This is a genomic window from Bradyrhizobium sp. Kon10 (assembly GCF_055807395.1).
Window position 1 is genome coordinate 113,059 of sequence record NZ_JBVVOZ010000011.1, and the last position, 55,864, is coordinate 168,922.

Annotated in this window: 54 protein-coding genes (2 of these 54 running past the window's edge); 18 read left to right on the forward strand and 36 right to left on the reverse strand. The window is 64.3% G+C overall.

The genetic code is table 11. The annotated features are described in order from the left end of the window. Positions 1 to 740 carry the 3' portion of an NAD(P)/FAD-dependent oxidoreductase gene (locus tag AC0L2O_RS17475; RefSeq protein ID WP_473370573.1) on the forward strand. Its footprint begins 364 nt before the window's first position, so 740 of the gene's 1,104 nt are visible here — the last part of the coding sequence; the start codon falls outside the window, past its left edge; its stop codon occupies positions 738 to 740. A gap of 111 nt (positions 741 to 851) precedes the next feature. Here AC0L2O_RS17475 and AC0L2O_RS17480 read toward each other — a convergent pair whose 3' ends face one another. Continuing rightward, entirely contained in the window at positions 852 to 1,031 is a 180-nt protein-coding gene (locus AC0L2O_RS17480) for a YdcH family protein (protein ID WP_369721463.1), read from the reverse strand. A 328-nt stretch (positions 1,032 to 1,359) separates the two neighbouring features. Between AC0L2O_RS17480 and AC0L2O_RS17485 the strand changes: the two genes are divergently transcribed. The 3 genes from AC0L2O_RS17485 (at position 1,360) to AC0L2O_RS17495 (ending at position 2,189) form a co-directional block, all read left to right on the forward strand. Further along, positions 1,360 to 1,566 (forward strand): YdcH family protein, encoded by a 207-nt coding sequence (locus AC0L2O_RS17485; protein WP_369721462.1) that lies wholly within the window; start codon positions 1,360 to 1,362, stop codon positions 1,564 to 1,566. A gap of 128 nt (positions 1,567 to 1,694) precedes the next feature. After that, positions 1,695 to 1,913 carry a hypothetical protein gene (locus AC0L2O_RS17490; protein WP_369721461.1) on the forward strand — a complete coding sequence of 73 codons (219 nt, stop codon included), beginning with the start codon at positions 1,695 to 1,697 and terminating at the stop codon, positions 1,911 to 1,913. 24 nt (positions 1,914 to 1,937) lie between these two features. Beyond that, positions 1,938 to 2,189 (forward strand): hypothetical protein, encoded by a 252-nt coding sequence (locus AC0L2O_RS17495; RefSeq protein ID WP_473370574.1) that lies wholly within the window; start codon positions 1,938 to 1,940, stop codon positions 2,187 to 2,189. Between the two features lie 2 nt (positions 2,190 to 2,191). Here the strand turns inward: AC0L2O_RS17495 and AC0L2O_RS17500 are convergent, their stop codons facing one another. Then, a complete protein-coding gene (locus AC0L2O_RS17500) occupies positions 2,192 to 2,902 on the reverse strand; it encodes a GGDEF domain-containing protein (RefSeq protein ID WP_473370575.1) in 711 nt (236 codons plus the stop codon). A gap of 142 nt (positions 2,903 to 3,044) precedes the next feature. On the opposite strand from AC0L2O_RS17500, the gene purE reads away from it, so the two are divergent. After that, positions 3,045 to 3,533, forward strand: coding sequence for a 5-(carboxyamino)imidazole ribonucleotide mutase (purE, locus tag AC0L2O_RS17505; protein ID WP_473370576.1), 489 nt, complete (start codon positions 3,045 to 3,047; stop codon positions 3,531 to 3,533). Continuing rightward, complete coding sequence (locus tag AC0L2O_RS17510) at positions 3,530 to 4,636, forward strand: 5-(carboxyamino)imidazole ribonucleotide synthase (RefSeq protein WP_473370577.1); 1,107 nt, start codon at positions 3,530 to 3,532, stop codon at positions 4,634 to 4,636. The genes purE and AC0L2O_RS17510 overlap by 4 nt, the downstream gene beginning before the upstream one ends. Before the next feature lie 36 nt (positions 4,637 to 4,672). On the opposite strand, the gene aqpZ is transcribed toward AC0L2O_RS17510, so the two are convergent. Beyond that, entirely contained in the window at positions 4,673 to 5,395 is a 723-nt protein-coding gene (gene aqpZ / locus AC0L2O_RS17515) for an aquaporin Z (protein WP_369721457.1), read from the reverse strand. Between the two features lie 261 nt (positions 5,396 to 5,656). On the opposite strand from aqpZ, the gene rpsU reads away from it, so the two are divergent. Continuing rightward, on the forward strand, positions 5,657 to 5,965 hold the full coding sequence (rpsU, locus tag AC0L2O_RS17520) for a 30S ribosomal protein S21 (RefSeq protein ID WP_369721456.1): 309 nt from the start codon (positions 5,657 to 5,659) through the stop codon (positions 5,963 to 5,965). 127 nt (positions 5,966 to 6,092) lie between these two features. Next, positions 6,093 to 6,746, forward strand: coding sequence for a tetratricopeptide repeat protein (locus tag AC0L2O_RS17525; protein WP_473370578.1), 654 nt, complete (start codon positions 6,093 to 6,095; stop codon positions 6,744 to 6,746). A gap of 27 nt (positions 6,747 to 6,773) precedes the next feature. Here AC0L2O_RS17525 and AC0L2O_RS17530 read toward each other — a convergent pair whose 3' ends face one another. The 12 genes from AC0L2O_RS17530 to AC0L2O_RS17585 all read right to left on the reverse strand — a co-directional run bounded on the left by AC0L2O_RS17530 (position 6,774) and on the right by AC0L2O_RS17585 (position 19,050). Continuing rightward, on the reverse strand, positions 6,774 to 7,670 hold the full coding sequence (locus AC0L2O_RS17530) for a hypothetical protein (RefSeq protein WP_473370579.1): 897 nt from the start codon (positions 7,668 to 7,670) through the stop codon (positions 6,774 to 6,776). Positions 7,671 to 7,792: 122 nt separating this feature from the next. Then, positions 7,793 to 8,077 (reverse strand): cupin domain-containing protein, encoded by a 285-nt coding sequence (locus tag AC0L2O_RS17535; protein WP_473370580.1) that lies wholly within the window; start codon positions 8,075 to 8,077, stop codon positions 7,793 to 7,795. An 11-nt stretch (positions 8,078 to 8,088) separates the two neighbouring features. Beyond that, a complete protein-coding gene (locus AC0L2O_RS17540; RefSeq protein WP_473370581.1) occupies positions 8,089 to 9,186 on the reverse strand; it encodes a calcium:cation antiporter in 1,098 nt (365 codons plus the stop codon). A 60-nt stretch (positions 9,187 to 9,246) separates the two neighbouring features. Then, positions 9,247 to 10,047 (reverse strand): alpha/beta hydrolase, encoded by an 801-nt coding sequence (locus tag AC0L2O_RS17545; RefSeq protein ID WP_473370582.1) that lies wholly within the window; start codon positions 10,045 to 10,047, stop codon positions 9,247 to 9,249. Positions 10,048 to 10,068: 21 nt separating this feature from the next. After that, positions 10,069 to 11,469 (reverse strand): NAD(P)(+) transhydrogenase (Re/Si-specific) subunit beta, encoded by a 1,401-nt coding sequence (locus AC0L2O_RS17550; RefSeq protein WP_409192097.1) that lies wholly within the window; start codon positions 11,467 to 11,469, stop codon positions 10,069 to 10,071. A 42-nt stretch (positions 11,470 to 11,511) separates the two neighbouring features. Further along, positions 11,512 to 11,829, reverse strand: coding sequence for a proton-translocating transhydrogenase family protein (locus AC0L2O_RS17555; RefSeq protein ID WP_027538813.1), 318 nt, complete (start codon positions 11,827 to 11,829; stop codon positions 11,512 to 11,514). Positions 11,830 to 11,839: 10 nt separating this feature from the next. Beyond that, positions 11,840 to 12,967, reverse strand: a complete 1,128-nt coding sequence (locus AC0L2O_RS17560; protein ID WP_369721449.1) for a Re/Si-specific NAD(P)(+) transhydrogenase subunit alpha — start codon at positions 12,965 to 12,967, stop codon at positions 11,840 to 11,842. 137 nt (positions 12,968 to 13,104) lie between these two features. Continuing rightward, positions 13,105 to 13,257, reverse strand: coding sequence for an aa3-type cytochrome c oxidase subunit IV (locus tag AC0L2O_RS17565; RefSeq protein WP_369721448.1), 153 nt, complete (start codon positions 13,255 to 13,257; stop codon positions 13,105 to 13,107). A gap of 96 nt (positions 13,258 to 13,353) precedes the next feature. Beyond that, positions 13,354 to 13,749: a type II toxin-antitoxin system death-on-curing family toxin gene (locus tag AC0L2O_RS17570; RefSeq protein WP_473370583.1), complete on the reverse strand. Its 396-nt coding sequence runs from the start codon at positions 13,747 to 13,749 to the stop codon at positions 13,354 to 13,356. 13 nt (positions 13,750 to 13,762) lie between these two features. Then, positions 13,763 to 13,987: an AbrB/MazE/SpoVT family DNA-binding domain-containing protein gene (locus AC0L2O_RS17575; RefSeq protein WP_409192095.1), complete on the reverse strand. Its 225-nt coding sequence runs from the start codon at positions 13,985 to 13,987 to the stop codon at positions 13,763 to 13,765. 93 nt (positions 13,988 to 14,080) lie between these two features. Beyond that, positions 14,081 to 17,026 carry a patatin-like phospholipase family protein gene (locus AC0L2O_RS17580; protein WP_473370584.1) on the reverse strand — a complete coding sequence of 982 codons (2,946 nt, stop codon included), beginning with the start codon at positions 17,024 to 17,026 and terminating at the stop codon, positions 14,081 to 14,083. 161 nt (positions 17,027 to 17,187) lie between these two features. Beyond that, complete coding sequence (locus AC0L2O_RS17585; RefSeq protein WP_473370585.1) at positions 17,188 to 19,050, reverse strand: M3 family oligoendopeptidase; 1,863 nt, start codon at positions 19,048 to 19,050, stop codon at positions 17,188 to 17,190. A gap of 139 nt (positions 19,051 to 19,189) precedes the next feature. Between AC0L2O_RS17585 and AC0L2O_RS17590 the strand changes: the two genes are divergently transcribed. The 3 genes from AC0L2O_RS17590 to AC0L2O_RS17600 all read left to right on the forward strand — a co-directional run bounded on the left by AC0L2O_RS17590 (position 19,190) and on the right by AC0L2O_RS17600 (position 25,141). Further along, positions 19,190 to 20,686, forward strand: a complete 1,497-nt coding sequence (locus AC0L2O_RS17590) for a sigma-54-dependent transcriptional regulator (protein ID WP_473370586.1) — start codon at positions 19,190 to 19,192, stop codon at positions 20,684 to 20,686. A 359-nt stretch (positions 20,687 to 21,045) separates the two neighbouring features. Next, positions 21,046 to 23,253, forward strand: a complete 2,208-nt coding sequence (locus AC0L2O_RS17595) for a L,D-transpeptidase family protein (RefSeq protein ID WP_473370587.1) — start codon at positions 21,046 to 21,048, stop codon at positions 23,251 to 23,253. 283 nt (positions 23,254 to 23,536) lie between these two features. Next, positions 23,537 to 25,141 (forward strand): peptidoglycan L,D-endopeptidase MepK, encoded by a 1,605-nt coding sequence (locus AC0L2O_RS17600; protein ID WP_473370588.1) that lies wholly within the window; start codon positions 23,537 to 23,539, stop codon positions 25,139 to 25,141. Between the two features lie 15 nt (positions 25,142 to 25,156). On the opposite strand, the gene AC0L2O_RS17605 is transcribed toward AC0L2O_RS17600, so the two are convergent. The 4 genes from AC0L2O_RS17605 to AC0L2O_RS17620 all read right to left on the reverse strand — a co-directional run bounded on the left by AC0L2O_RS17605 (position 25,157) and on the right by AC0L2O_RS17620 (position 28,309). Next, complete coding sequence (locus AC0L2O_RS17605) at positions 25,157 to 25,576, reverse strand: DUF1801 domain-containing protein (RefSeq protein ID WP_473370589.1); 420 nt, start codon at positions 25,574 to 25,576, stop codon at positions 25,157 to 25,159. A gap of 47 nt (positions 25,577 to 25,623) precedes the next feature. Next, positions 25,624 to 27,390: an adenylate/guanylate cyclase domain-containing protein gene (locus tag AC0L2O_RS17610; protein WP_473370590.1), complete on the reverse strand. Its 1,767-nt coding sequence runs from the start codon at positions 27,388 to 27,390 to the stop codon at positions 25,624 to 25,626. Positions 27,391 to 27,504: 114 nt separating this feature from the next. Beyond that, positions 27,505 to 27,777, reverse strand: coding sequence for a DUF2312 domain-containing protein (locus AC0L2O_RS17615; RefSeq protein WP_007596286.1), 273 nt, complete (start codon positions 27,775 to 27,777; stop codon positions 27,505 to 27,507). Between the two features lie 229 nt (positions 27,778 to 28,006). Continuing rightward, positions 28,007 to 28,309 (reverse strand): DUF1244 domain-containing protein, encoded by a 303-nt coding sequence (locus AC0L2O_RS17620; protein ID WP_473370591.1) that lies wholly within the window; start codon positions 28,307 to 28,309, stop codon positions 28,007 to 28,009. Between the two features lie 158 nt (positions 28,310 to 28,467). On the opposite strand from AC0L2O_RS17620, the gene AC0L2O_RS17625 reads away from it, so the two are divergent. Further along, positions 28,468 to 29,064: a DUF1036 domain-containing protein gene (locus AC0L2O_RS17625; protein WP_369721438.1), complete on the forward strand. Its 597-nt coding sequence runs from the start codon at positions 28,468 to 28,470 to the stop codon at positions 29,062 to 29,064. Beyond that, the gene (gene pyk, locus AC0L2O_RS17630; protein WP_409192087.1) at positions 29,061 to 30,497 is read left to right on the forward strand and encodes a pyruvate kinase; all 1,437 of its coding nucleotides are present in this window, start codon (positions 29,061 to 29,063) and stop codon (positions 30,495 to 30,497) included. The genes AC0L2O_RS17625 and pyk overlap by 4 nt, the downstream gene beginning before the upstream one ends. Before the next feature lie 152 nt (positions 30,498 to 30,649). Here pyk and AC0L2O_RS17635 read toward each other — a convergent pair whose 3' ends face one another. Further along, positions 30,650 to 31,330 carry a TetR family transcriptional regulator gene (locus AC0L2O_RS17635; RefSeq protein WP_473370592.1) on the reverse strand — a complete coding sequence of 227 codons (681 nt, stop codon included), beginning with the start codon at positions 31,328 to 31,330 and terminating at the stop codon, positions 30,650 to 30,652. A gap of 345 nt (positions 31,331 to 31,675) precedes the next feature. On the opposite strand from AC0L2O_RS17635, the gene AC0L2O_RS17640 reads away from it, so the two are divergent. Beyond that, positions 31,676 to 33,382, forward strand: coding sequence for a hypothetical protein (locus AC0L2O_RS17640; RefSeq protein WP_473370593.1), 1,707 nt, complete (start codon positions 31,676 to 31,678; stop codon positions 33,380 to 33,382). 24 nt (positions 33,383 to 33,406) lie between these two features. Here the strand turns inward: AC0L2O_RS17640 and AC0L2O_RS17645 are convergent, their stop codons facing one another. Both AC0L2O_RS17645 and AC0L2O_RS17650 read right to left on the reverse strand, forming a co-directional pair. Further along, entirely contained in the window at positions 33,407 to 34,633 is a 1,227-nt protein-coding gene (locus tag AC0L2O_RS17645; protein ID WP_473370594.1) for a glycosyltransferase family 87 protein, read from the reverse strand. Positions 34,634 to 34,817: 184 nt separating this feature from the next. After that, positions 34,818 to 34,982 (reverse strand): Flp family type IVb pilin, encoded by a 165-nt coding sequence (locus AC0L2O_RS17650; protein WP_369721433.1) that lies wholly within the window; start codon positions 34,980 to 34,982, stop codon positions 34,818 to 34,820. A 332-nt stretch (positions 34,983 to 35,314) separates the two neighbouring features. Between AC0L2O_RS17650 and AC0L2O_RS17655 the strand changes: the two genes are divergently transcribed. Together AC0L2O_RS17655 and AC0L2O_RS17660 are read left to right on the forward strand one after the other, a co-directional pair. Next, positions 35,315 to 36,805 (forward strand): hypothetical protein, encoded by a 1,491-nt coding sequence (locus AC0L2O_RS17655; protein ID WP_473370595.1) that lies wholly within the window; start codon positions 35,315 to 35,317, stop codon positions 36,803 to 36,805. Next, on the forward strand, positions 36,802 to 38,283 hold the full coding sequence (locus tag AC0L2O_RS17660; protein ID WP_473370596.1) for a hypothetical protein: 1,482 nt from the start codon (positions 36,802 to 36,804) through the stop codon (positions 38,281 to 38,283). The genes AC0L2O_RS17655 and AC0L2O_RS17660 overlap by 4 nt, the downstream gene beginning before the upstream one ends. A 43-nt stretch (positions 38,284 to 38,326) precedes the next feature. Here the strand turns inward: AC0L2O_RS17660 and AC0L2O_RS17665 are convergent, their stop codons facing one another. From AC0L2O_RS17665 to tolQ, 11 genes are all read right to left on the reverse strand, one after another. Further along, positions 38,327 to 38,467: a hypothetical protein gene (locus tag AC0L2O_RS17665; RefSeq protein WP_473370597.1), complete on the reverse strand. Its 141-nt coding sequence runs from the start codon at positions 38,465 to 38,467 to the stop codon at positions 38,327 to 38,329. A gap of 469 nt (positions 38,468 to 38,936) precedes the next feature. Continuing rightward, a complete protein-coding gene (gene ftsH / locus AC0L2O_RS17670) occupies positions 38,937 to 40,859 on the reverse strand; it encodes an ATP-dependent zinc metalloprotease FtsH (protein ID WP_369721430.1) in 1,923 nt (640 codons plus the stop codon). A gap of 255 nt (positions 40,860 to 41,114) precedes the next feature. Further along, a complete protein-coding gene (tilS, locus tag AC0L2O_RS17675; RefSeq protein WP_473370598.1) occupies positions 41,115 to 42,176 on the reverse strand; it encodes a tRNA lysidine(34) synthetase TilS in 1,062 nt (353 codons plus the stop codon). Between the two features lie 85 nt (positions 42,177 to 42,261). Beyond that, positions 42,262 to 43,281: a tol-pal system protein YbgF gene (gene ybgF / locus AC0L2O_RS17680; RefSeq protein ID WP_473370599.1), complete on the reverse strand. Its 1,020-nt coding sequence runs from the start codon at positions 43,279 to 43,281 to the stop codon at positions 42,262 to 42,264. Between the two features lie 178 nt (positions 43,282 to 43,459). After that, positions 43,460 to 43,948 (reverse strand): peptidoglycan-associated lipoprotein Pal, encoded by a 489-nt coding sequence (gene pal, locus AC0L2O_RS17685; protein ID WP_369721428.1) that lies wholly within the window; start codon positions 43,946 to 43,948, stop codon positions 43,460 to 43,462. Positions 43,949 to 44,187: 239 nt separating this feature from the next. Next, positions 44,188 to 44,949, reverse strand: a complete 762-nt coding sequence (locus AC0L2O_RS17690; protein ID WP_473370600.1) for an N-acyl amino acid synthase FeeM domain-containing protein — start codon at positions 44,947 to 44,949, stop codon at positions 44,188 to 44,190. 153 nt (positions 44,950 to 45,102) lie between these two features. Then, positions 45,103 to 47,439, reverse strand: coding sequence for a putative bifunctional diguanylate cyclase/phosphodiesterase (locus AC0L2O_RS17695; protein ID WP_369721426.1), 2,337 nt, complete (start codon positions 47,437 to 47,439; stop codon positions 45,103 to 45,105). Positions 47,440 to 47,681: 242 nt separating this feature from the next. Further along, entirely contained in the window at positions 47,682 to 49,031 is a 1,350-nt protein-coding gene (tolB, locus tag AC0L2O_RS17700) for a Tol-Pal system beta propeller repeat protein TolB (protein WP_409192791.1), read from the reverse strand. A 41-nt stretch (positions 49,032 to 49,072) separates the two neighbouring features. Continuing rightward, a complete protein-coding gene (locus AC0L2O_RS17705) occupies positions 49,073 to 50,032 on the reverse strand; it encodes a protein TolA (RefSeq protein WP_369721425.1) in 960 nt (319 codons plus the stop codon). Positions 50,033 to 50,036: 4 nt separating this feature from the next. Next, positions 50,037 to 50,489 (reverse strand): protein TolR, encoded by a 453-nt coding sequence (tolR, locus tag AC0L2O_RS17710; protein WP_369721424.1) that lies wholly within the window; start codon positions 50,487 to 50,489, stop codon positions 50,037 to 50,039. 76 nt (positions 50,490 to 50,565) lie between these two features. Next, positions 50,566 to 51,282: a protein TolQ gene (gene tolQ / locus AC0L2O_RS17715; protein WP_369721423.1), complete on the reverse strand. Its 717-nt coding sequence runs from the start codon at positions 51,280 to 51,282 to the stop codon at positions 50,566 to 50,568. A 407-nt stretch (positions 51,283 to 51,689) separates the two neighbouring features. Here tolQ and AC0L2O_RS17720 point away from each other — a divergent pair, with 407 nt between their 5' ends. Further along, positions 51,690 to 52,208 carry a DUF2231 domain-containing protein gene (locus AC0L2O_RS17720; RefSeq protein WP_473370601.1) on the forward strand — a complete coding sequence of 173 codons (519 nt, stop codon included), beginning with the start codon at positions 51,690 to 51,692 and terminating at the stop codon, positions 52,206 to 52,208. Positions 52,209 to 52,245: 37 nt separating this feature from the next. Here AC0L2O_RS17720 and AC0L2O_RS17725 read toward each other — a convergent pair whose 3' ends face one another. Then, positions 52,246 to 52,956, reverse strand: a complete 711-nt coding sequence (locus AC0L2O_RS17725; protein ID WP_409192079.1) for an SDR family NAD(P)-dependent oxidoreductase — start codon at positions 52,954 to 52,956, stop codon at positions 52,246 to 52,248. Positions 52,957 to 53,409: 453 nt separating this feature from the next. Between AC0L2O_RS17725 and AC0L2O_RS17730 the strand changes: the two genes are divergently transcribed. Then, positions 53,410 to 54,573 carry an acyl-CoA desaturase gene (locus tag AC0L2O_RS17730; protein ID WP_409192078.1) on the forward strand — a complete coding sequence of 388 codons (1,164 nt, stop codon included), beginning with the start codon at positions 53,410 to 53,412 and terminating at the stop codon, positions 54,571 to 54,573. A gap of 145 nt (positions 54,574 to 54,718) precedes the next feature. Here AC0L2O_RS17730 and AC0L2O_RS17735 read toward each other — a convergent pair whose 3' ends face one another. Together AC0L2O_RS17735 and AC0L2O_RS17740 are read right to left on the reverse strand one after the other, a co-directional pair. Next, on the reverse strand, positions 54,719 to 55,204 hold the full coding sequence (locus AC0L2O_RS17735) for a DUF2852 domain-containing protein (RefSeq protein WP_409192790.1): 486 nt from the start codon (positions 55,202 to 55,204) through the stop codon (positions 54,719 to 54,721). A gap of 120 nt (positions 55,205 to 55,324) precedes the next feature. Continuing rightward, positions 55,325 to 55,864, reverse strand: partial view of a TetR/AcrR family transcriptional regulator gene (locus AC0L2O_RS17740; RefSeq protein WP_473370602.1) — the 3' portion only. It continues 201 nt past the right edge of the window; 540 of the gene's 741 nt are visible here — the last part of the coding sequence; the start codon falls outside the window, past its right edge; it ends in the stop codon at positions 55,325 to 55,327.

A 55,864-nucleotide genomic window follows, 5' to 3' on the forward strand; every position in this document is an offset into this window, starting at 1 on the left:
GCGATGCGGCGCGCACGCTGGAGCCCGCGCTCGCCTGCGACGCAGCCCTGCTCTCACCGTCGACGGGCATCATCGACAGCCATGCCTACATGCTCTCGCTGCGCGGCGAGGCCGAAGCGGCAGGCGCGGCCTTTGCGTTTCACACGCCCTTGATCCGCGCCAAGGTGGCAGGCGGGTTCATCGAGATCGACGCCGGCGGCGAAGCGCCGATGACACTGCAATGTGGCCTGCTCGTCAACGCCGCCGGGCTTTCGGCGACGACGGTCGCGCGCCACATCGACGGCATGCCGCTGGAGCGGATTCCGCCGGCCTATCTCGCCAAGGGCAATTACTTCAGCTGCAACGCCAAGGCACCGTTCTCGCGCCTGATCTATCCGGTGCCGGAGCCCGGCGGCCTCGGCGTGCATCTGACGCTGGATATGGCGGGGCAGGCCCGTTTCGGGCCTGACGTGGAGTGGATCGAGACGATCGACTATGCGGTCGATCCCTCGCGGGCCGAGCGCTTCTATCCGGCGATCCGCAAATACTGGCCGACGCTGCCCGACGGCGCGCTGATGCCGAGCTATTCAGGCATTCGCCCGAAGATCGTGCCGCCGGCTGTCGCCACGCAGGATTTCCTGATGCAGGGTCCGACCGACCACGGCGTCGAAGGCCTGATCAACCTGTTCGGCATCGAATCGCCGGGATTGACGTCATCGCTTGCGATCGCGGATCACGTTGCCACGCTCGCAGGCCTCTAAACGCCGCGCAATCACGATGGCGCAGCGCGCACCTTCCGCGGGGATGAGCGCACAAGCTCCCATCCCCGCGTGAAAGGGTACGATCAAACTCTACGCTGTTTACGGGGGTTACTAGTGAAGCGTCTCGTTGTGCTTCAATCGCTCGATCTGGTCCTTGACCAGCAACTTCCGGCGCTTCAACTCAACAATTTGCAGGTCGTCTGTTGAAAGGTGCACGAGAGCGTCGTGCAATTCGTTTTCGAGAGTTTTGTGCTTCCGTTCCAATTCAACCAGATGTGCCTGAATTGTCATTCGAAACCTCCTCGGTAGGGGTGAACCTTGGATTCGATCCGGACGAGGAAGTGTACATCACCGATTCGTTCTGTCGATGGGTATCCGTCGTCGCAGTGTCATTTTTGAAAATTCATATGTAACGAACCGTGAGTAAGGAACCACGCGGGGAAAAATCCATGATATCAATGCGCCTGCGTGAACCCGGTTAAGCGATCACCGAAATATCTTGCGAGAGAACGGTGGCCCGCGATCCAGATCGCTTGCGATCGCGCCGCGCAAGGACGATAATTTCCACAGGGCATCCACAGCCTTAATCTCAAGCTATCGGTTTTCGGCCACCGCAGACATGACCAATGAAAACGAGCGCGAGCTCGAAGCCGAACTCGCCCGGTTGCACCAGGAACACCGAGATCTCGATGCGGCGATCGATGCACTGCATCAATCGCCCGCCCCCGACCTGTTGCGGTTGCAGCGATTGAAGAAGCGCAAGCTGTTGTTGCGGGACCGGATCGCCTTCATCGAAGACCAGATCACGCCCGACATCATCGCCTGATCCACAGCGATCGCGCCGCGGTGAAGCTGCGGGCGCTGGAATCCGCTTGACTCGATTGGAACAAAGAGAGAACATTTTGGAGCCGCCGCCCCCAGAAGACGTCCAAGACAACGCCCAGGAAAACGCAGATGTCAGCAGCCGCCCTTTTCGACAACAGCCACTATGAGCAAGCCTGCGATCAGGCCATCGCGATGTGCGACGGCAATCTGCGCAGCACCATCAAGGCGCTGATCATGGCCAACGAATATCTGGAAGCCGAGCTCGAGGAATTACAGGCGGCGATCTCGGCCGGCTGCATTCCGGAGACCTCACGCAGCAAGATGCGGAGCAAGAGCAGCGCCGCCTGAATTCACCATGCTGGAGCAACGCCAATGTCCGATGTGACCTATTACGTGGCAATGCCCTTTCTTATCGATGCCGACGGATCGCCTGTCGCGGGCGCGGCTGAAGAATGCCAGACCTCGACGGCAGCCTTGCGGCGCGCCGAGATGTTGGCACGAGGTGCTGGCCATATCGGCGCGGTCGCGTTCAGCCGCAGCGGCGATCCCATGACCGGCGAATTTGGTGACGCCAAGCTGCTGCGCAAATTCGGTAACGTCCCGGAAGATCTGGCTACGTTGTAAACTCAGCTGCTGACAAGCCTGATCCGCGGCTCGTGCCGCCGCTGCGCCTTGCGCACATACATGGCAGCATCAGCCTCCTCCAGCGCGCGGGCGGCATCGGAGTGCGCGCCGAGCAGCGCGACGCCGGCGGAGGCGCCCGCCGTCACGTGTTGCCCGCGAAAGACGAACGACAATTCGTCGACCGCCTGCTCCAAAATCACGGCTTTGGCCTTGGCATCGGTCTCGCTGAGATTCCACAACAGCAGCGCAAATTCGTCGCCGCCGAGACGGCCGACCATGTCGGAGGCGCGGATTTGCCGCGTCAGCGTGGCGGCGATCGCCTTCAGCACCTCGTCGCCCGCGCCATGGCCGAACGAATCGTTGATCGGCTTCAGCCGGTCGACGTCGAGCACGATCAGCGCGCCGCTGGCGCGATAGCGCTTCATATAGGCGATGGCTCGGTTGAGCTCGCGCTCGAAACCGCGCCGGTTCGGAATGTCGAGCAGGAAGTCGGTGTCGGCGGCGGCTTCGAGTTCCGCGATGCACCGCAGCGCCCCTCTCAGCTTGGTCCGCAGGGCGCGGATGGCCGCCTTGTTGATGTCCGTGGCGCCGTCATCTGCGAGCGCGCGGCGACGTGCCGGCACGGCACGCTTTGGGACAGCTTTGGCTCGGCTCCCGCTGGTTTTCCGGCCCTTTTTGGCCTTCGCAGCTGTCGCCCTTGTTGGTTTCTTCATGGGCATCCTGCTCAATGAAGGCTTGCGGGGATTCACCAAGACAGGATAGTGCATTCCCTTCTCCTTGCCACCGCCTTGCGATCCGCCGGCCGGAACCGTTAATCTGGCCTATGTTTCTGTTTTCCCGAGCACAATTGACGACATGACCGCGCCGATCGCCATCATCATGGGAAGCCAGTCGGACTGGGAGACCATGCGGCATGCCGCCGACACGCTTGCAGCTCTCGGCGTCGCCTGTGAGAGCCGCATCGTCTCGGCCCACCGGACCCCGGACCGGCTGTTTACCTTCGCCAAGGGCGCCAAGGCCGCCGGTTTCAAGGTCGTTATTGCCGGCGCGGGCGGCGCTGCGCATCTGCCCGGCATGGCCGCGGCTCTGACGGAACTGCCGGTGTTCGGCGTCCCGATCGAATCCAGGACGCTCAAGGGCATTGATTCGCTCTATTCGATTGTCCAGATGCCCGCCGGCATCCCGGTCGGTACCCTGGCGATCGGCAAGGCCGGTGCGATCAACGCGGCGCTGCTTGCGGCAGCCGTGCTGGCGCTGTCCGATCCGGCCCTGTCCGACCGCCTCGCCGCCTGGCGCAAGGCGCAGACCGAGGCGATCGCCGAGCGCCCGGAGGACAAGGCGTGACTGACTCAAGGCAGGTGAAGCTGAAGCCCGGCGACACCATCGGAATCCTCGGCGGCGGGCAACTGGGCCGGATGCTGGCGATGGCGGCGGCCCGACTCGGCCTGCGCTGCCAGGTGTTCTCGCCCGATCCGGATTCGCCGGCCTTCGATGTCGTGCTGAACGCGACCTGCGCGGAATACGCAGATGTCGAGGCATTGGAGCTGTTCGCCAACGACGTCGACGTCATCACCTACGAATTCGAGAACGTGCCGGCGGCAGCCGCCATGGTGCTGGACGCGCGCCGCCCGGTGCTGCCCAACCGCAAGATCCTCGAGACCACGCAGGACCGGCTCGCCGAAAAGGATTTTGTGACGCGGCTCGGGATCGGCACCGCCGCTTATGCCGACGTCACCTCAGTCGCATCGTTGCGCGAGGCGATCGCAAGGATTGGCCTTCCGGCGGTGCTGAAAACTCGCCGCTTTGGCTATGACGGCAAAGGCCAGGCCATCATCCGCGAGGGCGACGACATCGCGAAGGTCTGGACCAGCCTCGCCACCAAACTAGCGATCCTGGAAGCCTTCGTGCCGTTCGAGCGCGAGATCTCCGTGATCGCCGCACGCTCGGCCGCGGGCCAGGTCGAGTGTTTCGACGTCACCGAGAACGAGCATCGCGACCACATCCTGAAGATATCCCGTGCGCCCGCGCCGATTTCGAACGTGTTGGCCGAAGAGGCGCGCAGCATCGCCGGCAAGATCGCAACCGCGCTCGACTATGTCGGCGTGCTGGCCGTCGAGATGTTCGTGCTCGCCAACGGCACCGGACCGAAGGTGCTGGTCAACGAAATCGCCCCGCGCGTGCACAATTCCGGTCACTGGACACTCGACGGCGCGTCCGTGTCGCAGTTCGAGCAGCATATCCGCGCCATTGCCGGCTGGCCGCTCGGCAAGCCGGTGCGCCACGGCGAGATCGTCACCATGACCAATCTGATCGGCGACGAGATCAACGATTACGAGACATGGCTGAGCGTGCCGGGCGCGACCGTGCACATCTACGGCAAGGGAGCACCGCGCCCCGGCCGCAAGATGGGCCATGTCACCGAAGTCATGCCTTCGAAAGGCAAGTGACGGGACCGCGGCAAGTGCCGCGATCCCGCTGCTCGATCATGCCGTCTTCACGCCCGCGACGACGCCCGTGGGCTCCTCGCTGAGCCAGCGATAGATCACGCCGCCCAGGGCGCCACCGATCAGGGGCGCGACCCAGAACAGCCAGAGCTGCGCCAGTGCCCAGCCGCCGACGAACAGCGCCGGTCCGGTGCTGCGCGCCGGATTCACCGACGTGTTGGTGACGGGAATGCTGACAAGATGGATCATGACCAGCGCGAGCCCGATCGCGAGCGGGGCAAAGCCCGCAGGCGCGCGGCCATGGGTCGCGCCCATGATGACGAACAGGAACATCATGGTCATCACCACCTCAGTGACGAAGCAGACGACCATGCTGTACTGGCCGGGCGAATGCGCATCATAGCCGTTGGAGGCAAAGCCCTTGGTGACGTCGAAGCCGGGAGCGCCGCTGGCGATCATATAGAGCAATTCGGCGGCGACGATCGCACCGCAGACCTGTGCGATCACGTAAGGCAGGATCTGGCCTGCGGGAAAGCGCCCGCCGGCAGCAAGCCCGACCGTGACGGCCGGATTGAGATGACAGCCGGAGATGTGCCCGATCGCGTAAGCCATGGTGACCACGCTTAAGCCGAACGCCAGGGAGACGCCGACCAGGCCGATCCCGACTTGCGGAAAGCCCGCCGCGATCACCGCGCTACCGCACCCTGCGAATGTGAGCCAGAACGTGCCGATGGCCTCCGCGGCGTATTTTCTCATATCCATGTCGTCCTCCCCTGATTTCCAGAACCTCCGGATCAAGTTCCGGAGAACGGTCCGCCTTTTGGCGCCAAACCACCCAAATTGCGACCATGCAGCGGGTTTTCGCCCCATTTAATGGCGTAACTTGGCCCGAAAAAGCGGTTCGCAGGTGGACATGTCGGGTTTTGTCTGATACATCCGCGCGCTCAAGGTTAAGGGCCGGGCGTTTCGCCATCCCCTTAGACTTACCAGAATTCAAATCCGATCCACTGAAGAGGATGCCGCGTGCAGGTTCTCGTTCGCGATAACAATGTCGACCAAGCTCTCAAGGCGCTGAAGAAGAAGATGCAGCGCGAGGGTATTTTCCGCGAGATGAAGCTGCGCGGCCATTACGAAAAGCCCTCCGAGAAGAAGGCCCGCGAAAAGGCCGAAGCCGTGCGCCGCGCGCGCAAGCTGGCCCGCAAGAAGCTGCAGCGCGAAGGCCTGTTGCCGATGAAGCCGAAGCCGGTGTTCGGCGCCGGCCCTGGCGGTGATCGTGGCGGTCGTGGCGGCCCGGGTGCGGGCGCTGCTGCAGGTCCGCGCGGACCGCGTTGATTTTGCCGAAATCGCAACACTGAGTTTTCGATGACGCGGGCCTTGGGCCCGCGTTATTGTTTTGTAGCGGTGCCTTTTCTGGGACGGGGCACTACAGATGCGGCACCAGCGCGCGAGCGAACCGTAGATGGCCGACCCTTTCCCCGAGCCCGGCTTTCTGCGGCTCCGCCAGATCTGGCGTCAGCCGCTCGCGCTGACCTTGGTGGGAATCGCCCTGTGCGGCTGCTCCTTCGATTTGGGCTCGCTGACGCCCGAGAAGGACAAGCCGCAGGAGGCACCGAAAGCGGCAGCTGCCGCCCCGGATAGCGCAGTCAGCGCTGCCAACATCACTGAAGCCCAGACCCACACGGTCAAAGCCCAGGCGCTAGCGAAATCGGGGGTGACGTCGGCAGCGCTGGACGAGTTCAATCGCGCCGTCGCGCTCGACCCCTACAACGCACAGGCGCTTTACGGCCGCGCTCTGCTCTACCAAAGCAACAACGAGCACGACTTCGCGATCGCCGATTTCGGTGCCGCAAGCGGGCTCAATCCGCAGAAGGCCGAACCGCTGCTCGGCCGCGCGATCAGCTATCTCGCCATCGGCAAGGTCAAGGAGGCCGCGGCCGATCTCGACGAGGCCTCCGAAGTCGACCCACAGAACGCCCAGGTCTGGACGGCGCGGGGGCAGGCCTATGAGCGGCTGGGCGAGAAAACCAAGGCGGCGGCGTCCTACACCAAGGCAGTCTCGCTCCGCCCGCGCGACGAGGCCGCCCGCAGCGGTCTCGCCCGCGTCGGCGGCTGAAAGATTTGGCGCGGGTCAGGCGCGGTCTTAGTCGGGGGTTACGTTCTTCGGCAGGACGGCGTGGAACATCGACTTGACGCCGGACAGCATGTCGTCGGCGACATTGGTCTTGGGCCGCGGCACGGAGCCACCCGCGTCAGCGCGCAGATCGAGCGGCGGCGCGATCACCGGCACCGGGATATCGGCCGGCGGCGTCAGCCGGTTCGGGTCGTCGTTGCCGACCGAGGCCGTGTAAGGCGGGTTCGCAGGCATCTCGACCGACGGCGTTGACACCGTGATCGGCGGCGGTAGCGGTCGCACGAATGGGGGCACAGCAGTCACGAGCCGCGGAGCTTCCTGGGCGCGCGGCGCTTCGGGCGCGCGAGCAGCCTCTTGCGGCGCGACTTCAGCCGGCTTCTCGGCAGATTTGGCCTCGGGGAATTTGCGCAGTCGCTCGATCGCGGCGCGCGCGAGATCGTTGGCGTCGGGGCCCGCAGCCGCCGGGGCGGCCGACGGAGCCGAATTGGCCTCAACCACCGGCACGGTGGCGGGAGCGGTAACGGCCGGGGTGGACGTCGGGATGGACTTGGCGACCGCCTTCTCACGCGCCGAAGGCCGGCCGCGCGGACCGGCGGGAGCGGCCTCGACCGGGGCCACGTCCGCAGCTTTGACGTCGGCAGCCGGCTGATCGACCGACTTCTCGACTGCCGCCTTCTCCGTCACGTTCTTCTCGGAAATGCCCTTGGCCTTGACGCCGGGGATCGGGAGGTTGGCCGTATCGGCAGGCTTGCCGTTCTTGCCGCCGTGGGCAGGCGCCACCAACGCGGCTGGGGTATCAGCCGCCGGCCGGGCGTTGATGTAGTGATTGACGATGTAGGCCCCGATGATCGTGGCGAGCACCGAGGGGAAGATATCCATCGAGATTTTAGCGATGTATTTCAGCATTCCGGCCACTCCCCGCGCGATCTGATGCGGGAACTTTGAGGCATAGTAAGGGATCAACTGCGACGGATCGATGGCAATCGGTAACGTCTGCCCAAGGCTTTAACAAGGCTTCAACGCTCCACCTAAAGCTTCAGCTCGATCTCAAGGAACACGATCTCGGTTGAGGTTTCGTTAAGCACATCATGTCGGACGCCGGCTTTGCGAAAGTAGGACTTTCCGGCCGCAAGCTGCGCCTTGGAACGCTCCCCGCCCGGGGCCACGATCGTCATTTCACCGGCGACGACGGGAACGATCACATAGTCCATGCCATGGGTGTGGTGCCCGGTCGCGCTGCCCGGGGCGAGCCGCCATTCGGTGACCCGGACCTCCTCATTGTCGATCTGAACCTCGGAGCTGGCGGCAAGCATCGGAACCTCGTCTAGGGCACGAACACCATGAACACGTAGACGGCAAATACCACCATATGCACCAGTCCGAACAGCACGTTTGTCCGGCCGGTGCCGAAGGTCAGCATGCTCAGCAAGAATGTCAGGAATAGCAGTGCCGTGTTCGCCGGGTTCAAGCCCAAGACGAGTTGCTGGTTGAGCGCGTAGGTGGCGATCCCCACCGCCGGGATGGTCAGGCCGATGGTCGCAAGCGAGGAGCCGAGCGCCAGATTGATGCTTTTCTGAAGGTCGTTCTTGCGAGCTGCCGCGATCGCGGAAACGCCTTCCGGCATCAGGATCAGAAGCGCGACCAAAAGGCCTGCAAACGCCGGCGGAGCGCCGATCCTGTCGGCGACGGCGTCGACGACCAGCGAGAACTTCTTGGCAAGGAGAACAACGGCCAGCAGCGAGATCAGCAGCAGCGCGATGCTGAGCGCAAGCATTTTGCCCGAGAGGTGCTCCTCTCCACCCCCGCCCTCGCCTTTTCCATGAACGAAGTAATCCTTGTGCAGCACGGTCTGGGTATAGAGAAACACCCCATACAGCACGATCGTGACGACATCGACAAAGCCGAGCTGCAGCGCCGAATAGACCGGGCCCGGCGTCGTCAGAGTGTAGTTGGGCATGATCAATGTGATGGTCGCCAGCGCGATCAGTCCGCTGAGATAGACGTTGGCGCCCGAGACCTGAAAACCCTGCTCGCGGTAGCGCAGGCCGCCGATGAACACGCAGAGACCGACCAGGCCGTTGCAGACGATCATGACGACTGCGAACACGGTGTCGCGTGCGAGCTCCGGCGCCGGCTTGTCGCCCAGCATGATCGTGGTGATCAGCGCGACCTCGATGATGGTGACCGAGAGCGTGAGCAGCAGCGTGCCGAAGGGTTCGCCAATCCGCTCCGCGATCACCTCGGAATGGTGCACGGCCGCGAACACGGTGCCGAACAGGATCACCAGAAGGACGATCGCAAAAGCGCCCCCGCCGACCGACAGGGTAAAGCCATAGCCGGTTACGGTGACGATCAGGAACAGCAGCACCGCCAGCGCGGGGAAGATCCAGGACGACCGCGGCATCGGTCCGTGTGCGCTCATGCGGGCGATTCCTTGCTTTGACACAACGATTATGCGCGAGAAGATCGGGCCCGTCAGCCCTCAGCCGCCATTTATGAATTGCCGCGCTGTCTCGAGGGCGCCAAAGTTATCGAGATTTTCGTGTCCCCCGCCCGGAAACCGCACCATCTGCTTGGGGTCGCGGGCCAGCGCAAACAATCGCTCGCCGAATGCGATGGGAATCGCCTGATCATCGGTCCCGTGCATGATCAGAAGCGGGACCGCAACGCGTGCGACGCGCTCGTCGGAGTGAAACAGATCGCGCATCAGGAGACGAACTGGGATGAAGCGAAACAGCGACGCTGCGACGTCGACCGTCGACGTGTAGGGCGCTTCCAGAATCAATTTGCCGACCGGATGCTCGGGTGCGATTGCGACCGCGACACCGGTCCCGAGCGAGAAGCCCCAGGCCACGATCCGCGCTGCGTCATAGCGCTCCGTCGCAAAGGCGTAGGCGGCCACGCCGTCCCGCAGCAGACCCTGCTCGCTCGGCGCACCGCTCGAGCCGGCATAGCCGCGATAGGACAGCGCCACCAGTCCGGTGCCGTCGGCAATGATGCCCTTGAAGCGGTTGACGCGCCCGGCGAGAAAATCGCCATTGCCTGCAAAGAACAGCACCACGGGACGGCCGGGCTTCGGCGGCACATGCCAGACGATGACCTTCTCGCCGTCCGACGTGCTAAGGACGTGCTCCTCAGCCTCCGGAAATCCCGCGGCGGCGGGCGCAGTGCGATCAGTGGTCGGGATCGGAAACAGCATATCGCGCTGCTTCACGTAGAGCACGACGAGCACCGCGAAATAGCCGGCGGCAATGAGGATGGCGATCCATTTCAGGATTGTCATCGCCGCGCCGGTTCTCCGGCGCTACATCGCCTTGACGATGCTCTCTGTTACCTTCTTGGCGTCGCCGAGCAGCATCATGGTGTTGTCGCGATAGAACAGCGGATTGTCGATGCCGGCATAGCCGGAGGCGAGCGAGCGCTTGATGAACATCACCGTGCCGGCCTTCCAGACCTGGAGCACCGGCATGCCGTAGATCGGCGAGGTCTTGTCCTCTTCGGCGGCCGGGTTGGTGACGTCGTTGGCGCCGATCACGAAGGCGATGTCGGCTTGCGCGAATTCGGAGTTGATGTCCTCGAGCTCGAACACCTCGTCATAGGGCACGTTGGCTTCGGCCAGGAGCACGTTCATGTGGCCGGGCATGCGGCCCGCGACGGGGTGGATCGCGTACTTCACCTCGACGCCTTCCTTCTTCAGGATGTCGCCCATCTCGCGCAGCGCATGCTGGGCCTGCGCCACCGCCATGCCGTAACCAGGCACGATGATGACCTTGGAGGCGTTCTTCATGATGAAGGCGGCGTCGTCCGCCGAGCCGAGCTTGGCCGGCTTCTGCTCACCGCCTGCTCCGCCGCCGGCTGCTGCGGTCTCGCCGCCGAAGCCGCCCAGGATGACCGAGATGAAGGAGCGGTTCATCGCGTGGCACATGATGTAGGACAGGATCGCGCCGGAGGAGCCGACCAGCGCGCCGGTGATGATCAATGCGGAGTTGCCGAGCGTGAAGCCGATGCCGGCTGCGGCCCAGCCCGAATAGGAGTTCAGCATCGAGATCACGACCGGCATGTCGGCGCCGCCGATCGGGATGATCATGAGCACGCCGAGTGCCAGCGCAAGGATCACGATCAGCCAGAAGTCGAGCGCGCTGCCGGACAGGACGAGCCCGACGATGAAGAACACCAGCGCGGCGGCGAGCGCGATGTTGATGATGTGGCGGAATGGCAGGATGATCGGCGCGCCGCTCATGCGGGCAGACAGCTTCAGGAACGCGATCACCGAGCCGGTGAAGGTCAGCGCGCCAATGGCGACGCCGAGCGACATCTCGACCAGGCTCTGCGCATGGATGTTGCCGGGCGTGCCGATGTCGAACGCCTCGGGCGCGTAGAACGCCCCCGCGGCGACCAGCACCGCGGCCATGCCGACCAGCGAGTGGAAGGCGGCGACCAGTTCCGGCATCGAGGTCATCGGCACGCGGCGGGCGATCACCGCGCCGATCGAGCCGCCGATGGCGATGCCCAGGATCACGAGGATCCAAGCGAGGCCGTCCGCCGGCGGATGGCTCGCCAGCGTGGTCGCGACGGCGATTCCCATGCCGATCATGCCGAAGAAATTGCCCTGCCGCGATGAGGCGGGGCTGGACAGCCCGCGCAGCGACAGGATGAACAGCACACCCGCCACGAGATACAGAACTGCAGCCAGATTGGCGTTCATCTCAGGTCCCCTTTGTCTTCGTCACCCCGAGGTGCACGCCGCTCACTTCGCCTTCTTCTTGTACATCGCCAGCATGCGCTGGGTGACAAGGAAGCCCCCGAAAATGTTCACGCAAGCAAAGATCAGCGCGATGAAGCCGAAGCCGCGCGCCCACCCCGAGCCGCTCGAGATCATGCCGACGCCGACCGCAAGCAGCGCGCCGACCACGATCACCGAGGAGATCGCGTTGGTCACGCTCATCAGCGGCGTATGCAGCGCCGGCGTGACCGACCACACCACGAAATAGCCGACGAAGACGGCGAGGACGAAGATCGACAGCCGGAAGACGAAGGGGTCGACGACCTGTGCAATGTGCTCCATGGCGGCTCTCCTAAGCTTTCGGCTGGAAGTTCGGGTGAATCACGGCGCCGTCTTTGGTCAGCGCGGTGGCCTTGACCAGTTCGTCGTCCCAGTTCACCGCCAGCGACTTGTTGGCCTTGTCGACCATGGTCTCGATGAAATTGAACAGGTTGCGCGCGTAGAGACTGGATGCGGATGCCGCGACGCGGCCGGCGACGTTGGTGTAGCCGACGATCTTGATGCCATCGACGTCGGCGACCTCGCCCGGCTTTGCGCCCTCGACGTTGCCGCCGCGCTCGACGGCCAGATCGACCAGCACCGAACCGGGCTTCATCGACTTGACCATCTCGGCCGAAACCAGCTTCGGCGCGGGCCGGCCCGGGATCAGCGCCGTCGTGATCACGATGTCCTGCTTCTTGATGTGCTCGGCGGTGAGCGCGGCCTGCTTGGCCTGATACTCCTTGGACATTTCCTTGGCGTAGCCGCCGGCGGTCTGCGCGTTCTTGAACTCCTCGTCCTCGACGGCCAGGAATTTGGCGCCAAGCGATTCCACCTGCTCCTTGGTGGCGGGCCGGACGTCGGTGGCGGTGACGACGGCGCCGAGACGCCGCGCGGTCGCGATCGCCTGCAACCCTGCCACACCGACGCCCATCACGAAGACCTTGGCGGCCGGAATGGTGCCGGCGGCGGTCATCATCATCGGGAAGGCGCGGCCGAAAGCTTCGGCGCCCTCGATCACGGCGCGGTAGCCGGCGAGGTTCGCCTGCGACGATAGCACGTCCATCACCTGCGCGCGGGTGATGCGCGGCATCAATTCCATCGCGAAGGCGGAGATGCCGGCATCGGCCATCGTCTTCAGCGCGGCCTCGTTGCCGTAGGGATCCATGATGGCGATGACGAGCGCACCGCGCTTGTACTGCGCGAGCTCGGACGCCTCCGGGCGCTTCACCTTGATGATGATGTCGGCGTCCTTCAGCGCGTCCGCGCTGACGCTGGCTCCGACCGCCGTGAATTCGGAATCGGGCAGGCCCGACTTGAGACCGGCGCCGGGCTCGATCGCGATCTCGGCGCCGAGCGCCTTGAACTTCTTCACCGTATCAGGCGAAGCGGCGACCCGCGGCTCCGACGGGTCGATTTCCTTGGCAACGGCGATCTTCATAGGCCCTCCGGCGACGCGGGGAAAAGCGCGCACGCGAACTTAGCGTTACTCCCGCAACGTTGGATACCGGTTTTCGAACCGGCTTGAATGCAGATTTTTTGAGCACCGACGACAATGGCGGTGCAAAAGACGATAGATCAGGTCAGGAAGATCGCCATCAGGATCACGATAAGCGCGACCGAAGCCGTGCCGTACTTCACGAGCTTGATGAAGCCCTCATAGGTCTGCTCGTGGGCAACGTAGTCGTTGCCGTCGGCGGTGGTGTAGGCCACGTCGCTATGGTCAGCCATGGATGTCCCCAGTCGAAAGTCGAATTTCACGGTTGGGATACCGCAAAGTTTCGGGCAGGGCAACGGCACGGAGGCGCGGTTTTCCCGCAAATCGGCTCATTTGGAATCCAGATTGTCGCGGATCCAGCGGCCGAGGCTCTGCTCGCTGACTTCACCGGCGGCAAGCGAGAGGATGATGGTTGTCGCTTCCGCAGGATCGGGACCGAAGGCCACGCCGTTCTTGTGCAGAAAGACCATCATCGCCATGAAAGCGATGCGCTTGTTTCCGTCGACAAAGGCACGATTTTTCGCGAGCCCGAATGCATAGGCTGCGGCGAGTTCATCGAGCGACGCCTGCTGATAACGCCATTTGTTGATCGGCCTCTCCAACGCCGAGCGCAACATGCCTTCGTCGCGCAGTCCCGGCGCACCGCCGAAACGGCGGAGTTGTCGGCTGTGAATGGCGATCGCCTGCTCGTAGGTGATCCAGTGCGGCTCCTCAGGCTCACTCATGCGCGCATGCCGATTATTTTGCGAGCGCGGCGAGCGTGTCGCGATACTTCTCCATCACCTCATCGGCGATTTCCATCGTCCGCTCGAAGTCAGGATCGTAGGGCAGCGCCTGGAAACCGCCTCCAGGCAATTCCACGACATGCAATTGCTGCCCACGCTTGAGATCGAGCCGCTGCATCAACTCGCGAGGCAGCAACAGACCATCCGAATTGCCGATCTTCTTGATTTCGATCTTCATGGCACGTCCCGCAAAACTAACGTTATACATTTGTATAACACCTTAAAGAGGGGCGTTCAACAGATGTTTTACGTCTTTTGGACCCCCGCAGCCCTACCCCATATCAAGCGCCGCGACTGCGCTGGTGGCCGGCGGCGGCTCCTCGACCGGCAGCCCCAGCGCGCGGCGGACCGCCCGGATCGAGTCCACCTTACGGTCGCAGAAGCTTCGCCTTGCGCAGCGCTCGCCCGGGACATTGACGACGAGCGCGTCGGCGCCGGCCTCCTCGTTGAGGAAGCCATGCGTCATGTGGAAGCCGAGCGCGCGGTAGACCTCGAACTGTTCCTCGGAGAAGAACTGGTCGCCCGTGGTCTCGTGCGGGAACGTGTCGTTGCGGCGTGCGTAGTCGCGGATGTAGTCGTTCTCGTCCCCGCTCAGCGACGATTTGATGTAGACGAGATACCCCGTCTCGCCGCCGCCATAGTCGATGGTGCCGACCGCAACGTGCGGTCCAAGCGACGCGCGCGGCGGCGGATCCGACGGCTTGCCGGCGTTGCACTTCATCCACTCCCGCGTCGCGTCGCGGATCGGCGTCCACGGCAGGTCGATGATGATCCCGAGATCGATGCGTGCGTATCGTTGCAGGGTCACCAGCGCGGTGAAGTTCATCGGCGCGTCGGCCTCGGCATCGACCGCGATGATCACCCTGCAGCGCCGGCGCAGCAATTCGTAGACGCCCAGATTCTCGATGTGACCGCCATCGGTGAGATAGACTGCGTCGGCGTTCTCATAGAGGCGGCCCGAGATTTCCGACCACAGGAACAGCGGCGTCGAGTGGTGCTGCGGCTTGCTGCTCGACGAGACGTAGCGCGGATTCTTCAGCCAGTAACCGAGGCGCACATTGAGCAAGGCCAGCGTCGGCGTGAGCGGCCTGATCGAGCCTGATCCCATGTTCGAGGACGCCGCAGCGCCGGAGATCGCCATGACCGTCGCAAGGTCGAGACCCGGGAATGCCGCGGTGTCGGCATAGCCGGTGGCCTCGCTGCCGACATGCAAAGGCGAGAACATGAAGAAGTCGGCGTTTCGGCCGCGCCGATTGGCGAAATCCGATCCTTGAATGTTCAGTGCGGCATTCACGATGGGATAGGGCGAGGCCAAAAGCCGGTCAGGCGATTTCACGCCCGCTATCGCCTGCCCGGCAGGAGCCGTGTCGGCGGGATAGACCGTCGGGTAAAGCAGCTCGCTCAGCTTCTCCTCGTCGAGCGGCAGAAAATCCCGTCCCTGATCCAGGCTGGGCTCGTTGGGCGCCGGTTCGCCATCGGCGTAGAATCTCGGATTGAACAGGAACGCCTTGCTCAGGCGATCGCGGTAGAGACGGTGCAGCGAGTTGGCGTTCGGCCCGAGGATCCAGGACAGTCCAAACAAGATCACGGCCGCGACGAGGTAGAGACGCGCCATCGCCCAATTGACGTTGTTGCCGAACTCGTACTTCGACCATTTGTACTCGGCCGGTTTGCACCAGCAGCCGATCGCGTACAACCATTGGGGAACGTGGGACACCGCATTGACGGTTTTGGCGATGCCGGGTTTGGCTTCGTCCTTGCTGTTGATGTTCGCCGAAAGCGTTCGAGCCTCGCTGTCGAATTGAACGTTGCCGGTGACACTTGTTGCAGCCTTCGCCGCCATCGGCTGCACGGCCTTGTCGCCCCACTCCTCCGCCATCGCGTATTGACGGTCCTTGGCGATCAGCACCTTGTCGTTGGCGATGCCCCAGTAGCAGAGATAGAGGTACCCGATCCAGATCAGCAGCGGCAAAGCCAGGCCGGCGATCCACACGGCCGCTCTCGCCACATAGGCAAGGATGCGCGACGACAGGTCCGATGCTCCCGCGCCCTTCAGCAATTCGGCGAATTGCTGCCTGAACACCGTGACCGCCGCGGCAACGGGCGCTGCGACGGCAGCCAGCGACTGTATCCATTTGACCGCCACTCCTGTGACGATGCCGCCCGACTGCGCCGCGCTGGCCTCGGCGACGTCGAACATCTGGGCGATCATGAAGGGCTGGAACTCAAAGAAGCAGATCACGGCGAGCAGCACGAGATATGTGGCGCCGGCGGTCGGTGGATAGCCGCGGAATTCACCTCTGGTGCTGGGCATCACCGATCGGAGCAACGCCCAGGCAAAAAACACCAGCAGACCGAACAGCGCCGCGGCCAGTGTGAGCGCAAAATGCTCGACGTTCAAATGGCGTGCGATCGTGCACACGAACCCCATCGCCAATGCGAGCCCTGCCACATAGGAAAAGAAATCACGGCGCTCGACCTTGAAGATGCGGCGGTAGACGAGGCCGATCAGCACCGCGGCAGCAGCGATGGCGACGCCAAGGAGGATGAAAGCAAGTTCAACTCCAAGCTTGGCGAACCACCCGAGCGCCTGCCCGTCATCGACTCTGAACCCGAACAGATTCGCCACGTACAGCGAGGATCGGGCGGCGTTGGAAACGATCGTGATGGCCGCGACGACGAGCACTGCCGGAAGCGTCAGACTGAGATTGGCGACCAGGCCGCGCACCACGATCGCAATTCCGGTGAGGAGATCGCGCGCTCCCGCGGGGATGAGATAGTTCGAATAGTTGCGGATGTGGCCGACCGCGGGGGTGTCGCTGATTTCATTGGCAAGCCCTCCTCCAGAGCCGCCAAAGACGAATGCACGCGCCCTCGTCATCGTGGCCGTGAGCGAACAGCCGATGTAACCGCCGCCCGAAACCGTCGACAAATAATCGACCCGCTTGATCAGATCGTGATGATTGAGTGCCTGCAACACGCCGAGGCAAATGGCGGAGGACCGGATGCCGCCGCCCGAAAGCGCAAGCCCAACGGTCTCGATCGGCTTGTCGTCGTCGACATAATTTACGGCTGCAAGGCCTTCGGCGCGACGACGGGTGTTGATCGCGTCAAGCTCCTGCAGGAGCATGTCACGGTGCTGCTGGCCCCAGGATCCCTGCTCTTCGACGGCCCGTTTCGTATCCGGTTGCTGGAGGTGAGGTCCAATACCGACCATATCCGTCTCCCTGCCAGGGAACTCAGACAATCGACAATCAAAAATTGCATTCTTAACGATAGAGTACCGTACACGGTTAGTCTTGCGACCCGCGTGAACGTTCAATCCCGTCGCTTCGAAAAAATCAGCGAGCCGGGAGGTGAGGCGACGTCAGCGCCGCCTCAACCCATCGCCTCCAGTTCGTCGATCATGCCGGCGATGACCGACAGGCCGCCGTCCCAGAATTTCGGGTCCTTGGCGTCCAGCCCGAATGGGCGCAGCAGCTCGGAATAATGCTTGGTGCCGCCGGCCGCGAGCATGTCGAGATAGCGCTCGGCAAAGCCCTCGGCCGCGTTCTCGTAAACGGCATAGAGCGAGTTCACAAGACAATCGCCGAAGGCATAGGCGTAGACATAGAACGGCGAGTGGATGAAATGCGGGATGTACATCCAGTAGTTCTCGTAGCCCGGCTTGATCTCGATCGCCGGACCCAGGCTCTCGTTTTGCACCGAGAGCCAGATCTCGCCGAGCCGCGCCGCGGTGAGCTCGCCATTCTTGCGCTCGGTGTGAACCGCGCGCTCGAACGAATAGAACGCGATCTGCCGCACCACGGTGTTGATCATGTCCTCGACCTTGCCGGCGAGCAGCGCCTGGCGCTGCTTTGCGCTCTTGGTCTGCGCCAGCAGCCGCCTGAAGGTCAGCATCTCGCCGAACACGCTTGCGGTCTCGGCCAGGGTCAGCGGCGTCGGCGCCATCAGCGCGCCGTTCTTCGCCGCCAGCACCTGATGCACGCCATGGCCGAGCTCATGGGCAAGGGTCATCACATCGCGCGGCTTGCCCTGGTAGTTCATGAGCACGTAAGGATGCGCCGACGGCGTGGTCGGATGCGAGAACGCGCCCGGCGCCTTGCCGGGACGCACCGGTGCGTCGATCCAGCGATCGGCGAAGAAACGCTCGGCGATGTCGGCCATGTCAGGCGAGAAACCGCGATAGGCAGACAGCACCATGTTGCGCGCCTCGGGCCAGGCAATGGTGTCGGTCGCGGCAAAGGGCAGCGGCGCATTGCGGTCCCAATAAGCCAGCCGCTTCTTCTTGAACCAACGCGCCTTCAGCCCGTAATAGCGATGCGACAGTTTCGGATAGGCCGCGCGTACGGAGGCGACCAGCGCGTCCACCACCTCGCGCTCGACGCGGTTGTTCAGATGCCGGGAATCCGCGACATCCTTGAAGCCGCGCCAGCGATCGGAGATATCCTTGTCCTTGGCGAGGGTGTTGGTGATCAGCGCGAAGGTGCGCTCATTGGCCTTGAAGGTCTTCGCCAGCGCGTCCGCCGCGGCCTTGCGCTTGGCCCCGTCGCGGTCCTGCAGGAAATTGAGCGTCGGCTCGATCGCGAGCTTCTTGGATCCGACCTTGAAGCGAAGACCCGAGATGGTCTGATCGAACAGCCTGTTCCAGGCGGAATATCCGGTTTGCGCCTTCTCCAGGAAGATCTGCTCGAGCTTGTCATCGAGCTGGTACGGCTTCTCCTTGCGCAGATCCTCGATCCAGGGACGGTAATGCGCAAGCTCGGGCGCCTGCATCGCGCGGGTCAAAATATCGTCATCGACGCGATTGAGCTCGAGCGCGAAGAACAGCAGATGCGTCGACGCGGCGGTGAGCCGCTCGGACACATCGCCGTAAAACTTTGAAATCTTGGGGTCAACGCTATCGCCGGCGTGGATGAGGCCGGCGTAGGAGCCGAGACGCCCGGCGAGATCGTCGATCGCCTCATAGCGTCGCACGGCTTCCGCCAGCCATTTTCCGCCATGTTCGTTTGCTGTGCCTGTTGCGAGCTTGCCTTTGTAGTCCGTCTCGAACGCGACGCAATCGGCGTCCATGGTTTCGAGATCGCGCGCCACTTCCGGCGCATCGATCCCTGAATAGAGATCGGCGAGGTTCCACTCCGGAAGCTTGCCGGTTTTGCTCGCAGGCTTGCTGGAGGGTTTTGCCTTGGTGGCTGCTTTTTTGGTGTTCGGCTTGCGAAGAGCGGAGGGGCGCGAAGTCATCGTGTTGGAAACCTGTGTTCAACGAGCGCAATGGCGGGGATCGCAATGGCTGGGGTCGGCAAGGTTTAAGAGTGCGTTAAGCGGCTTCGGCCAGAGTGCCCCGATTCGAGACAGATAGTAGTAGCGTGCGGGGAACACCATGGCTGCCAGTATTTTGATTGCCGATGACGACGCCGTGGCACGCCGCCTGGTCGAGAACATGGTGCAGAAATGCGGCTATGAGACGATCGTCGTGGAATCCGGCGACGCCGCGCTTGCCGTACTCACCGCCCCCGACGCACCGGCCATCGACGCCGTGGTGCTCGATCTCGTGATGCCCGGCCTCGACGGCATGGGCGTTCTGACGAAAATCCGCGAAGCCGGGCTGAATGTGCCCGTGATCGTACAGACCGCCCATGGCGGCATCGACAACGTGATCTCGGCGATGCGCGCTGGCGCTGCCGACTTCGTGGTCAAGCCGGTCGGCGTGGAGCGGCTCCAGGTCAGCTTGCGCAACGCGCTCAACGCCTCCGCATTGAAGGGCGAATTGCAGCGCATCCGCCACAGCCGCGAGGGCCGGCTGAGCTTCGCCGACATCATCACGCGCGCCGAGGCGATGGCGCCGGTCATGCGCGCGGCGCAGAAGGCGGCGAGCTCCTCAATCCCCGTGCTGATCGAAGGCGAGTCCGGCGTCGGCAAGGAGATGTTCGCACGCGCCATCCACGGCAGCAGCGAGCGCAAGGCAAAGCCCTTCGTCGCGGTCAATTGCGGCGCGATCCCGGACAATCTCGTCGAGTCCATTCTGTTCGGCCATGAGAAGGGCGCCTTCACCGGCGCGACCGAGCGGCATGCGGGCAAGTTCGTCGAGGCCCATGGCGGCACGCTGTTCCTGGACGAGGTCAGCGAGCTGCCGCTGGCCGCGCAGGTCAAGCTGTTGCGCGCGCTCCAGGAGGGCGCGGTGGAGGCGGTCGGCGGCCGCAAGCCGGTGAAGGTCGATGTCCGCATCATCTCCGCGACCAACCGCAAGCTTCTGGACCGGGTGAAACAGGGGCATTTCCGTGAAGACCTGTTCTATCGGCTGCATGTGCTGCCGCTGACGATCCCCTCGCTCAGGGCCCGGCGCGAGGACATCCCACATCTGCTGCGGCATTTCCTGGCGCGCTTTGCCGCCGAGGAGAACCGCGCGATCACCGGCATCAGCGGCGAGGCCGTGGCGCACCTTGCGGAGCTCGATTGGCCCGGCAATATCCGCCAGCTCGAAAACGCGGTCTACCGCGCCGTGGTCATGAGCGAAGGCGACCAGCTCGGTCTCGAGGACTTCCCGCTGCTGGCCTCGCATCCCCATTCCGCGACCGACATTCCGACCGCGCCGCTGATGATCGAGCCGATCGGGGCGCCTGCCCTGATCTCGGGTAATGAAATACCCATCGCGCCACTTCCCTCCTCGGGAAGCCTCGCCCTGCTGACCTCGACCGGCGATGTCCGTCCGCTCGAGGAGATGGAGAACGAAATCATCCGTTTCGCAATCTCGCATTACCGCGGGCAGATGTCCGAGGTCGCCCGCCGCCTCAAAATCGGCCGGTCCACGCTCTATCGCAAACTCGACGAGGCGGGCGTGCACGGCCATGGCGGGAAAAGCGGCGAAGAGACGCACTGAACCGCACTGTGAATGGCGGTTTGCGTAAGCGTGCGATGTGGTCTTAAGCCGTTCGGATGACGGAAGAATCCGAGCCGTTCAGGAACCGTGACTTGGAAGTGACAGCGAGGGGGAAAAGCGCGTAACAGAGGCGCACAATCGATTGCAAAGCGGCTGTCTTGAAGTCAGTTTGTCGTGAGTTGTCCCGGGTAGCGCTGGCTGCAGAAACGGGGTCTGTATATCGTCTGCGTAAGAATCGTTGCGTGCAGGCGTGCAACTTCCGAGAGGCCGGCGCGGTCAGCCGAAGCTCACAAGACGATAACGAAGCTGTTCCAAAAAGCTGTTCCAAGCGGGGCAGTTCACCCGAGGGGTGCGACACGATGCGAGACTGTTTGAATCACCGTCGAGGCTTTGACCGCGTTTTGATGACGGTCGCGGCGACCTTCCTCACGGTATCGGCCGGCTCGGCGCTGGCGCAGGATCAGGCGCGCAGCAGCGCCGCCGAGCTCGCGATCGAAGCCGCGATCCCGCGCCCGGAGCCCGCGAACGTTCCGCCCCCGACCGCCTCCGACATCAAGCTCGACACCACCTCCACGGTACAGGACGCCCCGAAGGACGTGGCCAAGGAGCCGGTCAAGGCCGAAGCTGCCCCGGCCCCCGAAAAGGTCGAGACCAAGCCTTCCGACGTCGCCACCACGCCCGCCGCCGACGTGCCGAGGAGCGAGACGGCCAAGACGGAGCCCGCGAACAGCGAGCCGGCCAAATCTGAATCGACCAAGGCAGACACAGCGACCGCGACACCGGCCGCTCCCGCGGCACCCGTCGCTGCGGCTCCGGCCGCCGAGCCGGTGAAGGCCGCGAGCAACGTCCCCGCCGCCGACCAGCCGGTCGCCGACAAGCTCAAGGACATGATCGGGGCCAAGACCTCGCGCTATTTCGACCGCAAGAACGAGCGCGCCGCCGTCGAGAAGTTCTACGGTGCCCGTGACTACGCGCCGGTCTGGACCCAGGGCGGCAGCCTCTCCGCCGCGGCCAAGGGCGTCATCGCACGGCTGAAGGATGCAGCCTCCGACGGCCTCAATCCCGCCGACTATCCGGTCCCGGACTTCGCCGCAGCCACCAGCCCCGACGCGCTTGCCGAGGCCGAGCTGAAACTGACCGCCAGCATGTTCGACTATGCGCGCCAGGCGCAGAGCGGCCGCATGCACTGGTCGCAGGTCAGCGCCGACATCCTCTATCCCGAGCATCCAGTCGATCCGAACGAAGTGCTCGCCAAGGTCACGACCGCGGCTGACGCGTCCGCGGCGCTCGACAGCTACAACCCGCCGCAGAAGCTCTACAAGGAGCTGAAGGCCAAGCTCGCGCAGCTCCGCGGCCAGGGCGAAGGCCCGGTCGTCGAGATCACCGACGGCCCGGCGCTGAGATACACGCCGGCCCGCGGCAAGAAGCAGGCTGAAATCGTCGTCGAGGATCCGCGGGTGCCGCAGCTCCGCGCCAAGCTCGGCATCACCGAGAACGCCAACGACGACCACTATGACGCCACCGTCGCCGAAGCCGTGCGAAAATTCCAGGACGGCGCCGAGATCAAGGTGACTGGTGTGCTCGACGCAGCGACCGTGAAGGCGCTGAACAGCCCGAAACGCGACAAGCAGATCGACACCGTGCTGGTGAACATGGAGCGCTGGCGCTGGCTGCCGCGCGACCTCGGCGTGCCCTCGCTCGGCGATGCCTATGTCATCCTCAACATTCCCGACTACACGCTGAAGGTGATGCAGCGCGGCCAGCAGGTCTGGACCACGCGCGTCGTCACCGGCAAGCCGGGCCAGCACGCAACGCCGCTGCTGACCGAGACAATGAAGTACATCACGGTCAACCCGACCTGGAACGTTCCGCCGTCGATCGTCTATGGCGAATATCTTCCGGCGCTGCAGCAGGACCCGACCGTGCTCCAGCGCATGGGCCTCAAGCTCGAGCAGAACCGCGACGGCTCCGTGCACATCTCGCAGCCGCCCGGCGAAGCCAACGCGCTCGGCCGCATCCGCTTCAACTTCCCGAACAAGTTCCTGGTCTATCAGCACGACACGCCGGACAAGAACCTGTTCGCCAGGGACGAACGCGCCTTCAGCCATGGCTGCATGCGCGTTCAATATCCGGATCAGTACGCCTCGGTGCTGCTCAACATCACCATGCCGAACGAGAAGTACACGCCGGAGCGCATCCGCAGCATGTACGGGTCAGGTGAGATCGACCTGAAATTCCCGACGCCAATCCCGGTCAACATCACCTACCAGACCGCCTTCGTGGACGACGGCGGCAAGCTGCAATTCCGCAAGGACGTCTATGGTCGCGACGCGACCATGATCAACATCCTGAGGAACGGCCGCGGCAAGGACCTCGAAAGCGTCGTGGCGCATTCGCAGCCGAGCTATTCGCGGCCGCCGACGACGCTGCCGAACGGCGTGGCCTTCGCCAACAATGGCGGCGGCTTCGGCTCGTCCGGCCCGAACTTCTTCGAGCGGCTGTTCGGGGCTCCCACCCCGCCCCCCGCTCCGATCGGCCGCCGGCCTCAGCGGGTGTTCACCCGCTGAGCTGGCCTCAGCGCCGCGCTTCCTGAAATTCGGCAATAAAATCAGCGACCTCATCCCCTGGATGGGGTCGCTTAACGTTAACCATTCTCCACCCGCGCGCGGGCAGCGGGCGTTTTTTCGCCACACTCAACCGATTAGGTTCGTATTCTGACTTGGTTTGGGGGCGGGAAGGTAAACCTCCAATTAACCTTCTCGTTTTAACAAAGCGTTCATCCTCTTTCGCGCGCTAGCGGGGTTGGCGGGAGAGTCCATTAGAACGCTCGTCGACTGGGTGGGCTCATACGTGCTGGCTGGTTTCGCACGCCAATTCGCTGCGTTGTCGTTGTCCCATGCGGGAGTGAAGGTCGGATCTCGGATCGGCCTCGCCTCGGTGGTGCTGCTTGCGGCTGCCGGTTCGGTTCATAACGCCGCCGCGCTGAACGAAACCAAGACGCTCTCGTTTCACCACACCCATTCCGGCGAAGACCTCACCGTCACCTTCAAGCGCGACGGCCGCTATGACGAAGCGGCGCTGAAGACGCTCAATCACTTCCTGCGCGATTGGCGCACCCAGGACGAGACGGTGATGGACCGTCACCTGTTCGACATTCTCTGGGAGGTCTATCGCGACGTCGACGGCAAACAGCCGATCCAGATCATCTCCTCCTACCGCTCCCCCGCCACCAACGCCATGCTCCGCCGCCGCTCCTCGGGCGTGGCGCGCTTCAGCCAGCACATGCTGGGACATGCGATGGACTTCTACATTCCGAACGTGCCGCTGGAGCAGATCCGCTTCGCCGGCCTGCGCCTGCAGCGCGGCGGCGTCGGCTTCTACCCGACCTCCGGCTCGCCGTTCGTGCATCTGGACACCGGCAGCATCCGTCATTGGCCGCGCATGACGCATGACCAGCTCGCCCGCGTATTCCCCGACGGCCGCACGGTCCATGTCCCGAGCGACGGCACGCCGCTGAAGAATTATGAGCTCGCCAGGGCCGACATCGAACGGCGCGGCGATGGCGAGGATGCCGCCACCGTCGGCAAGCCGAGCTTCCTTGCCGCCTTGTTCAAGGGCAAGTCGGTCCCCGCCACGGGCAGCGACGAGGATGACGAGGGCGCGCCCGCCGCAGCCGAAAAGCCGGCGGCGCCCGTCGCGGCCGCCGCAAAACCCGCCGATCCGGTGCCGACGCCGCGCGCCAAGCCGCAGATTGCCGCCGCGATCCAGCTCGCATCGGCCGACATGCAGGTCGTTGCGCCGCTCAGGCCGAAGCCCGCGCCCGTGGCTGACAAGCCGGCTGCCAACAAGCTGGAGACCCCGGCGGACATCATCAATGCCCGCGGCTTCTGGGATATTCCGGCCACACCGCAGCAAGCGACGCCGGCCCAGGTGGCAGCGCTGAGGGCACGCCAGGCACTCGCAGCCGCCACCGATCCGCAGCCGACCGCGAGCGTCTCCAGCGCGGCCTACCAGGCCTTGGCCTACGCGCCGGCTTCCGCCTCTTCGGTCGACCGTGCCAATGTCGTCGCCGCCTCCGCGCCGATTCCGCGTGCAACGCGTCCGGCATCAGCGGCGCGCAATTCCGCACCGGCCACCGAGATCAACACAATTGTCGCCAAGAGCACCGACGGCATGGTCGCGACCGCAACCCGGCTCTCCGCGGCCAAGGGCGACAGCATCTGGCTCAAGATCGTGATGCTGTCACCGAGCGCCAGCCGCGCGATGTCGGTCACGCTGATGGGCGAGCTCGATATGGTCGCGATGCGGGCTTATTTCGTCAAGCCGAAGGCCGTGGTCGCGATGGGCTTTGCCGACGATCCCATGCAAGGCCTGTCCTGCGACGGCTTCTCGGGCAGCGCCACCGCCAAGCTCGAGACGACGTCGTTCGTGGTGCGCACCGCCGCGCTGCGCTGACGTCTGCAAGCGCAGCTAGCGTTTCCGCCGCCGATCCAGATGGTACGTCAACGCCAGCGACAGGCAGACCGTGAGCTCCTGCGTCGGCAGCGCGCCCGCGAAATCCAGCAAGAGCGCCCTGGTCTGGCGATACTCGAACCGATCGGGAAAGCGCTCGCGAAAAGTGTCGACCAGCGTCGTCCTGCAGTTGAACAGAATAGCAGGGCGCCCGGAATCCTTCACGCGCCCGAGCCGGACCGTTGAGCCGCTGCCGGTCTCCTCGGTTAGATAGGCGGGCTCGCCCCATTTCAACGTCTCCGTCAGCCGACCGACGTCGTCATGCGCCTTGGCCGTCGCAAAGATGAGCTTGCGCACCTCGAGAAGGCGCCGGCGGATCGGCAACGGAAAGGCGTCGAAGGCCCGGCTCACCTCACGCGGCAACAGCGGCTCGGTCACGGTCTCACTCTCGATGGATCGCCAATCGGTCGGTGCGGCGCGCCGGGTCAAGCCGGCAGGCCTGCCCCGAGAAGGCCTGCCTCGTAGCGCTGACGGTCGACGTCGCGCTTATAATGCTGTGTCGAGACATGATTGGCCACCGAAAATGCCGGCTCACGCTTGAGAACTTCAGCCGCGTGGGCGCCGGCCGCAACCGCGTTGCCCATTTGCGCGAAGATCCCGGCAAGGAATGCGTGATGGCTGTGATCGGGGCGTGTGATCCGTGAGAAGGCCTCGGCGGCTTCGGCGTATTTCTCGGCACTGTAATAGGCGCGTCCGAGATGGCTCCAGAAGCGTTCCGGGTGATACGGGTTGAGCCGCATCGCCTTCTTGATCCAGTCGATGCCCTCTTCAGGCCGGCCCAGCCAAGTCAGCAATTCGCCCTGCTGCACCACCACGAGATCATAGTTCGGGTTGAGCGCGAGCGCGCGCTCCTGATGGTAGGTGGCCTTGTCATGGTCGTCGCGGTTCAGATTGAGCGCAGCGAGGATGCGGTGGACGTCGCTGTCATTGTCGTCGAGGACCAGCGCGGTCTCCAGCTCTGAAGCGACCTGCTGAAAGGTGGCGTCGCGATCCGCGCACCAGCTATAGACCCAGGTCTGGCCCAGGACGCACGCCTTCCAGGCGTGTGCGTGTGCATAGTTCGCGTCGAGTTCGAGCGCGCGGTCGAGCAAAAGTTGCGCGCGCGCATTGTCTTCGCGATTGGAGCGATGGTGCAAGACCTTTGCGGCCAGCACGCATTCATAGGCCGCCATGTTGTCGGTAGGCTTACGGTTCGCCCGATCGTGCGAGGCCGCCTCGACGCGACCCGGCAACGTGGCGGCGATCGCCCGGGTCATCTCGTCCTGGATGGCGAAGATGTCCTTGAGCTCGCCGTCGTAACGTTCGGCCCACACGTGCCGGTCGGTTTCCGCATCGATCAGCTGCACGGTGACGCGGACCCGATCTCCGGCCTTTCGCACGCTGCCCTCGATGACGTAATCGACGCCGAACTCGCGGCCGACGTCCTGCACCTTGACCGCCTTGCCCTTGTACACGAAGGTCGAGTTGCGGGAGATCACCAACAGGTCGTGGAAGCGTGATAGCTCGGTGATGATGTCTTCGGTCAAGCCGTCCGCAAAGAACTCCTGCTCCGGATCGCCGCTCATATTGGCGAAGGGCAGCACGGCGATGGACGGCTTCTTCGACCTGCCCGCCACCTTTGCAGTGTCCTTGGAGCCGTCTGATGCGCTTGCCGGACCCTCCTGCAGTCGAATCCGGTAGACGCGGATCGGACGGACGATGTTCTTGACGTTCTGCTCGCCCAAATCCTCGAATGCAACGCCGTCAAGGCGCTGTCCGAGTTGGTCGCGCACCGCGCTCGAGATGCAGATACCTCCCGGCTCCGCCAGTGCCTCCAGCCGTGCCGCGACGTTGACACCGTCTCCGAAAATGTCGTTCTGATCGACGATCACGTCGCCGAGGTTGATACCGATGCGGAATTGTATCCATCGCGGCGGTGCGACGTCGGCATTGCGGCGCCCCATCCGGCTCTGAATCTCGGTCGCGCACAGCACGGCGTCGACGACGCTATGGAATTCGACGAGCATGCCGTCGCCCGTCGTCTTGATGATGCGCCCGTGATTTTTGGTGATGGCCGGATCGATGAGCTCGATCCGGTGGGTCTTGAGGCGCGCGAGCGTGCCACCCTCGTCGACCTCCATGAGCCGACTAAAGCCGACCATGTCAGCCGCGAGGACCGCTGCGAGCCTGCGCTCTGGCCCAGGCACATCCATGGCTCGGTCCCTTCGACCCGAGCACCTTAGCAGACGCGCGGATTTTGCCCAAGCTGGGTGCGCCGCAAATTGCCGGCGGGACGAGATGCTCCTGCCGGCGACCCCGAGGCCTCCTCAGATCATTCCCAGGGCCTGCATGTAGGTCTCGAGAATCGTCTCGGCCTCGGCGCGCTCGTTGGGGTCCTGCTTGCGCATCCGCACGATGGTGCGCAGCGCCTTGACGTCGTAGCCGTTGCCCTTGGCTTCGGCGAAGACGTCGCGGATGTCGTCGGAAATCGCCTTTTTCTCCTCCTCCAGCCGCTCGATGCGCTCGATGATGGATTTGAGCTGGTCCTTGGCAAATTTCGTCGCGGGCTCGTCGTCGCGAACGGCGGCGGAGGTGGCCATCTTGGTACTCCCAATGGAACTGGCAAAACGGGGTGACGCCGGCATCGTCACCGCGCGTGCCGCTGACCCTTAGGGTCGGCAGCCGCCGCGTTCAAGGCAGCATCTCGCTCGTCCACAGCGCGCCCACACCTTCCTGCGGCCAAGCCAAGAAAGCTCAAGAAAGCTGAAGGAAGCTGAAGAAAGCTGTTGTGTGATGCGACTCAGGGGCTCGCGCCGAAGGCCGAGCCGCTCAGTGGCCGGGATGGACCTTCTTCATCGCTTCAACCTGCTCGGCCGTCGCCGTGCCCTGGTGTTTCGCCTTCCAGGTCTCGTAGGGCATGCCGTAGACGGCCTCCCGGCTCTCGTCCTTGCTCAGGGCGACACCCTGCGCATCGGCGGCGTCCTTGAGCCAGTTGGACAGGCAGTTGCGGCAGAACCCGGCGAGATTCATCAAATCGATGTTCTGGACATCGGTCCGCGTCCGCAGGTGCTCGACCAGGCGCCGGAAGGCAGCCGCCTCGAGCTCCGTTCTGGTTTTGTCGTCGATAGCCATTGTTGGACCCCTTGGCTTTGATGGTCACCGTTACGGGATAAGGTAGACCCTGTCACAGATTTTGCCATATCGCGGCGCAAACGACCCGAGGACCGGCCCGGGCCGGTTCCGCTGCCCCTACGCCAAATCGTCAATGATCTGATATAGCTTCCGCGACAATGATCGCCGAATCTCCCCGCTCCCCTCTCCGCCTGCTTGCCCGGCTTGCCCCGGTGCTGGTGGTTGCCTTGTTCTGCTTGTGGAACAGCCCGGCCTCCGCCGACTTCCGCCTTTGCAACAATACGTCGAGCCGGGTCGGAATCGCGCTCGGCTACAAGGACGCCGATGGCTGGACCACCGAAGGCTGGTGGAACATCTCGTCCCGATCCTGCGAGACGCTGCTTAGGGGCACGCTGGTCGCCCGCTACTACTACATCTACGCGATCGACTATGACCGCGGCGGGGAATGGTCCGGCCAGGCCTTCATGTGTTCGCGCGACAAGGAATTCACCATCCGGGGTACCGAGGACTGCCTCGCCCGCGGCTATGACCGGACCGGCTATTTCGAAGTCGACACTGGCGAACAGCGGGCCTGGACGGTGCAGCTCACCGACGTCAACGAGCAGCCGACACAGCCGCGTATGCCCGGCATGCCCGGCCCGGTGGGCCCGGGTGGCGGGGTTCCCGGTTTGCCCAACGGGCCGCCGGGTGGTACGCCCCCCGCCGCGCCTGGCCTTCCGCCAGCCCCTTCGTCCCCGCCTGGAAATAAGCCATGAGGCGTCTTCGCCGTATCAAGATTCTCGCGACCCTGGGACCAGCCTCTTCAGACCTCGCGATGATCCGCCGCCTGTTCGAGGCCGGCGCCGACCTCTTCCGCATCAATATGAGCCACACCCCGCATGACAAGATGCGGGAGCTGGTCGCCACCATCCGCAACGTCGAGAGCAGCTACGGCCGCCCGATCGGCATTCTGGTCGACCTGCAGGGACCGAAGCTCAGGCTCGGCGCCTTCGCGGAAGGCGCGGTCCAGCTGCAGAACGGCCAGGCCTTCACGCTCGATTCCGACAAGACCCCGGGCGACACCACCCGGGTCAATCTCCCGCATCCGGAGATCCTGGCCGCGCTGCGGCCCGGCCATGCGCTGCTGCTCGACGACGGCAAGGTGCGGTTGATCGCAGAAGAGACCACCAAAGACCACGCGGTGACGCGCGTCGTGGTCGGCGGCAGGATGTCCGACCGCAAGGGCGTCAGCCTGCCGGATACGGACCTGCCGGTCTCGGCGATGACGCCGAAGGACCGCGCCGACCTCGAGGCCGCGCTGGTCACCGGCGTCGACTGGATCGCGCTGTCCTTTGTGCAGCGCGCCGACGACGTCATCGAAGCCAAGAAGATGATCCGCGGCCGCGCCGCCGTGATGGCCAAGATCGAGAAGCCGCAGGCGATCGACCGCCTCGCCGAGATCATCGAGGCCTCCGACGCGCTGATGGTGGCGCGCGGCGACCTCGGCGTCGAAATGCCGCTGGAGCGCGTGCCGAGCCTCCAGAAGCAGATGACGCGGATGGCGCGCCGCGCCGGCAAGCCGGTGGTGATCGCAACCCAGATGCTGGAATCGATGATCCAGTCGCCGGTGCCGACCCGCGCCGAGGTCTCCGACGTCGCCACCGCCGTTTACGAAGGCGCCGACGCCATCATGCTGTCGGCGGAATCGGCGGCCGGCAAATTCCCGGTCGAGGCGGTCTCGACCATGAATCGCATCGGCGAGGAGGTCGAGCGGGACCCGACTTACCGGTCCGTGATTACGGCGCAGCGCCCCGCCCCGGAAACCACCGCGGGCGATGCCATCGCGGACGCCGCGCGGCAGATTGCCGAGACGCTCGACCTGCCCGCCCTGATCTGCTGGACCAGCTCGGGCTCGACCGCGACGCGGGTGGCGCGTGAGCGGCCGAAGCCGCCGATCGTGGCGATCACGCCCAACATCACCGCCGGCCGCCGGCTCGCGGTGGTCTGGGGCGTACATTGCGTCGTGGCGGAAGACGCGCGCGACCAGGACGATATGGTGAGCCGCGCCGGTCAGATCGCATTCCGCGACGGCTTCGTCCGCGCCGGCCAGCGCGTGATCATCGTCGCCGGCGTCCCGCTCGGCATCCCCGGCACCACCAACATGGTGCGCATCGCCTCCGTCGGTCCCGAGGGCGAAGCGGAAATCTGACCTCCGCCGGGACGCCTCGAGAAAAAAGTCGAAAACAACCCCATGCACAGTAGCCGGCTGGTCCGGCCAATTCTGCCGCTGTGTTGCGAAAAGACGCGCTCGGACAAAGGCCTGAGCGCGATCAGTCCTCCGCCTCGATCCTGCCGACGATTTTAAGCCCCGACCAGCGCTTTCGCGGTCGGCAGCAGGGTCTGCTGCACCACCAGACCGCGGGCGCGGGCGTCCATGACGCCGACGGCGCGCAGTGCGAGCAGCGTCACGGTCTGCACGGCATCGCGCAGCTTGGCGGGATCCTCGATGTTGTCGGGCGCGAGCGGGCCAACCAGGGCTTCATGCAGCGCGCCGAGCAGCGCGGTCGCGGCAAGCGCGGTGTCCTGCGCCGGCAGGTGACCGGCGCGCACGGCCGCGTCGATCCGGGAGGCGATCTCGCCCGCGATCTCGCGCCGGCTGGCGAGCCTGGAGGCGCTGACATCGACATCGACCGGCTCGGCCAGGATACCCCAGGCCAGCCGGCGCTGCGACAGGGTATGAACGGCCACGGTGGTCACTGCGGCGGCCAGCGCCGAGGACGGGCCCGGCGCGGCATCGGCCGCCCGGCGAATCGCCGCGAGCTCGTCGCGCGACACCTCGGCAATCAATTCGGAAATCAACTCGGCCTTCGAGGGGAAATAGCGATAGACCGTGCCTGCCGCCACACTGGCCCGGACCGCGACCGGCGCGATCTGCACCGCCGCCATTCCGCCTTCGGCCGCGGCCTCCCTCGCCGCCGCCAGAATGGCGCTGCGCCGAGCCGCAAGGCGTTTCACCACTTGATGCGTCCGCCGATAAACCATGGCGCGCTACCTGTCCCACACAACGCCAGTCGCACGCCCCCGCGGACCAACGCTTCGCCACTGCTTTCGCTGCAAATCGCCCGCAAGAACTGAACAACTATTCAAACCGGAACACAAGACGCAAAAACGCCGACTCTGGCCTTCGTTCATTCCATCACCTCCAGCTCCGACACGCCGGCGGTTCCGGCGCTGTCGGCTGCCACTCGGCTCCGCATCGCAGCAGCCGGGCCTCGCTGCGACTGCTCGACGCGCTACCTGGAGGCGCAAGCAGAGAAAGTTCCCTTTCCGATTTATACAACCTTAACGGGTTCACCGTAGTCCTGCCGGCGTAAATTGGAATTCGCAATGCGCCCCGCAAGCGTGCTTTCTGCGTCACCACCCGCTTCCGACGGCGACTGCCGCCATCAGTTCGATGGACACGGGGAAATCAGCGAGGCGATCCACAACGGGCCCGTGGCAGGCGTGCCGGTTGCGCGGTTCGAGCAGCAATCGCCGACGGCAGCCCTGCGTGGAAAAGCGCTTGCACCCGTCGCTCTTGTCGTCTGCTCGATGCTGGCAGGCGCGCTCTACACCTTCGCGATGGGCGAAGACGTCAACTGGGACTGGCAGAACTATCACGAATACAATGTCTGGGCCGTGCTCAACGGCCGTTATCGCCTGGATGTGGTTCCCCCGGGCTTCCAGACTTACTTCAATCCGATCGTCTATTTTCCGGTCTACTATCTCCGCCACTTCGTGCCCTCGCCCTATGGGCTGATGATCATCGGCGCGATCCACGGCCTCAACCTCGCGCTCGTTTGCCTGTTCGCACGCGTGGTGCTGCGTCAGGCCGCAACCGTCGCGGCGATCGCGGCGGCGGTCGTGATCGCAGCCTTTGGTCCGATGACGCTGTCAGAGGTGGGGACGAGCTTTTCCGACGTGCTGCTGGCTTTGCCCGTGATCGGCGGTTTCCTGCTGATCCTGACTGCGGACCGCTTGCCCGCCCGCTACCTGCTGGCCGGCCTCCTGATCGGCGCCGCGGTCGGGCTGAAGCTGACCAATATCGTTTACGCGATAGGCGCAGCCGCGGCGCTGCTCGCCGCCACGAATCCGCTCCGGGCCGGTGTGCTTCTTGCGCTGGGCGGGATTGCCGGCGCGGCGCTGACGGGTGGCGAATGGTACCTGATCACATGGCGCGACACCGGCAACCCGATCTTCCCGCTCTTCAATGCGGTGTTCCAGTCCGGGGAAGTGGCGTCGATCAATCTGATGGACGTGCAGTTCATCCCGCCCAGCATCTCGGACGCGCTGGCCTATCCGTTCTATTGGCTGGTCGGCGACCACAGAGGCGCTGAGCATCCTTTCCGCGACGCGCGTTTCGCAGTCGCGACGGTGCTGCTCGTGCTCGGCTTGTTTGCACGCGTGACAGGAGACCGCGCGATCTTCACACGAGGTGACGTTCAGCTCTTCGTGCTCTTTGCAGTCTCCTATCTGGCGTGGCTCGGCCTGTTCTCGATCCAGCGCTATGCGGTGGTTCTCGAACTGCTGTGCGGGCCGCTGATCGTTGTCCTGCTCGTCCGCCTCGGTGCACACCTGCGTCCGGCGTCGCCGGCAACGTCCACGGCTCCGCTCAACGCGACGATGCTGACGGTTGCTATTGGCATTGCGCTGTGGTCGCAGCCGGCGGACTGGTGGCACCGTCCCTGGTCCGAAACCTACCAGCCAAAGATTGCAGACGAGCTCCATCAGCCGGCGACCTATTTCATCCTCGGCAAGCCGCTCGCGTATATCGCGCCGCAGCTTCCGCCGCAGTCGCGCTTTTACCTGCTCGCCGATATCGGCGTGCCCATCGTCCGCGGCGGGATCTTTGACCAGCGCATCCGTGACGGGCTGAAGACTCCCCTGCCCGGCGGTCTCCGCGAATTGCACATGCGCGGCGAGCCGGACCGCACCGCGCTTCTGGATCGCTACGCGCTTGCCATCGATCGCTCCAGGCCCTGCATCACCATCGAGGGCGCCCGTCCCGGCACCATCCTCGAAAGCTGCGCGCTCATGGAGCGGGCCTCGCGTTAGCGTCTGGAGATCGAACCCTGCCGATCACGTTCGCGTCGTCGCGAGCTGCATCGATGCGGCCTCGGCAGTGCGCCAGGCGGCGCAACGGCCGAGGATCAACCCGAAGACGATGAGGATCGCCGGGAATCCCACCGGCTGGCCGAGAAACAGAAACGTCGCGAGCAGCGCGAAGACGAGGACCAGCGCCATCACCTCGTGGCGTGCGAAGCCCTCGTCGAGTCCGGCGCGGATGAGAAAGGCAATCGCGATGCCCAGCACAACCAGATCGTACATGAAGAGATACGGCGTCGTCAGGAGCGTTGCCGCCGCAAGCATCGCGGCCTTCAGCGCATATGGCAGCCTGCTGCGCCACATCAGGACCAACACCACGGCAATTGCGGCGGTCAGCACCCACTGGAATATCCACGCGAGCTGCTCGGCGCCGCCGAGATAGCGGACCAGCGCGAAGATGCTTTGCATCTTGAACCAGGGCGCTCTGCCCTCGGTCAGGAAGGCCTGCGAGAACATCGGTATCCAGTGGAAGAAAGCCTGCCAGCTTTCCGTTCCGAACGCGAGCCACGACACCGCGGCGATGGCGGCGGTGACGATTGCGGCGGTGACGAGCACCGTCCATTCGGCAGCCGCGATCAGGACCAGCGGAAACAGCAATCCATATTGCGGCTTGTAGCTCAGAAGGCCCAGGCAGATTCCGGCCAGCACCGGCCGCTTCGGCAACAGATACAGCATGCCGCCGATCAGCGACGCCGTGAGGAAGCCGTTCTGCCCGACCAGGACGTTGATGAAGGCCGCGGGGAAACCGAGCGCAATCACCAGACCGGCGTTGCGGCCGATGATCGCGCGCATCACCGCGAGATAAGGCAGCACGCTGAAGGCGGCCCAGCCGATGAAGGCCACGGCATAGGGAAACCGCGCCAGGAAGGACGCGACGAACAGGAAGGGCGGCGGATAGTGCCAGGCGAAATGGCCGACGAAATCCTGCTGGAGTAGCGCGAGCTCGACCTGCTTCTGGATGTCCCAGTCCCAGGCCTGCGCGGGATGGCCCTCGAGCGCCAATCTTCCGGCGGCCCAGACGTTGACGAAGTCCGTCGGGATTCCGCGTCCATCCGCGCCGAAAATCCACGTGTGAGTGAGATACGCCGTCGGAAAATACGCCAGCGTGACGATCGCCAGCACGAAGGAGACGTTGAGAAGCGTTGCAGGCACTGCGCCGGGATGACCAACAGCAGGCGGGGCGGACGGGGCTTCAGCCATGCGGCTTCCTTTGACGCAGGTACGGCAACGTGGATGCATTCAAGCCATACACCGGAGTGACTTGAAGGAGGCTTAAGCCAGTTGTCGAAGGCCTAAGGACTGCGGATACGACACGCTGATCATCCGACAACGCAAAAGAGCCCCGTCGAGGGACGGGGCTCTTTGGATTCCAGGTTCGTACAGCTTACTTGAGGCTGGACGAGATCGAGCCGAACTTGGCGTTGATCGTGGTGCCGAGGTTGTTGACGACGGTGATGATCGCCAGCGCGATGCCGGCAGCGATCAGGCCGTATTCGATGGCCGTGGCGCCGGACTCATCCTTCACGAAGCGCGAAACGAGGTTCTTCATAGACTGCTCCAAAAAAACTACACGAGGCTACAACTGGTCTGGTCTTTTGGCTTCCCAGCGCCGCCCGACCATGGAACCGAACCTAGGGACAAAGAATTGCGCCGCAGTTAATTCGACTGCGGAAATACAGAACGGTTTGCGTGTATTCGGCGATGGTAAACCGAAATTAAAAACGAACGGTTAAATTGCCGGGACATCAACCGGCGCCTCGTCCGCAGCGGTATCCACGTGCGTTGAGCGCGCTCTCGTTGCGCCGATTTACCCGAAGTTATGACCGCCATGGTCCAATGCCGCGCGCTCGGCCGACAGGACCAAGAACAAGACGAGGCGGCATGTCCCTTTCCTTCACCAACGCAATCGCCGTGCAGAGCCGCGCGCGCGCACTGGTCCCGTTGTGCGTGGGCGCGGGCGCCTATCTCTTCTTTCTCTATATCGGTGACACGCTGCTTCAGGATTCCGACTCGTTCTGGCAGATCAAGATCGGGCAGTGGATCCTCGATCACCACGCCGTGCCCTATACCGACTTCTATTCCTTCACGCGGCCCGGCGCGCCCTGGATCTCGACCTCGTGGCTGTCGCAAGTGATGTTCGCGTTCTCTTATGCGCACTGGGACTGGGCCGGGCCTGTGATCCTGACCGCAGTCGCGATTGCCGCGTCGGCCGCAATCTTCGTGCATCTGCTCGATGCGCATCTCGAAATGCCGCGCTCCGTGCTGTTCGCGATGCTGGCGGTCGTGCTCTCGCTGCATCATATTCTAGCGCGGCCGCACATGCTGGCACTGCCCGTGATGATCGCATGGGTCGGCATGCTGATGGCAGCGGCCGATCGCAAAGGCGCGCCGTCCTGGTATTGGCTGCCGCTGATGTCGCTGTGGGCGAACCTACATGGCGGCTTCGTGCTGGGGCTGGCGCTGATCGGCCCGATGGCGCTCGAGGCGATCTGGACGCTCGAGTCCGGCAAGCAGGTCCGGCTGCTCGCGCGCTGGTTCCTGTTCGGCGTCGCGGCGATGCTTGCCGCCTGCGTCACGCCCTATGGCTGGCGCACGCTGCTGGGCGCGACCAACATCCTCAATCTCGGCGAGTTGCTGTCGGTCATCTCCGAATGGATGCCGGCGAATTTCGCCTCGTTCTCCGCGTTCGAAGCCGCGATTCTCGGCCTGATCGCGATTGGCCTGTTTCGCGGCCTGACGCTGTCGCCGCCGCGCATTCTTCTGATTTTGCTTTTCACCTGGATGGGGCTTACCCATGTCAGGAGCATCGAGGCCTTTGCGTTCCTGGTGCCGCTGGTGCTGGCCAAGCCGCTCGGCGAAAAATCGCCGCTGTTGCAGCCTGACGCGCAAGGCACCGAAAGCTGGGCGGCCCGCTATGTCACCCTCACCGGCGCACTGATGATCGCGGCCGCAGCCTGGACCTCGACCTCGATCTACATGTCGCATCATCGCTTCACCTTCACGATGGACCAGACGCCGGTTGCCGCCGTCGACCTGCTCCAGCAACGCAAGGCACAGCGCATCTTCAACGCCTACCAGTTCGGCGGCTATCTGATCTCGCGCGACATCCCGGTGTTCGCCGACGGCCGCGCCGAGCTCTATGGCGAGAAGTTCGTGATGGACTTCTTCAAGGCGGTCGAGGTCAAGAAGCTCGACAACCTGACGCGGCTGCTCGAAGAGTACAAGATCGACGCCACGCTGATGGTCGCTGACGCCCCGGCCGCGCAGGTGCTGGATCACATCAAGGGCTGGAAGCGGCTTTATGCCGACGACATCGCCGTGATTCACGTGCGGGACAGCGAGCCCGACGCGTCTGCGCCGACGAAGCCATGACGATCGCAGCCAGCGTTCCCGTCGCGCGGCGCCAGCGCAATCTGGCGCCGCTTTGCGTCGCGGCCGCGGCCTATCTGCTGCTGCTGGTCAACGGCGACAGCCTGCTGCACGATCCGGACACGCTCTGGCAGATCAAGGTCGGCCAGTGGATCCTCGATCACCGGGCCGTGCCCTGGACCGACTTCTATTCCTTGACGCACCAGGGCGAGGTCTGGCTGTCGACGTCCTGGCTGTCGCAGGTGCTGTTCGCGACCATCTATTGGTCGTGGGGCTGGGCCGGGCCGGTCGTGCTGACCGCGGCCGCGATCGCGCTGGCGATGGGGCTATTGCTGGCCTTCCTGCAACGGCATCTCGAGCTGCCCTATGCGCTGCTGTTCTGCCTGCTGGCGATGACGCTGGCCGCGCCGCATCTGCTGGCCCGTCCGCACGTGCTGGCGCTGCCGGTGATGGTCGGCTGGAGCGGTGCCTTGATGGCCGCGGCCGATCGCGGCCGCGCGCCCTCCTTCCTGCTGCTGCCGCTGATGGCGCTGTGGGCCAACCTTCACGGCGGCTTCGTGCTCGGGCTCGCCTTGGTTGGCGCGATCGGGCTTGAATCGCTCTGGCGCGCGGCACCGTCGCGCCGGCTTGCGCTCGCATGGCGGTGGACTGCATTCGGGCTTGCCGCGCTGGTGGCGAGCTGCTGCACACCCTACGGCCTGGATAGCTTGCTGGGGGCTGCCCGCATTCTCAGCCTCGGCAAATCGTTCTCGATCATCGCCGAATGGCGTCCGGCCGATTTCAGTTCGTTCAGCCCGTTCGCGGGCGCGCTGCTCGGGCTGCTCGGCCTCGGGCTGTGGCGCGGCCTCTCGCTGTCGCCGCCGCGCGTGCTGCTGATCCTCGGCGCCACCTGGATGGCGCTGGCGCATGTCCGCAGTATCGAGACTTTTGGCGTGCTCGTCCCTCTGGTGCTGGCGCAGCCTCTGAGCCAGTGGATCAGACCCGCCTCGGATACGCCGCGCGGCATGCGAATGGCTCCTGGCGTCCCGGCGGCGCTGGCCGCGGTGGCGATCGTGCTCGCGACCGCGAGCGCGACCGTGACCTTTGCAGGCCATCACAGCTTCCAATTCTCCATAGTGCAGACGCCGGTTGCGGCGGTGGACGTGCTGGCTGAGCGCAAGGCCGCGCGCATCTTCAATTCCTACGGCTTCGGTGGCTATCTCATCGTGCGCGACTTCAGGCCGTTCGTCGACGGACGATCGGAGCTCTACGGCGAAAAATTCCTGATGGGTTATTTTGCCGCCGAAGACGGGCGCGATGTATCCGGTCTGCTGCGCATGCTCGACGACAACAGGATCGACGCCACGCTGCTCACCACGGACTCACCTGCCGCACAGATCCTGGACAACATCAAGGGATGGAAGCAGATCTATGCCGACAACGTCGCGGTGATCCATGTGCGCGACAATGCGGGCGGCGCGACCGCCGCGACGTCGAAATGAGGACGCAGCTCCGCCGCGCGGAAGGCTGGTCATTCATCTTCGATCACAAAAACAGAAACGTCCCAATCAGCAGGCCCGCCGCGAAAGCGAGAAGCCCCAAAGTGGAGGCTGAAACGATGCGGACGAGGATGCGGACTTGCTCCTCGTATTCCTGTTCTGCGGTCTTGTGGGACTGAGCCGTCATTGCAACTGCCCTGCCATCGCCCAGATCGGGCGAATGTACGCGCGAGATTATGGCCAGCAAGAGGCAGTTTAGCCCCGCCGCGGTGCCCTGTTCGTGATCCCTGCGGCCGATCCTTCGAGACGCCCGCTTTGGCGGGCTCCCCGGGATGAGGGCCGAGTGCGGTTAACTATTTCAGCGGGCCGATGCTGCTCGCTACAGGCTTTCAGCACCGCCTCCACGAGAGCTGTTGTTGATCGTTGCGACCTTCGCGGGCACGAGCGTCGCGAGCGATTGCACGCAAACGCCTCAACAGACTCGTCATTGCGAGCGGAGCGAAGCAATCCAGAACTGCATCCGCGGAGACACTCTGGATTGCTTCGCTGCGCTCGCAATGATGGTGGCTCGGTGGTCAGCGCCAGCAACTCACCATCCGCAAGAAAAAACGCGGCGTTGCCGCCGCGTTTTTTTGATTCGATCTGCCGCTGCTCGATTACGCCTGCGGCTGCGGCTCCAGGCCGGGATCCGGATCGGGCCGCGGGCGCGGCTTGCCGGCCGGCGGCACTGCGGAGGCGCGCGGCGTGGTCGGCTCGAGCACGGACTCGCGGTTCGGCTTCTTGCCCTTGAGCAGGTCGATGATCTCGTCGCCCGAGAGCGTCTCGAATTCGAGCAGGCCCTTGGCGAGCGCTTCGAGATCGGCGCGCTTCTCGGTGAGAATGCGTGTCGCTTCGTTGTAGCCCTCTTCGACGAAACGCCGGATCTCGGTGTCGATCTTCTGGACCGTGGCCTCCGAGGCGTTCTGGGTGCGCGACACCGACATGCCGAGGAAAACCTCGTCCTGGTTTTCGCCATAGGACACGGTGCCGAGTGCCTCGGACAGGCCCCAGCGCGTCACCATCATGCGCGCGAGGCGCGTGGCCTGCTCGATATCGGACGACGCACCGGACGTCACCTTCTCGCGGCCGAAGATCAGCTCTTCGGCGACACGGCCGCCCATCATGATGGCGAGCCGCGAGGTCATCTGCTCGAGCGACATCGAGAGCTTGTCGCGCTCGGGCAGCTGCATGACCATGCCGAGCGCACGGCCGCGCGGAATGATGGTCGCCTTGTGGATCGGGTCGGTCGCGACGACGTTAAGGCCGACGATGGCGTGGCCGCCCTCGTGATAGGCCGTCAGCAGCTTCTCTTCCTCGGTCATGACGAGCGACTTGCGCTCGGCGCCCATCATCACCTTGTCCTTGGCCTCCTCGAACTCGGCCTGCGTCACCATCCGCTTGTTGCGGCGGGCGGCGGTCAGGGCGGCTTCGTTGACCAGGTTCATCAGGTCGGCGCCGGAGAAGCCCGGCGTGCCGCGCGCGATGGTCTTGAGGTTGATATCGGGGGCCAGCGGCACCTTGCGGACGTGAACCTTGAGGATCTGCTCGCGGCCGACGACGTCCGGATTGGGCACCACGACCTGACGGTCGAAGCGGCCTGGACGCAGCAGCGCGGGATCGAGCACGTCGGGACGGTTGGTCGCCGCGATCAGAATCACGCCCTCGTTCGCCTCGAAGCCGTCCATCTCGACCAGCAATTGGTTCAGCGTCTGCTCGCGCTCGTCATTGCCGCCGCCGAGACCGGCGCCACGGTGACGACCGACCGCGTCGATTTCGTCGATGAAGATGATGCAGGGCGCATTCTTCTTGGCCTGCTCGAACATGTCGCGCACGCGGGACGCACCGACGCCGACGAACATCTCGACGAAGTCAGAACCGGAAATGGTGAAGAACGGCACGTTGGCTTCGCCCGCGACCGCACGCGCGATCAGCGTCTTGCCGGTGCCGGGAGGGCCCACCAGCAGCACGCCGCGCGGAATGCGGCCGCCGAGGCGCTGGAATTTGCCGGGGTCGCGCAGGAATTCGACGATCTCCTGAAGGTCCTGCTTGGCCTCGTCCACGCCGGCGACGTCCTCGAAGGTGACGCGGCCATGCGCTTCCGTCAGCATCTTCGCGCGGGACTTGCCAAAGCCCATCGCCTTGCCGGCGCCGCCCTGCATCTGCCGCGACAGGAATATCCAGACGCCGATCAGCGCGATGAAGGGAAGCCAGGAGACCAGCAGCGAGACGAACCACGGCACGTTGTCGCCGGGCGGCTTCGCGGTGATCTGGACCTTGCTGTCATAGAGGCGCTTCACCAGCGTCGGATCGTTCGGCGCATAGGTCTGGAAGCTCGAGCCGTTGGTGAAGGTGCCGTGGATGTCCGGCCCCTGAATCACGACGTCGCGCACATTGCCGCGGTCAACCTCGCTCAACAGCTGGGAGAAGGCGATGTCCTGCGAGGAGGCGCGCTGGCCCGGATTCTGGAAGAGCGTGAACAACGCCAGCAGCAGCAAGACAATGATGACCCAGAGGGCGAAATTGCGCAGATTGGCGTTCATCGATCTTCCTTCGTGGTCGCGCGGATCGCGGCCTGGTCCTTGGGCAGTACGAGGAAATCCCCAAGGAATCCTCATCGTTAGACGCATACAATTTAGGTGCCGCCCCGGTCGCTGCCAAGGGAACGAGATGGGACTATTTATCCCATCTTAGCGCGATTCCCGCTGAAATAATGGCGCCGGAAGCCGGGTTTTTCCCGCCTGGTTAAGGTGGCCTGATGGTGCCCGGCCAAATCAGCCGGTGTCATGGTCCGCGGCTCAGCCGCCCTTGCGCCGACGGGCCGGCGCCGGGGCGACGTGGATACGCCCGCCGGCCAGGCTGATCAAGGCCCCCGCAAGGGTCTGCTTCAAGGCCGGCCGGCCATTTGCGGATGAGCGGGGGCCCTCGGCAATGGCCTGATCGAGCGCGGCCAACAGGGTTTCGACCTTGCCGAGTTCCGCCGGTCCCTCATGGCCAAGGCGATTGATGGCCCGCAGCAGCAGCCGCAGCCGGACCTCCTCCGGCACGGCGGCGAAGGCTTTTGCCTCGAAACTTCGCGCAGCCGGGCCATGCGGCGCATCGCCGCGATCGCGCAAGCGGAGGAAGCGCTCGGCGCCATCGGTCAGCACCTCGACCGCCGCATTGGCGCGGGCGAGCCGCGCCGCGAGCCGCACCAGATTGCGGGCATCGCCGCCCTCGCGCGCCAGCTGCGGCAACAGCGCGCGCAGCCGCGGCCGCGTGTAGGCGGTGTCGCGGTTGGTGGGATCATCGGCGAAGCCGATCCTGGCCCGCTTCAAGGTCGCGATCAGCTGCGACTTCGGGACATCGAGCAGCGGCCGCGCCAGCACGATTCCGTCGCGCGTCATGACGCGCGCCATCGCCGACAGTCCGGCAATGCCGCTGCCGCGCAACAGCCGCATCAACAGGGTCTCGGCCTGGTCGTCGCGGGTATGCGCGGTCAGCACATGGGTCGCACCCGTTGCGCGCGCGGCCTGCGCAAGCAGGCGGTAGCGGGCCTCGCGCGCAGCGGCGGGCAGTCCCGTGTTCGGCTTTGCGCCGCGCCAGCGCAGGGTTCGGTGCGCCAATCCGAGGGCCGTGGCCAGCCGCTTGACCTCGCGCGCCTCGCGCGCCGCCTCCACCCGCAGGCCGTGATCGACGGTGACGACGACAAGCTGCGGGCCGCGGGCGAGGCTGCGCTGCCAGCGCGCCGCGAGCCACATCAGCGCGACCGAATCCGGTCCGCCCGAAACTGCGAGCACCAGCGCGGGCGCGCTTTTGAAATCGGCAAAGAGCCGCTTGGCCTCGCGCGCCGAGATCGGCGCATGGTCGTCGTCTGACATGATGCTGCCCGGCCATCGTCAGCGGAAAGCAGACTGTTTAGCTTAGCGCAGCACGATCCGCCTTGTCAGGATCGAACGCTCCGTCTCAGCACTTGACCCGCTTCTGCTCGCGGTCGACGGCGGCTTTGACGCCGCCGGAGGCGCGCGGATATTTGCGCCCGACCTCGCCGAAGGCGGCGCAGGCGGCCTCCTTCTCCTTCAGCGCCGCAAGCGACTGGCCGAGCCGCAACAGCGCATCCGGCGCCTTGGCCGATTTGTCGTATTTGGTGGTGACGGCGAGGAAGGCTTCCGCCGAGTCGCGATATTGCTGGCGCTGGAAATAGCTCTCGCCGAGCCAGTATTGCGCGTCGCCGAGCAGCGGGTCGTTCGGATATTTCTGCGCGAAATTCTTCATGGTCTGTTCGGCGAGCGCATAGTCCTTGCGCTGCATGTAGCCGATGCCAAGGTCGAACTCGTCGCGCGGCGTTGCCGAGGGCGGCAGGGTCGCCAGTTCGCCGCCAGCTGCAGGCTGCGGATAGCCGGGCTGGGCCAGCGGATAGGCCGGCTGTGCCGGCGCCGCTGCCTGCGGATAGCGGCCGCCAGTGTTGTTCAGATCGAGCGGCTCGCCGGCGCCCCTGCCGCCGGGCGCGCCCGCCGACAGCGGCTGCTGGCCTCCGCCCAGCGCACGCGGCGCACCGGGAGCGTTCGGGGTCTGGCTCGGGTCGAACGCATCGCCGCGGCGGCGCATGCCGGGAGCACCGGGCGCCGGCTGCTCCTGAACGATCGGCGCGGGAGTGCCGATTTGCGGCTGCTCGTAATTCGGCTGGGCGGCCTGCTGCTGGCGGTAGGCCGGCGCGATCTGCGCAGGCGGCACGGCTGCGACGTTGGGCTGCGCCGGCGCCTGGCCGGGCGCACCGCCCTCAAGCTGCCGGAGGCGGTCCTCGAGCTGGCGGTTGCGGAATTGCAGCTCTTCGTTCTGGCCGGTGAGCTGGCGCAGCTGGTTTTCCAGCCGCTCGATCCGGATCTCCGGGTCGGCATCGTCCGATTGCGCGAGGACGGGCGAGCCGAGAGCGATCAGCGCGGCGATCGCCACGGTGCCGGTAATGGCCTTAAATCTGGATGACATCTTGCCCTGACGACGAAAGCGAAATGGCCTGCGACGGAACCGTCGACGCGCCACACATTGAAGTGGACTACGCCAAAAATGTGACTGGCACCACGGTGTTTCTGTCACAGATCGCTGAAACGAAACCGGCGCCCGAAAGGGCGCCGGCAAAGCTCGGTGGTCGTGGAACGGCGGTGCTTTAAGAGCTCGCGTTCAGCACGGTGACGGCGCGACGGTTCTGCGACCAGCAGGAGATGTCGTTACAGACGGCGACCGGCCGCTCCTTGCCGTAGGAGATCGTGCGCATGCGGTTGGCATCGATGCCGCGCGAGGCGAGGAACGAACGCACCGATTGGGCGCGGCGGGCGCCGAGCGCAATGTTGTATTCGCGGGTGCCGCGCTCGTCGGCGTGACCTTCAATGGTGAAGGAGTAGCGCGGATAGGTCTGGAGCCACTGCGCCTGCTTCTCCAGCGTCACGATCGCCTGCGGGGTGAGATCGGTCTGGTCGCTCTCGAAGAACACGCGGTCGCCGACGTTGACCACGAAGTCCTGCTGGCTGCCAGGCGTCGCGGCGCTGGCCATCGCATCGGCACCCAGATTCTTGTTGGCGCAGGCGCCCATCGACAGCGCGATCGCAAGCACCGCAGCCAGCTTTAATCCCTGGAGGATGCGCATAGGATATTTCATTCCGGAGCCTCCACGCTCACGTTAGTCCACTGCCGTCCGGTCTACAGGGGGTTGGTTAAGCGAACGTTCCGTCAACCTTGATGGGATGTTGCCAAAGCCGGTCAAATGCCCCCCACCGGCGAAAAGCAACCGCCATGGTTAATGGGTTGTAAATGTGGCGCAAGGGTGAAGGCAAGCCGTCCAACGGCCGAAAGTGCGGGCTTTGCGGGGTTTTCGGCAGTCCCGTGCCGGGATCGTGCTTAGCGGGCGGAACCGATTGCCGGCGCCGGCGCATCCGAATTCCGCGGGGTGGCCAGCAACACCGGCCGCGAGGCCGCCTGGCGCGGGCTGCTGCGCTCAAACAACATGCGCCGCTCAAATGCACTGGAGCGCATGATCGGAAAGCGGCTCAGTATCCTCTCCCGAACCTGAGGATACTCCGACGCCATCAGCACCGCCTTCTTCGTCGGCCAGCCCGGAAACGAGCGCGGTTCGCTCAGGGTCTCGCACAAGAATACCCGGCGGTAGAACAGCTGATGATCGGTACGCACCATCGAAAGCCCGACATCGGCATTGAAATGCTCGCAGGCAATGAAGGGGAGCCGCACAGTCAAATACGGCAATTCCGGGAACCGCTGCTGCATTTCGGGATCCGCAACAAATCGACACGGATCGACAAAAACCTCGCCCCGGTCCAGGCGAGGATGCAGGATGTCGCCGAACACCTCGGTGGTGTAGGACGAGCGACATTCGGAGGTCAGAATGTGGATGCGGACGGCACTGCAGAGTTCGTCCTCGACGTAGACACCGAAATTCCAGACGTTGGGCGCGTCATCGAAACGGTCGGTCACCCGCTGTGACTCCGACGCCGGGATCAGTCCCGCCTGCAGGTAGGCCCGATAACGCATCAGGTGGAGGCGATCCTTGTCCTCCGGCGTTTCAATGAGCCGATAGTCGATACGATCGAACAACGCGGCTCCACGTGGGAGAAGCGCGGTCTGCGGTTCGGCCCCGGACTTCATCTGTAATCCTACGCTGCAAGCAACTTCTGCGGGTAGCGCGAGATTAATGGTTCCTTAACGCAATTGCAAAGGCTTAGAAACGTTAGGGTTAACCTTTGCACCCGTAGAAGTGCGGGGACAGCAGAGGCCTTCAGAGATGGACGGAGAAAAGCGTCAAGCGATCGATCGCGATGCGGCGACCATCTGATCCTTGCCCGTGCGATGGCCGTGCGAGGCATTGAGCAACTGACGAATCCGTACGGCCGGAACAGGCCGACTGAACAGATAACCCTGGCCCTCGGTAACCGTCCCGTCGGCACTGATCAGTTCGAGTTGCTCGTTGGTTTCGATGCCCTCGACCACAACCGACATCCCGAGGTCGGCGGACAGCCGCGCCACGCCGCGCAGCAGAGTCAACGGACGGTCCGTGTCGATTCCTTCAAGGAAGGAGCGGTCAATCTTGACCTTCTGCATCGGGAAATTGTGCAGATAGCTGAGGCTGGAATAGCCGGTGCCGAAATCATCCAGCGAGATGTGAACGCCGAGCGCACGCAATTGCGACAGGATGTCATGGGTGAGCTGGGTGTTGCGCAACAGCGAGGACTCGGTGATCTCGATCTCGAGGCGGTGCGCCGGCAGGCCCGAGACTTCGAGCGCGTAGCGGATTTCGCTCAGCACGTCGCGCTGGTGGAACTGGTGCGGCGAAAAATTGACGGCGACGCTGACGCCCTCCGGCCACTTCATGCATTCCATGCAGGCCCGGCGGAGGATCCAGCGGCCGAGATCGACGATCAGGCCCATGTCCTCGGCGACCGGGATGATGTCGATCGGCGAGACCGTGCCGCGCACTGGATGGTTCCAGCGCAACAGCGCCTCGCAGGTGGTGATCTTGCCGGACTTCAAATTGACCAGCGGTTGATAGAACAGCTCGAATTCCTCGTTGGCGAGCGCCTTGCGCAGGTCGAGCTCCAGGGTGCGGCGTGCCTCGACGGTCGCCGCCATCTCGTCGCGGAAGAAGCAGAAGGTACCGCGGCCGTCGGCCTTGGCGCGATACAGCGCCATGTCGGCATTCTTGAGCAGCGTATCGGCCCTGACGTCGCCTTCCGGCGAGGTCAGCGCGATACCGATGCTGGCCCCGATCTCGACCAGATGATTATCGATGCGGTAGCGCTCGCTCAGGCGTTCGACGATGCGGCGGGCAAGACTCGCGGCGTCCTCCGGCGAAGCGATGTTCTGCTGGAACACGACGAACTCGTCGCCGCCGAAGCGGGCGACGTAATCCTCCGGCCGCAGCATCTCGCGCAGACGATTGGCGACGGCGCACAGGAGCTGGTCGCCGCAGGGATGTCCCAACGTGTCGTTGACCTGCTTGAACTGGTCGAGGTCGACGAAGAGCAGGGCCGACAGACGTTCCGAATGCCGCGCAACCGCGAGCAACCGCTCGATTTCGTCGCGAAAACTGACGCGGTTAGGCAGTGCAGTGAGATCGTCATAGCGCGCAAGGTGGCTGATCCTGGCCTCGGCATTGCGCCTTTCGGTGACATCCTCAAGCAGCACAACCGCACCGCCGTCGGCCATGGGCTGCACGGTCCATGACAGCGAACGGTTCCTCTCCGTATCGGGATCGGATGTAATGATCTCGTTTGCCTGCGAGGTTTCGATGTCCGCAATAATCGCCTCGCCGCTAGCGGCTGAAATCGATCCCGCTTCGACGCACGCGGCGACGATGTCGCGCGCGCTGGTGCTGCCCCGTGCGAGATTGTCAGGCAGGCTCATCATCGCGGCAAAGCGGTGGTTCATCACCGCGAGCTGACCGTCGACGCGAAACATGCACAGCCCATGCGGCATGTTGTTGAGGGCCGTGTCGAACTGACCGGCGAGCGCCGCCTCGCGCTCTCGCGCGATAACGGCTCGCAAGAATATCCTGTGCAGATTGGCGGAGAGCTTCATGACGGACAAAAGAAACGCGGCACACACGACGGACATGGCCACGTAGTAGGGCGTGCCACGCAAAGCCAGCGCGATCACCGCCGGGCCGAATATCAGGGTGGCTTGCAAACGGAATATCGATTGCCTTCCGTAGGCCCTCCCCGCTCCTCCCGCGACGATCCCGGTGGTGACCGAGAGAGCGATCATGTGGGCGGTGGCGTCGTCATTGCTCAACAGCGTTGTGGAACACCATAGGCCGATCACGGTGGCCTGAATGAGCGCTCCCATCTGATAACGGTTCTGCCAGCGCGCAGCCTGTTCGACAGTCAGGACTGATCTTCGAATCTGGTACCGGTGCAAATCGAAGGCGCGTATAGCCCCCGCAAGAATGAGAAGCGGAACAAATCCCCAGATCAGCGTCTGTCCCGTCTTCAACGCGGTCAAGGATGCCGACAACGCCGAGAAGACGATGCCGGTCAGCACCGTGCCGGGCGCCTCGAACAAGGAATCGGTCAGCGCCGCCGAGGTCGTCGGCGAAACCTGCTCCTTCTCCGGCTCTACGCTCTGGCTTTCGAACTGCATCTGGGGTGTACGCGCATCCTGTCCGAGGCGTACTTTTACCCAGCTCAGGTGAAGTCTTTCTGAGGGAACATCGTTAAAGTCGAGTTGTTCTGAACCACCAACGATCCAAATACATCAACAGAAACAAAGGACTGGGAAAAGTTTGCCGGGCACAACCTGAACGAATAGTTGCCTCAGCAAAACATCTCGCAAACTTTGTCGAAAAGCGCGCGTTCGAACCATCGTGCGTCAGGAGCCAAACGTTATTGGCCCGCGGTCGAGGACAGGAGCGGCGACCATGCCGGGTCGGAAGCAAAACCCGGCGTCGGCACCTTCAGCTCGTTGCGGCCCGAGATGTCGACGGAGAACAGCGACGGTCCACTGTTGCCGCCGGGATCGCGGAAGAACATCAGCACGCGCCCGTTCGGCGAGAAGGTCGGGCCTTCGTTGTGAAAGCCCGAGGTGAGCAGCCGCTCGCCCGAGCCGTCCGGCTTCATGACTCCGATCGAGAACTGCCCGCCACCCTGCCTGGTGAAGGCGATGTAATCGCCGCGCGGCGACCACACCGGCGTCGAATAGGTGGCGTTGTTGTCGTCCTTGGAGAAGGAGATGCGCTGCGCCTGTCCGCCGCCGGCCGCCATCACATAGATCTGCGACCTGCCGCCGCGATCGGACTCGAAGCAGATGCGGGCGCCGTCCGGCGAATAAGACGGAGACGTGTCGATCGCCGGCGTGTCGGTGAGGCGCGTGGTCGAGCGCGAGCGCAGATCCATCACGAACAGGTTTGAATTGCCGCCCTGCTGCAAGCTCATGATGACGCGCTGGCCATCGGGCGAGAAGCGCGGCGCAAACGTCATGCCGGGGAAGTTGCCGACGATCTCGCGCTGCCCGGTCTCGATGTTGAAGAGATAGACCTTCGGATCGCCCTGGCCGAACTCCATGTAGGTGATCTCTTGCGAGTTCGGCGAGAAGCGCGGCGTCAGCACGAGGTCGGCGCCGCGGGTCAGATAGCGCACATTGGCGCCGTCCTGGTCCATCATCGCGAGCCGCTTGACGCGGCGCTCCTTCGGGCCGGACTCGTCGACGAACACCACGCGGCTGTCGAAATAGCCCTTCTCGCCGGTCATCCGCTCATAGATCTGGTCGGAGATGATGTGCGCGATGCGGCGCCAATATTCCGGCGACGTGAAATATTGCTGGCCGGTGAGCTGCTGGCCCGACACCACGTCCCACAGGCGGAATTCGGCCTTGAGCCGGCCGTCCGGCTGCCGCGTCATCCGGCCGGTGACCAGCGCCTGTGCGTTGATGGTCTTCCAGTTCTGGAACTGCGGCGCGGCGTCGAAATTGCTGATGCGCTCGATGAAGGCGGCCTGGTCGATCGGCGCAAACAGCCCCGAACGCTTCAGATTGTTGGTGATCACCTGGGTGACCCCGTTGCCGACGTCGGCGTCGGATGGCGAGCCCGGCACGAAGTTGGTGATCGCGATCGGGACCGGCTGAAACTCGGTGGGATCGATGCGGAGGCGCGGCTGAGGCTGCTGGGCGAGAGCACGTCCGCCCCCGAGGATCGCAAGCGTCGACCCGGTCAGGGTCATGAAGCGGCGGCGGTTCATCGATCGGACGTCATTCATCGCAAAATTCTTTTGTTCGGATGTCACAACATGTCTTTCAGGCCGAAAGTCATCGGAATGGTCTTCCAGCTCTCGTATTGCTGCTTCGGCATGAATGAATAGACCTGGCACTGCACGATGGCGCGCTTGGCGCTCTCCGCCACTGCCTGCGCGATCGAACGCGACGGCCCTCTGACCGCGACGACGATGGGCTCGGACGCCAGCGATCCGTCGATCTTCATGGGAATGTCGATATCCGCCTCGTATTGATCGGCGTCCTGCCCGTTATAGGTGGGCGTGAAGCAGCGCTTCACCGCGCCCTGGAACGCGCCGCGCCAGGTCGCGACGTTATTGGCGGCAGTGCCGGTCGCCGATCCCAGCGAAGCGGACGCATTCAGCGCTCCCCCCGTGAGCTCGTGCCGCGTCGGATCGCGCTTGTCGAGCTCGCGGGCGATCTGCGCGGGATCGAAGGTGCGCTCCTTGGGCTTCGGCTGCTGCTGCGGCTGCACCTCCGCAACCTTGGGCTCACGCGGCTTGGGCGGCGGCTTCTTGGTCTCGAGTTTCTTCTGAAGCTCGGCGATCGGATCTTCCTTGGCCGGGTCAGGCTTCTTTTCCTGCGGCTTCGGCTCTTCTTTGGGCTTGGCCTCGGCGACGGGCTTCGGCGGCTCCGGCTTCTTCTCGACCGGCTTCTCGACCGGTTTTGGCGGCGGCTCGGGCGTCGACGTCGTCTTGATCAGCTCTTTCTTCTCGGTGACCTTGCCGACGGCGTCTTCCTCGGGCTTGGCCTCGGCGACCCTTTCGACCTTGGGCTTCAGCTCTTCCTTTTTGCCGGTCTTCTGTCCCGCCATCATCTTCGCGAGCTGATCGGAGGAGATGATGTCGATCGGAAGCGACTCTTCCGCCGGCACGAAAGCCCTGCTGCTAAAGGTGAACAAGCCCCACCCCAGCACGAGGATGTGGAGGGCGATCGACGCAACGAGTGTCTTGTCGACGTTCACCTTCACCGGTCTAGGACCCCTGATCCGCTTCCGTGACGAGCGCCAGCTTCTTGAAGCCCGCGCCGGACAGGAGGCCCATCACCTTGGCCACCGTGCCGTAATCCGCCTTCTTGTCGGCGCGCAGATAGATGCGCTCCTCGAGCCCGCCGCGCGCGTCCGTGATCGCCTTCAGCTTCGGGATCAGTTCGTTGACCGCGATCTCGGCATCGTTGATGAACACCTTGCCCTTGATGTCGACGGACATCTGGATCGGCTTCTGGTCGTTCTGCTCGAGGCTCTTGGCCTGGGTCTGCGGCAGGTCGAGCGGCACGCCGACCGTGAGCAGCGGCGCCGACACCATGAAGATGATGAGCAGCACCAGCATCACGTCGACCATCGGCGTGACATTGATCTCGGCCATGACCGGCTTGCGCCGGCTGCGGCGGCCGCCGCCTCCGGACGAACTCGCGACGTTCATGCCCATGGTCTGCTGCCCAAATTGCCCGTCACATTATACATGCCGTCATACATGCCATACATGCCGTCATACATGCCGTCCGTCAGCCCCGCTCGTCGATCTGACGGGACAGGATGGCTGAAAATTCGTCGGCGAAGCCCTCGAGCCGCTGGGCCTGCCGGTTCACCTCGGAGGTGAACTTGTTGTAGAAAATAGTGGCAGGAATGGCGGCGATAAGGCCGACCGCGGTCGCAAACAGCGCTTCCGCGATGCCGGGCGCCACCACCGCCAGAGAGGTATTTTTCGACGCCGCGATCGACTGGAAGCTCGACATGATACCCCAAACCGTACCGAACAGGCCGACAAACGGGCCGGCGGAACCGACGGTCGCAAGCACCAGCAGCCGGCGTTCCAGCCGCTCGACCTCGCGCGAAATCGAGACGTTCATCACCTTGTCGATGCGCATCTGCAACCCCGCGACCGAACGCGCATGGCTCTCGAACGAGCGTTTCCACTCGCGCATCGCGGCCACAAAACAGGCTGCCATGGAATGCGTCGGCTTGGCCGACAGCGTGCGATAGAGGTCCTCGATCGACTCGCCGGACCAGAACGCCTGCTCGAAGCGGTCCATCGAGCGGCGGGTGCGGGCAAACAGGAAGATCTTGTCGATGGCGATCGCCCAGACCCAGACCGAGCAGGACAGAAGTCCCAGCATCACCGCTTTCACGATCCAGTGAGCCTGCCAGAACAGCGCGATCAGCGACACGTCGGCGGAAGCGGCAACCGGAAGGGCGGACTGAGCCACATCGGCCGGATTCATAAGCAGTATCCTCTCAAGGCGATCGTTATCCAACGTCCCCGGCAGCCAATCGCTGCCGGTTCCCCAACAGCCGCGCCAACCGGCGCAGCCGGCAAGCCCGCTCAAAGCCTGGTCTTTCTGGGGTGCAAGGCTGGTCCAAAGCCGGCCGCCTGCATTCCCTGCCAAGATGTCAAAACTAAGGGCCTCGACCCCCGAGCCTTGACCGCGGGCTTTGGGCGCGATTGTCCGCAATTACCAGAGCCCGGCGTTGGTTAATACGCGGTTACCGGGATCGAATTCGGGTGGGAGAAGGGCAGGCAGAGCAGGCGGTTGGGGCCTGCGTGCACCGCGGTTGCTCACTGCGGGCCAAAGGAACCAGCCCGCGCACCGGCGATTGTCCGGAAAATCACTTTCGGCGAGGTTTTGCCATGACCATCAACCCCAAGACGACCGCCGCCATCGGCGAGCACCCGCTCCACCCGATGCTGATCCCGTTTCCCGTCGCCTTCCTGGTCGCCGCGCCCATTGCGGATCTGGCCTTCATTGGAACCGGCGACGGTTTCTGGGCCAGAGCCGCGATGTGGCTGATCGGCGCCGGCATTGTCATGGCGCTCGCGGCCGCCGTGGCCGGCTTTACCGACTTCTTCAGCGAGCCCCGCATTCGCGACCTCGATGATGCCTGGTACCACATGATCGGCAATCTTGCGGCCGTCGTGCTGGCCCTCATCAACTTCTATCTTCGCTATGCGCAAGGTGCGGAAGCCGCGATCAAGCCGTGGGGCGTGGTGCTCTCGCTGATCGTCGTCGGCATCCTCCTGTTCACGGGATGGAAGGGCTGGGAGATGGTCTACCGGCATCACGTTGCCGTCGTGGACGCGCCGGGCCAGACCAGTTCGGAGCCGGTCGCGCCGCATCATGGCGGCGAGAACCGTCGGCACGCGGCTTGAGCGAGCGGGACGTCAGCGGCAGAACCGCGGCTACCCGCTACCACTTCTCCTTCGAGGTCCGTACGTCGAGCTCGAATGACCAGGCGCGCTCGGGCTGGCGGTAGAGGAAGGCGAAGGCGTCGACGATACCCTCGATGCTGATCAAACTGTCCTCGCGGCCTGCCGCATCGGGAAAGCGCGAAAAGATCTTGTCGCCGCCAATCGCGCCGTCAACCACGACGTGGCCGACATGGATGCCGTCCGCCGCGTATTCCTTCGCCATGGCTTGCGCCAGCGTGCGCAGGCCCGCCTTCGCTGAGTTGAAGGCGCCGTAGCCCGGCCGTCCGCGCAGCGAGGCGCTGGCGCCGGTGAAAATCAGCGTGCCAGCCTTCTTCGGCGCCATGCGGCGCACCGCCTCGCGGCCGAACAGGAACCCTCCGAAGCAGACCACGCGCCAGGCCGTCTCGAAATAGTCGGCTTCCATCTCGATGATTTTTCCCGGCGTATTGTTGCCGGCATTGTAGACGGCGAGATCGAGGCTCTCGCCGGCGGCGTCGAACAGCGCCGCGATGTCGCCCTCTTTGGTGGCGTCCGCAACGAAGGGAACGGCCGCGCCACCTGCGGTCGCGATGTCGGCCGCGACCGCCTGCAACGCGGAGAGCGTCCGGCCTGCGACGATCACCTTCAGCCCCTCGGCGGCAAAGCGCTTGCAGAGCTGCGCACCGAGCCCGCGGTCCGGCCCGACGCCGATCACGATTGCCGTCTTCATCGCACGCTCCGGAGATAATTATATGATGGATATCATGCCACAGAGAGAGCTTGGGGGCAATTGACCAAGCGCGCGGGATTGCCGACCGCGATGCGGCCGTCAGGCATTGCCGTGACGCCGTACCGCAGGTCCCGTGAGACTACGAGCTTGCATGCCAGTCGTGTGCAACCATATACTTGGTCGAGTTTCGGCTAAGGGTGTGTCGGCCAACGACATCCCAGCCGACGACGAGGGCTAGCTGCAGATTGCCACGATGGGCACGTCGACCCGGACAATCTGCACGCCCTGTGAGCGGCGACCAACTCCGCCACAACTGCTTGACCAGGGATGTACCCTCAAAACATCTCGTTCAAGACCCGCGGTGGTCCGCCACCGCCGGGATTTTCGCACGCGGGACGCGTTCGGCGCGTCCAAGCAAATTCCACACCCGCCTGATCCAAGGTCACGCTGAGCATGTCGCCCAACGCCCCCGCCGACGACCACCACGACGACATCATGTATCCCTCCGCCCTGCCGTTCCTGCTGGTCCATATCAGCTGCATCGCGGCGATCTGGACGGGAATCACCTGGCAGGCAGTCGCGATCTGCCTGTCACTGTACGTCGTGCGGATGTTTGCCATCGGCGCCGGATACCATCGCTATTTCTCGCATCGGGCGTTTGCGACCGGGCGGGTCTTCCAGTTCATCCTGGCCTGCCTCGCCCAGAGCAGCGCGCAAAAGAGCGTTTTGTGGTGGGCGGCCAAGCATCGACACCATCACCTGCATTCCGACACCGAAATCGACGTGCATTCGCCGCGTCACCGCGGCTTTCTGTACAGCCATGTCGGCTGGATCTTTCACCGGCAGCACGATGCGACCGATCTGGTGAAAGTCGGCGATCTCGCGCGCTATCCGGAGTTGATGTGGCTGCATCGGCTGGAGCTCCTGCCGGCCGCTGCACTCGGAGCGCTGTGTTTCGTGGTTGCGGGCTGGTCCGGCCTGGTGGTCGGCTTCCTGTGGAGCACGGTGCTGCTGTATCACGCGACCTTCTGCATCAACTCCCTCGCCCATGTGCACGGGCGCAAGCGCTACGTGACCGGCGACGATTCCCGCAACAACTGGCTGCTGGCCTTGTTCACCCTGGGTGAGGGCTGGCACAACAATCACCATGCCTATCAGAGCAGCGTGCGACAGGGCTTTCGCTGGTGGGAAATCGACGTGACCTATTACGTCCTGAAGGCCCTGTCCTGGACCGGCGTGGTCTGGAACATGAAGACACCGCCCGAACAGGTGCTGCGCAACGAGCAGCCGCTCGCCTCGCGGGTGATCAACCGCGCCGCGCGCGAACTGGCCGGACGGTTCGATGCACAGATGCTGGCGGATGCGATCTCATCGGCACGGCGACGCGCCGATCTGGCCCAATTGCAATGGCCGACCTTGCAGGAGATCCTCAATCGCGCCCACGAAGGCGTCGACGCGCTGACGCATCTGCATCTGCCGACAATACCGACCCGCGAGGAGTTTCTGGCCGAGGCCAAGGCGATGTTCGCGCGGACCCGATCGCTCAACGAGATCGTGGACCACGCCTATGAGCATTTCCTGACGTCGGTTCGCACGCGGCTCGCAACCGCGATCTGAAGATCGCGGCTGCCAGCCGCGGTCACGCAAAAACCAAACCGCCCGCCTGCGGGGTACGCAAGCGGGCGGCTCTGGCCATCAGGACTTTTGGGGGCGTGCGCCTGACGGCTTGAGAGATGCCTAGCTCAGGCTTAGCCTTTGCGGATCAACCCTGCGGCTGATCGCTCGGCGGCGGGGTCGGACGCGTCTTATGCTGGGCCATGAACTGGTCGAACTCTTCCTTGTCCTTGGCGTGGCGCAGACGGTCGAGGAAGTTCTTGAACTCGACCTGCTCCTCCTCGAGCCGCTGCAGCGTCTCGGTGCGATACTCGTCGAAGGCGCGGTTGCCGCTCGAGGGCGGACCAAAGCCAAAGCCGAAGCCACGGCGCTCCATGCGACCGCGCATGCGGTCCATCTTGTACTGCATCCGCTCCATCTTGTTCTGCCAGCGATCTTGGTGACTCCAGCAACCCATTTTTCTGCTCCCGAGTGTGAAAAAGAGAAGGGCAAGTCCGATCGGCCACCAGATGACAAAGCCGAGGACGGTCACGGCTATCCAGCCGGGATGCCAAGGCGTATCGAGCATGTGGGGGCGCTCATAGTGTTGGTCCGAAGGGCCGCGCCATCGATTGACATCAGCGGTGTAGGCCATTTCCCTCTCCATGACGGCATCAGCGCCGTTGTGAATGTAAATAACATTTACATAGCTAGACCATCCCGGGATTTTGTCAAGCTGGCCACCCAACAGGCCGGCCGAATTATTTGCGCAATTTTATTTCGGCTTGCCCCAAGGACCGGCGGGAGGATCGCCAGAACCGGAGGAAGCCTCCGGTGGCACCGGCGGCGGCTCGGCGCTTTTCGCCGGCGAACGGCGGTCGGTCGGGAAGCCGAGCCCGCGTAGATAGATCAGCACCTCGGCCTCTAGCAGCTCATCCGGCGACATCGGCAGTTTGCGCCGCGCGGCGTCGCCACGCGAGAACAGCGAGGCCACGCCATGCGCCATCGACCAGATGTGCAGCGCCATCATCATCGCCGGCGGCCGCGGCGCGCCTGGCGGTGCGAGCGCCGCGAGCCGCTCGGCCGCGGCGCGAATGACGTTGAAAGCACGCTCGCTGGCGGCCTGGAGCGCCGGATTGGCATCGACCGGCAGGCCCGATTCGAACATCGCGTTGTAGAAAGCGGGCTCGTCGCGGGCGAAGGCGAGATAGGCTCGGCCGACGCGCTCGAATGCCGTGACGGTATCCGGGCGCCCGTCGTCCCAAGACGCGGTCAGCCGCGCCTCGAACTGCTCGAAACCGCGCTGCGCGATCGA

Coding starts and splice junctions, on each gene's coding strand:
- AC0L2O_RS17590 (WP_473370586.1), top strand. CDS start 19,190: ATGGCTGCCAGTATTTTGATTGCCGATGACGACGCCGTGGCACGCCGC.
- AC0L2O_RS17585 (WP_473370585.1), bottom strand. CDS start 19,050: ATGACTTCGCGCCCCTCCGCTCTTCGCAAGCCGAACACCAAAAAAGCA.
- AC0L2O_RS17610 (WP_473370590.1), bottom strand. CDS start 27,390: ATGGATGTGCCTGGGCCAGAGCGCAGGCTCGCAGCGGTCCTCGCGGCT.
- AC0L2O_RS17550 (WP_409192097.1), bottom strand. CDS start 11,469: ATGAACGCCAATCTGGCTGCAGTTCTGTATCTCGTGGCGGGTGTGCTG.
- AC0L2O_RS17695 (WP_369721426.1), bottom strand. CDS start 47,439: ATGCAGTTCGAAAGCCAGAGCGTAGAGCCGGAGAAGGAGCAGGTTTCG.
- tolQ (WP_369721423.1), bottom strand. CDS start 51,282: ATGAATCCGGCCGATGTGGCTCAGTCCGCCCTTCCGGTTGCCGCTTCC.
- ftsH (WP_369721430.1), bottom strand. CDS start 40,859: ATGAACGCCAATCTGCGCAATTTCGCCCTCTGGGTCATCATTGTCTTG.
- AC0L2O_RS17565 (WP_369721448.1), bottom strand. CDS start 13,257: ATGGCTGACCATAGCGACGTGGCCTACACCACCGCCGACGGCAACGAC.
- AC0L2O_RS17540 (WP_473370581.1), bottom strand. CDS start 9,186: ATGAGCGCACACGGACCGATGCCGCGGTCGTCCTGGATCTTCCCCGCG.
- AC0L2O_RS17485 (WP_369721462.1), top strand. CDS start 1,360: ATGACCAATGAAAACGAGCGCGAGCTCGAAGCCGAACTCGCCCGGTTG.
- tolR (WP_369721424.1), bottom strand. CDS start 50,489: ATGGGCATGAACGTCGCGAGTTCGTCCGGAGGCGGCGGCCGCCGCAGC.
- AC0L2O_RS17560 (WP_369721449.1), bottom strand. CDS start 12,967: ATGAAGATCGCCGTTGCCAAGGAAATCGACCCGTCGGAGCCGCGGGTC.
- AC0L2O_RS17525 (WP_473370578.1), top strand. CDS start 6,093: ATGGCCGACCCTTTCCCCGAGCCCGGCTTTCTGCGGCTCCGCCAGATC.
- AC0L2O_RS17570 (WP_473370583.1), bottom strand. CDS start 13,749: ATGAGTGAGCCTGAGGAGCCGCACTGGATCACCTACGAGCAGGCGATC.
- pyk (WP_409192087.1), top strand. CDS start 29,061: ATGAGGCGTCTTCGCCGTATCAAGATTCTCGCGACCCTGGGACCAGCC.
- pal (WP_369721428.1), bottom strand. CDS start 43,948: ATGAAATATCCTATGCGCATCCTCCAGGGATTAAAGCTGGCTGCGGTG.
- AC0L2O_RS17580 (WP_473370584.1), bottom strand. CDS start 17,026: ATGGTCGGTATTGGACCTCACCTCCAGCAACCGGATACGAAACGGGCC.
- AC0L2O_RS17725 (WP_409192079.1), bottom strand. CDS start 52,956: ATGAAGACGGCAATCGTGATCGGCGTCGGGCCGGACCGCGGGCTCGGT.
- AC0L2O_RS17620 (WP_473370591.1), bottom strand. CDS start 28,309: ATGGCTATCGACGACAAAACCAGAACGGAGCTCGAGGCGGCTGCCTTC.
- AC0L2O_RS17500 (WP_473370575.1), bottom strand. CDS start 2,902: ATGAAGAAACCAACAAGGGCGACAGCTGCGAAGGCCAAAAAGGGCCGG.
- AC0L2O_RS17490 (WP_369721461.1), top strand. CDS start 1,695: ATGTCAGCAGCCGCCCTTTTCGACAACAGCCACTATGAGCAAGCCTGC.
- AC0L2O_RS17635 (WP_473370592.1), bottom strand. CDS start 31,330: ATGGTTTATCGGCGGACGCATCAAGTGGTGAAACGCCTTGCGGCTCGG.
- AC0L2O_RS17595 (WP_473370587.1), top strand. CDS start 21,046: ATGCGAGACTGTTTGAATCACCGTCGAGGCTTTGACCGCGTTTTGATG.
- AC0L2O_RS17665 (WP_473370597.1), bottom strand. CDS start 38,467: ATGACGGCTCAGTCCCACAAGACCGCAGAACAGGAATACGAGGAGCAA.
- AC0L2O_RS17535 (WP_473370580.1), bottom strand. CDS start 8,077: ATGCTTGCCGCCAGCTCCGAGGTTCAGATCGACAATGAGGAGGTCCGG.
- AC0L2O_RS17690 (WP_473370600.1), bottom strand. CDS start 44,949: ATGAAGTCCGGGGCCGAACCGCAGACCGCGCTTCTCCCACGTGGAGCC.
- AC0L2O_RS17735 (WP_409192790.1), bottom strand. CDS start 55,204: ATGGCCTACACCGCTGATGTCAATCGATGGCGCGGCCCTTCGGACCAA.
- AC0L2O_RS17575 (WP_409192095.1), bottom strand. CDS start 13,987: ATGAAGATCGAAATCAAGAAGATCGGCAATTCGGATGGTCTGTTGCTG.
- ybgF (WP_473370599.1), bottom strand. CDS start 43,281: ATGTCATCCAGATTTAAGGCCATTACCGGCACCGTGGCGATCGCCGCG.
- AC0L2O_RS17480 (WP_369721463.1), bottom strand. CDS start 1,031: ATGACAATTCAGGCACATCTGGTTGAATTGGAACGGAAGCACAAAACT.
- aqpZ (WP_369721457.1), bottom strand. CDS start 5,395: ATGGATATGAGAAAATACGCCGCGGAGGCCATCGGCACGTTCTGGCTC.
- AC0L2O_RS17615 (WP_007596286.1), bottom strand. CDS start 27,777: ATGGCCACCTCCGCCGCCGTTCGCGACGACGAGCCCGCGACGAAATTT.
- AC0L2O_RS17720 (WP_473370601.1), top strand. CDS start 51,690: ATGACCATCAACCCCAAGACGACCGCCGCCATCGGCGAGCACCCGCTC.
- AC0L2O_RS17645 (WP_473370594.1), bottom strand. CDS start 34,633: ATGGCTGAAGCCCCGTCCGCCCCGCCTGCTGTTGGTCATCCCGGCGCA.
- AC0L2O_RS17545 (WP_473370582.1), bottom strand. CDS start 10,047: ATGACAATCCTGAAATGGATCGCCATCCTCATTGCCGCCGGCTATTTC.
- AC0L2O_RS17660 (WP_473370596.1), top strand. CDS start 36,802: ATGACGATCGCAGCCAGCGTTCCCGTCGCGCGGCGCCAGCGCAATCTG.
- AC0L2O_RS17530 (WP_473370579.1), bottom strand. CDS start 7,670: ATGCTGAAATACATCGCTAAAATCTCGATGGATATCTTCCCCTCGGTG.
- AC0L2O_RS17650 (WP_369721433.1), bottom strand. CDS start 34,982: ATGAAGAACCTCGTTTCGCGCTTCGTGAAGGATGAGTCCGGCGCCACG.
- AC0L2O_RS17640 (WP_473370593.1), top strand. CDS start 31,676: ATGCGCCCCGCAAGCGTGCTTTCTGCGTCACCACCCGCTTCCGACGGC.
- purE (WP_473370576.1), top strand. CDS start 3,045: ATGACCGCGCCGATCGCCATCATCATGGGAAGCCAGTCGGACTGGGAG.
- AC0L2O_RS17555 (WP_027538813.1), bottom strand. CDS start 11,829: ATGGAGCACATTGCACAGGTCGTCGACCCCTTCGTCTTCCGGCTGTCG.
- AC0L2O_RS17655 (WP_473370595.1), top strand. CDS start 35,315: ATGTCCCTTTCCTTCACCAACGCAATCGCCGTGCAGAGCCGCGCGCGC.
- AC0L2O_RS17625 (WP_369721438.1), top strand. CDS start 28,468: ATGATCGCCGAATCTCCCCGCTCCCCTCTCCGCCTGCTTGCCCGGCTT.
- AC0L2O_RS17730 (WP_409192078.1), top strand. CDS start 53,410: ATGTCGCCCAACGCCCCCGCCGACGACCACCACGACGACATCATGTAT.
- tolB (WP_409192791.1), bottom strand. CDS start 49,031: ATGAACCGCCGCCGCTTCATGACCCTGACCGGGTCGACGCTTGCGATC.
- tilS (WP_473370598.1), bottom strand. CDS start 42,176: ATGTCAGACGACGACCATGCGCCGATCTCGGCGCGCGAGGCCAAGCGG.
- AC0L2O_RS17495 (WP_473370574.1), top strand. CDS start 1,938: ATGTCCGATGTGACCTATTACGTGGCAATGCCCTTTCTTATCGATGCC.